Below are 53,161 nucleotides of genomic sequence, written 5' to 3'. Positions count from 1 at the left end.
AACGGCTTGAAATTCTCGATGATTCCGTTGTGAACGAGCACCACGTCGCCGACGATGTGCGGGTGCGCATTGTCGACCGTCGGCGCGCCATGCGTTGCCCAGCGCGTGTGCGCGATGCCGCTGTCGCCGGGCAGCGGCTCCTCGGCGAGCCGCTGCGCCAGGTTCTTCAGCTTGCCCGGCGCACGCCGACGATCGAAGTCGCCGCCATGCACGGTGCAGATGCCGGCAGAGTCATAGCCGCGATACTCCAGCCGCTTGAGCCCGTCGAGCAAGCGATCCGCGACCGGCTCCTGGCCGAGGATACCAACGATTCCGCACATTTACTTGGCTTCCTTCTTAGCGCGCATCACGTTCCTGAACTTGGCCGCCCAACCAGGCTTGGCCGTTTGCGGCGGTCGGACGAGCGCCAGCGCATCGCCCTCCACGTCCGCGGTAATCGTCGAACCGGCCGCGACGATCGCGCCCTCGCCGATCGTCACCGGCGCCACCAGCGCCGAGTTGGAGCCGATAAACGCGCCCGCGCCGATCACCGTCTTGTACTTGAAGAATCCGTCATAATTGCAGGTGATCGTGCCAGCGCCGATGTTCGCGCCCGCGCCGACCTCCGCATCGCCGAGATAGGTCAGGTGATTGGCCTTGGCGCCCTCGCCCAGCACCGCCTTCTTCATCTCGACGAAATTGCCGACGCGCGATCCCTTTTCCATCACCGCGCCGGGCCGCAGCCGCGCATAGGGGCCGACCGAGGCTCCCTCGCCCACGCTCGCCCCTTCGAGATGGCTGAACGCATGAATGATCGCCTTGTCGGCCACGTCCACGCCAGGACCGAACACCACGTTCGGCTCGACCAGCACATCGCGGCCCAGCTTCGTGTCATGGCTGAACCACACCGTCTCGGGCGCCACCAGGCTGGCCCCATCGTCCATCGCCCGGCGACGGCGTGCCTGCTGCCACGCCTGTTCCACCGCGGCGAGCTCGGCGCGGCTGTTCACCCCGGCGACCTCGTCGGCGGCGGTCTCGATCACCGCCGAGCCGCGACCGCTTTGCCCGCCAAGCATGACGAGGTCGGTCAGATAATATTCGCCCGCCGCATTGGCGTTGCCGAGTCGCGACAGCAAGGCGAACAGATCCTCGCCGCGCACGGCCATCAGCCCGGAATTGCACAGGGTTACGGCGCGTTCTTCGGGCGACGCATCCTTGAACTCGACGATCCTGTCCACGCGCCCGTCCGCGTCCGCAATCACCCGGCCGTAAGCGGCCGGATCGGCGGGGCGGAAACCGAGCACCACCACCGCCGGCGCATCGTCCCCATGCAGTCGATCGATCATCCGCCGCATCGTCGCTTCGGTCACAAGCGGCACGTCACCATAGAGGATCAGCACGTCGCCCTCAAAGCCGGCCAGGGCCGCCTCCGCCTGTTGCACCGCATGGCCGGTGCCCAGCTGCTCCGCCTGATGCGCCACGCTCACGCCCAGCGGCGCCACCGCCTTCTCCACCTGCTCGCGCCCGGCGCCTACCACCACCACCGTCTTGGCGGGCGCCAGTTCGGCCGCGCTCGCCAACAGATGCAGCAGCATCGGCCGCCCCGCAATCGGGTGCAGCACCTTGTGCGTATCGGATTTCATGCGCGTGCCCTTGCCGGCGGCAAGGACGATCACGGCGAGAGGACGGCTCGTCATGGCGCGCCTGTGCCATCACATGCTTGCCAATTCCAGAGCGAGCGGCCACCGCGCGCGGCGATGCAGCACTTCCCCTTCGATATTGTCGGATTCGATCTCGACGGCACGCTTCTCGACACCAGCGGCGATCTCGCCGCGGCCGTCAATCACGCGCTGGCGCAGGACGGGCGCGCGCCGCTCTCCGTCGCGGCGATCAAGCCGATGATCGGCGGCGGCGCGCGCCACATGCTCGCGCAGGGCCTCGCGGCGACCGGCGGCAGCGACGATGCGTTGCTCGATCGGCTGCACCGCATCCTGCTCGATCATTATGCCGCCAACCTCTACGTCCACTCCGTCCCCTTCCCCGGCGCGATCGCCGCGCTCGATGCGATCAAGGCACGCGGCGCGAAGGTCGCGGTGGTCACCAACAAGCTGGAGGGCTTCGCGCTGGAGGTGCTACGCGGCGCCGGGCTGCTCGATCGCCTGTCCTGCGTGATCGGCGGCGATACGCTTGGCCCCGGCAAGGCGAAGCCGTCGCCCGCGCCGATCGAGGAGATGATCCGCCGCTCCGGCGGGGGGCGCGCCGCATTCGTTGGCGATTCGATCTATGACGTGGCCGCCGCGCATGCCGCGGGCGTGCCGGCGATCGCCTGCCGCTTCGGCTTTCTCATGCAGCCGGTCGAGGAACTCGGCGCCGAGGCGATCATCGACCATTTCGACGAGCTCGTGCCCGCCCTGGAGCGACTCGCGTGAGCGCGATGACCTGGAGCTGGCGGCTGCTGCTCCTGCTCGCCGCCGGCTTCGCCGTGACGATGGCCGTGCTGCCGCACCCGCCCAAGGTGCCGATCGACGGCGACAAATATCAGCACATGCTGGCGTTCGGCACGCTGACCATCCTGGCGGTGCTGGCGTTCCCGCGCACCCCGCTGCTGCGGATTGGCGAGCGGCTGTCGTTCCTCGGCGCGATGATTGAAGTGGTGCAGTCGATCCCCGCGCTGCATCGCGATTGCGACATCATGGATTGGGTCGCGGATACGGCGGTGATCGTCGCCGTGCTGCTGGTGGTGGCGATCAGCCGGCGGATGCGCCCTTCCGCCATTTGATCCACAAATGCCGCGCCAGCATCGCCGGCGGCATCCGCATCCAGTGTGAGCGGATGTAGAAGCCGAGCCGGGTGAGCTTGCGCGACTCGCGCGCCCATCCATCCCGCGCCAGCAAGCAGCGCAGGAACAGCCGGTCGCTCAGGCGGAGTCGCTGCGAGTCCTGCGGCACCGGTGTGCCAAACAGCGCATGAGCGAGCCGCATCGCACGTGCGACCACCGCAACGGCACCATGATCGGCCGAGCGGGTCGCTAGCGATGGCCAATATCCGCCATCCGCTTCGGCGTACTCACGCAGCAGCCGATCAATGTCCCACAGGTTGCGCAGGCCGCCGCTGAGGTCGCCGTCCGCGAACAAGTGGATCGCTGCATGCACCACCACATCTGTCGGCGACAGCATCGCGAGGCCGCCACCGATCGGCACCGCATCCGCCACCAGCTTCCCTGCCTCGGGCCTCAGCCGCGCGGTAAGCGGCAAGATTGTATGGTGGACGTCGATCATCCGGTCGCGCTCGGGATGGATCAGCGGCGGCAGCTCATGCATCCAGCGCCGGTAATAAGCATCGTCATACGGATCGGGCTTCACCCACATCCAGCCATGCGCCAGCAGCGCCGTCTCGGCCGCATCGAGCCGATCGCGCGGCACCAGGATGTCGAGATCGCCGATTGATCGCCCCTGACCCGCCGCCAGCCCCGCCGCGACAAAGGCCGTGCCCTTGAGCAGGATCAGCGGCTCCACAATGCCGGCAAGCGCTCGGCGCGCCATCTCCGCCTCCCACAACGCCTGCCGCCGCCCCTCCAGCGCCGTCGCCTGGGCATCGTGCAACAACGCCGCAACCCGCGCCGGCAGCGGCAAGCCATCGAGCCGCACCGCCAGTGTGCCGATCAACTGCTCCGCCTGCGCAACTGCCAGCACCGCTGCCCAAGCCCCAGGCGTCAGCGCCTCGGCCGCCGACGGATCGGCAAGCACCGCCGCCAATGTCCGCGCCGGCGTCACCACAACGCCTCGATCAGCTCGGCCGCGCTATCCGTATCGGGATAGTCGATCGCCGCCCGCGTCACATCCGTCACCAGCCGGGTGAGCGCCGTGAAGCCCCGCTCGCCCAGTCCGACATAATTGGTCGACGCCTGTGTCAGCCGGACGAACGCCTCCCCCGCCCCGACCGGCCGTTGCTCCGCCGGCAAGCCATAGCGCGGGAACAGCAGCAGCACCGGCTCCGCCGGCGTCTCCGCGCCCGCCAGCGCCGCCGCGCCCGGAACGAGATGCCGGATCGCCCCCTTGGGCGTGTCCCGCATCAGCGGCCCCCAAAGCGCATCCGGCAACGCTGCTCGCGCCACATCGATCGCCGCATTCTTCAGGCTCACCGGCCGCGGAAACGGGTGCACCAGCCCGGTCGCCGGTTCGACCAGCACGAACTCGTCGGCCATCAGCCGCCAGCCGCGCGCCTGCAACAGCGCGGCGAGCGTCGACTTCCCCGCCCCCGACTCCCCGGTCATGATGACCGCGCGCCCGTCGCGCTCCACCGCCGCCGCATGGAGCAACAGAAAGCGCCGTTGCCCCAGCGCCATTTGCAGGTTCATCCCCATCTCCGCCGCCAGCAGGCCTTGGGCGAGCGGCAACGGCGCGGCGTCGGGGATCACGAAATCGCCGCGGATATGCACCGACGGCCGGACGAAGCGCCGCCACGGCCGCGCCGCCTCCAGCCGCACGGTGAAGTCGGGCACGCCATCATGCGCGGGATAGTCGCGATACAGCGTGCGAAGCTGCTCGACCGGCGCGCGCCACGCCGATCCGATGCGGAAGGCGACCGGCCCCACGCGAACGCCGAACACATGCCTCATCCGCGCTCGACCAATCCGGCGGCGACCAGCTCATCAAGCGTCGCGATCAGCGCCGAACGATCGCCCTCGACCTGCTCGAACGCCGCTTCGATCGCATCCGCCGTCAGCCACTGCGCCGCGAGCACATCAAGCAGATCGGGGATCTCCGGGCCGACCAGATGGGTGATCCCCGACGCGCGGTGGAACACTGCCACGATCTCGTCGAGCGGCGCGATGACAAGCGCGTCGGCCGGCGGCGCGCGATAGCGCGTCGCGCTCACGCCCTAGCGCCGTGGCATTTGCAGCGAGGCGAAGCAGGTGAAGCCGGTCGTCCCGCTGCGCAGATTCTGCACATATTTCAGATAGGCGCGGCTGCGCTCGTAATCGACGCCGGGCAAATTGCCCCCGCTCGCCAGCGCACGCCGCACGTCCTCGCCCTTCAGCGGACGCCCCGGCGGTGCGAAAGCGCCCTTGGTGCCTGCCGGCATCACCTTGCCCGCCTTGTCGATATAGCCGCCCGCGCGGCCGGCGTCCGGCACCGGGATCTCGCACGTCAGCACCGAGCCATAAGCCTGCGCCATCGCCGGCCGGATCGACACCACCGCGACCGCCCCCGTCGCGCCGAGACGCAGGGCGCGCCGGCGCCCAGGCTGGGTCGGCTGATCGTGATCGGCTTCGTCGCTCATCGGGCGCTTCTCCACCAACCCGCCCTTCCATATCCCTAACGGTCGCACAAGCGCCTGCCGCGTCGCGTGCCGAAGCGGGACGGTAACCACGATCGCACCGCCGTGCCGGTGCGTGCTGGACAATCGTCGCCTCTGCACCCTACCCTTCCCGATCACGGCCAAGCGCCATCGGGAGACACATGGGCGAGATCATCTCTCCGCGCGGCTGGACGGCGATGGGCATCGTCATCATCACCGCCGCGATCATTGGCGCGATCGGCGCCGGGCTCGATGCAGTGGCGCTGAGCATCCTGGGCGGCGCGGCGGCCGTGCTCGCCACCACCGCCGGGCGTCAGCCGCGGCCCGAGCCTGCGCCGCCACCGCCCGCGCCGGCCCCTTCGGCGCCCCTAGATGTCGTTCTCGATGCGCTCGGGGAGCCGGTCCTAATCCTCTCCGGCCCGCGCATTGCCAACGCCAACAAGGCCGCACGCGCCTTGCTCGGCGCGCATATCGTCGGCGAGGACGCACGCACCGCGATCCGCCATCCTGCCGCCGCGGCGCTGCTTGTGGGGGTCGGCGATGCCGCGCCTGCGTCGCTCGCGGGCCTCGGTAGGCCCGACCAGCGCTGGGAAATGCAGCTTGCGCCGATCGGCGACGGTCGCCGCCTCGTCCACCTCGCCGACCGCAGCGGGAGCCACGCCGCCGAGCGCATGCGCGTCGATTTCGTCGCCAACGCCAGCCACGAGCTGCGCACACCGCTTGCCTCGATCCTCGGCTATGTCGAAACCTTGTCCGATGCGGCGGGTGAGGACCCTGCGATCCGCGCGCGCTTCCTCAAGATCGTGTTCGACGAGGCACGACGGATGGAACGCCTCGTCGAGGATCTCATGAGCCTGTCGCGGATCGAGGCGGAGAAATTCCGCACGCCCGCCGAATCGATCGATCTCGCCGCGCTGGTCGACAAGACCTATGCCGAGCTCGCCGACATGCACGACGGGCGCGGGCGCGACATCATCCTGGAGCATGAACCGACCCCGATCCCGGTCCTCGGCGATCGCGCGCAATTGTCGCAGTTGCTCCACAACCTCATCGGCAACGCGATGAAATATGGCCGGCCCGGCACACCGATCCGCGTCTCGCTGACCAGCGAGGAAGATGTCGTCCGCCTCGTCGTGGCCGATCAGGGCGAAGGCATCGCGCCCGAGCACCTGCCTCGCCTCACCGAGCGCTTCTACCGAGTCGATCCGGGCCGCAGCCGCTCGATCGGCGGCACCGGCCTCGGCCTCGCCATCGTCAAACATATCGTCGAGCGGCATCGCGGCCGTTTCGACATTGCCAGCCGGCTCGGCGAGGGCACCCGCGTCACGGTGACGCTGCGCTCTCCCGCAACTGCGAACGCTGTCATCAAGCAGTAACGCGCGTGTCACACAGGGCCCTCGTCGCACCGGGGCCGACGATTGACGGGATGCTGATGATTCGCGCCGCTCTGCCGCTCGCGCTGCTTGCGCTCACCACTGCTTGCCAGGATCAGGCGAGCGGCGGTGCCGGGGCCCGGGCACAGATCACGACGGTCGGCTCATCGACCGTCTATCCCTTCACCACTATCGTCGCCGAACAGTTCCTTGCCAACAATCCCGACGCCCGCCCGCCGGTGATCGAATCGACCGGCACCGGCGCCGGCATGCGGCTGTTCTGCGCCGGCATCGGCGCCGCGCACCCCGACATCGTCAATGCCTCGCGCCGGATGAAGCGCAGCGAGTTCGACGATTGCGTGAAGCATGGCGCGACCGAGATCCTGGAGGTGCAGGTCGGCATCGACGGCGTCGCCTTCGCCGAGGCGAAGAACGGCCCCAACATGGCACTCACCCCCGCCGATCTCTATAGCGCGCTCGCTGCCACGCCCGGGGGCAAGAAGAACAAGGCGCGCACCTGGCGCGACGTCAATCCGGCGCTGCCCAACACCCCGATCCAGGTCTATGGTCCGCCGTCCACCAGCGGCACGCGCGACGCGCTCGCCGAGCTGATCCTGGCGCGCGGCTGTGAGGATAGCGATCCTTCGGCCAAGGCGCTCAAGGCCAGCGACGAGGATGCGTTCAAGGCCCGCTGCCAGCGCGTGCGCGAGGACGGCGCCTATATCGACGCGGGCGAGAACGACAATCTGATCGTCCAGAAGCTCACCGCCAACCCCAATGCGATCGGCGTGTTCGGCTATTCCTATCTGGAGGAGAATGCCGGTGCGGTCGATGGCGTGCCGATCGCCGATGTCGCGCCGAGCACGGCGACGATCGTCGACGGCAGCTATCCGGGCGCGCGGCCGCTCTATATCTACGTCAAGAAATCGCATCTCGATGCTGTGCCGGGGCTGCGGCTGTTCATTCGACAATATGCCAAATTGTGGGGCGCCGGCGGGCCGCTGGCGCGGCGTGGCCTGATCCCCGCTCCCGCCGACGTTCAGGCGCGGTCCGCGCAGGTCGTCCAGTCCGAAACGCCGCTCGATGGAAATCTTCTCAAGTGAGCCTCGGGGCACTTTTCTTCGTCGTCGCCGCGCTCGGGCTGATCGCCTGGTTCGTCGCGCGCGCCCGCGCGGTCGCGTTTCGCACCGGACGGCGTGAGCGGTTCAGCGCCCTTCCCGGCCACCACGGCGCTTTCGTTGCGCTGTGGACGATGCTGCCACCGCTGATCTTTCTGGCGATCTGGTGGTTCACCTCGCCCGCACTCGTCACGGATGCGGTGATCGGCACCGCCGCCGCCGCCAACCTGCCGCCTCCCGGGTTCGAGCGCGCCGCCATCCTGTCCGAAGCACGCAATCTGTCGCGCGGCGAGGCGTTCGGCGCCTTCCACGATCTCTCCGAACTGCTCGCTCCCGCCTATGCCGCGGCGCAGAGCCGCTACGACTGGATCGCGACCGCACTGGCCGCGCTGCTCGCCTTTGCCGGCTTCGCCTTCGCCTATGCCCGCGTCCGGCCGACCTTCGCCGCGCGCAGCCAGGTTGAGCGGATCGTCATGGTCCTGCTGCTGCTCGCGTCGCTGATCGCGATCCTGACCACCGTCGGCATCGTCGCCAGCCTCGTGTTCGAAAGCGCGCGCTTCTTCTCGATCGTGCCCGTCACCGATTTCCTGTTCGGAACGCATTGGTCGCCGCAGGTGATCGATCCGCGCGATCCGGGCGCCAGCCTGGGCGCGGTGCCTTTGTTCTGGGGCACGTTCTTCATCGGCGCGGTGATCGCCATGGCAGTCGCCATCCCGTTCGGGCTGATGAGCGCCATCTACCTCACCCAATATGCCCGCCCCTCCACCCGCCGCTGGATGAAGCCGGTGCTGGAGGTGCTCGCCGGCGTTCCGACGGTGGTGTACGGCTATTTCGCGGCGCTTACCGTGGCGCCGGCGGTGCGCGACTTCGCGGTCTCGATCGGGGTCAGCTGGGCCAGCAGCGAAAGCGCGCTCGCCGCCGGCCTCGTCATGGGCGTGATGATCATCCCCTTCGTTTCCTCGATGGCGGACGATTCGCTCGCCGCCGTCCCGAACTCGATGCGCGACGGCAGCCTGGCGATGGGCGCCACTCCGTCCGAGACGATCCGCAAGGTGCTCGTCCCCGCGGCGCTGCCCGGCATCGTCGGCGGCGTGCTGCTCGCCGTCAGCCGCGCGATCGGCGAGACGATGATCGTCGTGATGGCCGCCTCGGGCGTCGCGCAGCTCACGCTCAACCCCTTTGCCAGCACCACCACCGTCACCAAGCAGATCGTCGACCTGCTGACCGGCGAGGCCGAGTTCGACAGCGCCAAGACGCTCGCCGCCTTCGCGCTCGGCCTGACGCTCTTCGTCGTGACGCTGCTGCTCAACATCTTCGCGCTGATTGTCGTGAAAAGGTATCGCGAGGCTTATGACTGACCGCGCGCCCACCGATTGGCGCACCGACGCGATGCGCCGCCGGATCGTCCGCCGCTACGGTGCGGAGCGCCGCTTCCGCATGTTCGGGCTCGGCGCGATCATCCTTTCCGCCGGCTTCCTGGCCTTTCTGATCGTCACCATGGTGATGCAGGGGGCGGCCGGGTTCACCGAAACGCGCGTGTCGCTGCCGATCGACTTCGCCGCGGCCGAGCTCACCGTGACGCCCGAGCAGTTGCGCGGGGATCGGGGCAACCTGGCGCTGGCCGGCGCCGGACTCGAAGGGGTGGTGGACGGCGCGGCGGGCGCTGCCTTCGCGCAACAGGGCGGGGCGGAGCTGCTGTCGGACGGCGCGTGGCTGCGCGTTCGTGACACGCTGAAGGCGAACCCCGGCATGCTGCGCGGTCGCACCGCGATCGACGTGCCGGTCGCCACCGACATCGACGTTGCTTATAAGGGCGATGGCACGCCGGAGGCGGAACAGGTCGTCGCGGCGCTCGGCGACCGGCTGTCGCGCGGCCTCAACCGGGATTTCTTCGGGAATGCCGACGCCACCGATCCGACGCGCGTCGGCATCTGGGGCGCGCTCAAGGGATCGCTGCTGACGATGTTCGTCACCTTGATCCTGGCCTTCCCGATCGGGGTGCTCTCGGCGCTCTACCTCGAGGAATATGCGCCCAAGAACCGCTGGACCGACCTGATCGAAGTATCGATCAACAATCTCGCCGCGGTGCCCTCGATCATCTTCGGGCTTCTCGGCTTGGCGGTGTTCCTCGGCACCTTCGGTCTGCCGCGCTCTGCCCCGATCGTCGGCGGCCTGACGCTCGCGCTGATGACCATGCCCGTGATCGTCATCGCCGGCCGCAACGCGATCAAGGCCGTGCCACCCTCGATTCGCGACGCCGCGCTCGGCATCGGCGCCAGCCCGGTGCAGGTCGTATTTCACCACGTCCTGCCGCTCGCGTTGCCCGGTATCCTCACCGGCACGATCATCGGCATGGCCCGCGCGCTCGGCGAAACCGCGCCGCTGCTGATGATCGGCATGCGAGCCTTTATCGCCGCACCGCCGGAGGGTCTGACCGATCCGGCCACCGTGCTGCCGGTGCAGATCTTCCTCTGGTCGGACGAGGTCGCGCGCGGCTTCGTCGAGAAGACGTCGGCGGCGATCATCGTCCTGCTCGTCTTCCTACTCGCCATGAACGGCGTCGCCATTTACCTCCGCAACCGATTCGAGACCCGCTGGTGACCCAGAAGATCACAGCCCATGACGTCAACGTCTTCTATGGCGAGAAACAGGCCATCCGGCAGGTGTCGATCGACATCGATCAGGAGGATGTGACTGCCTTCATCGGCCCATCGGGCTGCGGCAAATCGACCTTCCTGCGCACGCTCAACCGGATGAACGACACGGTCGCTTCGGCGCGGGTCGAGGGCGACATCCGGCTCGACGGCGAGGACATTTATTCCAAGGACATGGACGTCGTGCAGCTGCGCGCCCGTGTCGGCATGGTGTTCCAGAAGCCGAACCCCTTCCCCAAGTCGATCTACGAGAATGTCGCCTACGGCCCGCGCATCCACGGTCTGGCGAGCGGCAAGAGCGAGATGGACGCGATTGTCGAACAATCGCTCACCCGCGCCGGCCTGTGGGCCGAGGTGAAGGATCGCCTGTCCGACAGCGGCACCGCCCTGTCGGGCGGCCAGCAGCAGCGGCTGTGCATCGCCCGCGCCATCGCGGTTGATCCCGAAGTGATCCTGATGGACGAGCCGTGCAGCGCGCTCGATCCGATCGCCACCGCGCGGATCGAGGAGCTGATCCACGACCTGCGCGGCCGCTATGCGATCGTGATCGTCACGCACAACATGCAGCAGGCCGCCCGCGTCAGTCAGAAGACCGCGTTCTTCCACCTCGGAGAGCTGGTCGAATATGGCGACACCAATGACATCTTCACAAACCCGCGCGAGCCGCGCACGACTGACTATATAACGGGTCGGTACGGCTGAGGGGACAGGATATGGCGGAACATACCGTCAAGGCATTCGACGAAGATATCGGTCGCCTGCGCGGGCTCATCAGCCAGATGGGCGGGCTTGCGGAAGAGGCGATCGACGGCGCGATGCGCTCGCTGCAACGCGGCGACCTGGATCTCGCGCAGGAGGTCCGCGCCGCGGACAAGCAGATCGACGCGATCGAATCGGAGGTCGAGCGGCTGGTGGTGCGGATCATCGCGCTGCGTGCCCCGATGGCGAACGATCTGCGCGAGGTGGTCGCCGCGCTGAAGATCGCCGCGGTGGTCGAGCGGATCGGCGATTATGCCAAGAACATCGCCAAGCGCGTGCCCCTGATCGAAGGCGAGCACCGCATCGAGCCGATCTCGATCATCCAGGCGATGGCGCGAATGGCCGCCGAAATGGTCCATGACGTGCTCGACGCCTTCGCCGCGCGCGATGCCAAGGCCGCGATCGAGATCTGCGAGCGCGACAATGCGCTGGACGATTTTTACGACGCGATCTTCCGCACGCTTGTCACGCACATGGTCGAGAATCCCAAGACGATCAGCGAGGTCGCGCACCTCTTGTTCGTCGCCAAGAATCTTGAACGCATCGGCGATCACGCGACCAATGTCGCGGAGATGGTCTATTTCGCCGCCACCGGTACGCAGATGGCGGAACGCGAAAAGGGGGAATGATGGCACGGGCTCGGATGCTTCTGGTCGAGGACGATGCGTCGCTCGCCGAACTGCTCGTCTGGCACTTCAAGCGTGAGGATTTCGACGTCGTCCACACCATCGATGGCGAGGAAGCCTTGCTGCTCGCCAAGGAAAAGGTGCCCGACATCGTCCTGCTCGACTGGATGGTCGAGGGCCTGTCCGGTATCGAAGTCTGCCGCCGCCTCCGCCGCAGCGCCGAGACCGCGAACGTCCCGATCATCATGCTCACCGCGCGCGGCGAGGAGGAGGATCGCATCCGCGGCCTCGAAACCGGCGCGGACGATTATGTCACCAAGCCCTTCTCCCCACGCGAACTGGTCGCGCGCGTCTCGGCGGTGCTCCGCCGCGTCCGCCCCGCGCTCGCCGGCGAGGCTTTGAGCTATGCCGATCTCGAGATGGACACGGTGGGCCACAAGGTTCGCCGCAGCGGCGAGGTAATTCCGCTTGGCCCCACCGAATTCCGGCTGCTCAAGCATTTCCTCGAACATCCCGGCCACGTCTTCTCGCGCGAACGCTTGCTCGACAGCGTCTGGGGCCACGACAGCGACATCGAAAGCCGCACCGTGGACGTCCACATCCGCCGCCTGCGCAAGGCGATCAACGAAGGCGGCCGCCCCGACATCATTCGCACCGTCCGCTCCGCCGGCTACGCCCTCGACGCGGGGCATTGAGAGCGACGTCACACCTATAAACGTCATTCCCGCGCAGACGGGAATCCATACACGCGAAGGTGGCGGCTTCTTCGCTGCCCGCGGCGTCTATGGATCCCCGCCTCCGCGGGGGTGACGAACCCCGCCAGTACACCGCCCGCCGCACGTCGAATCGCCTGCGAAACGAAGGATACATCCGCCCACCGACGCGTTGGGTGGGCTGCGTTATTCACGCACACGAGCGTATCCTTACAGGAGAGTTCCGCATGAAATCCATTCTTCTGGCCGCGGCCGCTATCGTTGCCGCCCCCGCCGTCGCCCAGGACATGCCGGCGACCACGGCCGACCAGACCGCGCCGACAACCACCGCCGATCCGGCGATGCAGGCACCGCCAGCTCCAACCGGTGACACCACCATGTCGACCGGCAGCACCACCACGACGCCAAGCACCGGCGGCACCATGTCTTCGCCAGCACCGTCGGGTGATCCGTCGGCGGCCGATCCGGCCGGCGGCTACCAGCCCAGCAGCCCGCCGATGCAGGGCACGCCGCAGCCGGGCGCGACCGTCCGTTTCCAGGCGGCAGCCGATCCGAACACCGCCTTCCCGCCCCCGCCGCCGATGGACAAATATCCGGTGTGCAAAAAGGGTCAGTACGACAATTGCATTCAGCGCGGCGGCAAGTGATCGCATGAACGCGAACGACTGACAGATCGGGCGGTTGCGCCCGTTCGAATGTCCAGTATGGAAAGGCGCTCTTATTCAAGCCAGGGGAGCGCCTTTTCCATGTCCATCCGTTTCGACGACAAGGTAGCGATCGTCACCGGCGCCGGCGGTGGCCTGGGCCGTGAATATGCGCTGGAACTGGCGCGCCGTGGCGCCAAGGTGGTGGTCAACGATCTTGGTGGCGACCGCACCGGGGCGGGCGCTTCCGATGCCGCGCACAAGGTGGTCGAGGAGATCAAGGCGGCCGGGGGCGAGGCGATCGCCAATGGCGCCAGCGTCACCGAGTATGACCAGATGGTCGAAATGGTCGCCAAGGCAAAGGAAGCTTGGGGCGGCGTCCACGTCCTGATCAACAACGCCGGCGTGCTGCGCGACAAGTCCTTCACCAAGATGGACCCCGCCGACTTCGCCTTTGTGGTGCAGGTCCACCTGCTCGGTTCCGCCAACGCCACCAAGGCGGTGTGGGACACGATGCGTGAGCAGAATTACGGCCGCATCCTGATGACCGCGTCGTCGACCGGCCTCTACGGCAATTTCGGCCAGACCAACTACGGCGCCGCAAAGCTCGGCCTCGCCGGCTTCACCAAGTCGCTGTACCTCGAAGGCGCCAAGAACAACATCAAGGTCAACACGCTTGCGCCCGTAGCCGGCACGCGCATGACCGAGGATTTGTTCCCGGAGCAGCTGTTCCAGGCCTTCTCGCCCGACAAGGTCGTGCCCGCCGCGCTGTACCTCGTCAGCGAGGATGCGCCCACCAACCAGATCGTCGGCGCAGGCGCCGGTGTCTTCCAGGCCGCTTACGTCACGCTCACCCCGGGCGTGGCGCTGTCCGGTGACGAGCTCTCGCCCGAAGGCATCGCCAAGCACTGGGCAGAGATCACCGACCGCACCGGCGAGATCGTCCCCGATTCCGGCGCCGGCCAGTCGATGATGATCGGAAAGAAGCTCCAGGGCGGCTGACGCTTCTCACTCGTCATGCCGGGCTCGTCCCGGCATGACGAAGCGCCGTTACGGGGCGAGAGCGGTCTGGCGGATCCGCGCCGTGCTTACTCCTCGACCAGCTTCATCAATCGTCGCTCAACGGGCGCCAGCACCGGCCCAAGCTCATGCCCGCGCTTCACCACCTGCCCGGCTTCACCGATCAGCGCCCACATGCCCTGACGGTTGCGCAGCGCCGGCCGCTTCTCGATCCGGAATTCGGGACGCTCCGCCGAGCGGCGGAACGCCGCGAACACCGCCGCGTCGCGGCCCAGATCCATGGCATAATCGCGCCAATGACCGGCGGCGACCATTCGGCCGTACAGATCGAGAATACGGTTAAGCTCGATCCGCTCGAACCCGACCTGCCCCACCTTCCCCGGCAGCGGAAATGGCGTGACGATCCCCATCAGGCGCGATTACGCCCGCGATCCTGATCCTGTTCCTCCAGCAGCGAATCGAGACGCTTCTTCATCACCTCCAATTCACAGCGCAGCAGCTCCACCTTCTGCGTCGCGGGATCGAACATCTCGCTGCACGGTGTGCCATAGGCCATGAATTTACGTTCGGGCGCCTGCCCGCCCTCCACCATCGTCGGGCGTGCGGGAATGCCGACCATCACTGCCCCCTCTGGCACGTCCTTGGTCACCACCGCGTTAGCGCCGACGCGTGCGCGCTTTCCCACGATGATCGGCCCCAGCACCTGCGCGCCAGATCCGATGATCGCGCCGTCGCTGATCGTCGGATGGCGCTTGCCGGCAACGCCATTGTCGGGGCTGGTCCCGCCCAGCGTAACGCACTGATAGATCGTGACGTCGTCCCCGATCTCCGCCGTTTCGCCAATCACAACGAAACCATGGTCGATGAAGAAATTGCGCCCGATCTTGGCGCCGGGATGGATGTCGATCGCCGTGGTCGCGCGCGAAAAGTGGTTCACCATTCGGGCCAGCAGGAACAAGCGCGACCGGTACAGCCGATGGGCCACACGGTGCCAGCCAAGCGCCCAAACGCCCGGGTAGGTCAGGATTTCCAATCGCGAATGCGGCGCCGGATCGCGCGCGCGTATCGAATCGAGATAGGCGCCAAGTCCGGCCATCACGCTTCCCCTCTAGAGAATCCGCGATCTAGGATGTCGGCTCCTGAAATTCCAGCGTTGCGCAACCGTCGCTATCGCCGCCCGAATACACATCTATCTTGTAGGCTTTCTGCACCTGCGCCATCAGCCGTGCCAGGCTTCCGCACGGAGATATGGCTTGGATCTGTCGTTGCTTTCGTTTGAAACGCTCCTGCCATTCATCTTGGTCGGGTTCGGCGCGCAGATTGTCGATGGCGCGCTGGGCATGGCGTTCGGCGTTATCTGCAACACCTTGCTGGTCGCCGTCATGGGGCTATCGCCCGCGCGCGCGTCGGCCAACGTTCACATCGTCGAAACCTTCACAACCGCAGTATCGGGCATCAGCCACGTGCTGCACGGGAATGTCGACAAGCGGTTGTTCTTCCGCCTGCTGGTGCCTGGCATCATCGGCGGAGTCAGTGGCGCCTATCTGCTCACCAATGTCGATGGCGAAACGGTGAAGCCGTTCGTTCTCGGCTATCTGATTGCCGTGGGCGTCTATCTGCTGATCCGTGGCCTGCTGTTTCCCCCGACCAATCAAAAGCCGAAGGTCGTGGAGCCACTCGGGCTGATCGGTGGCTTCCTTGATGCGGCCGGCGGCGGCGGCTGGGGGCCGATCGTCACCTCAAACCTGCTTGTCCAGGGCGTGGAGCCGCGCCGCGTCGTCGGCACGGTGAATTCCGTCGAATTCTTCCTAACAACCATTGTTTCCCTGACGTTTATCGCCAATCTCGGGCTGAAGGACTTCGCCACCGCTACGGTCGGGCTGCTGATCGGCGGCGTGCTCGCCGCGCCGTTCGGCGCGGTCATGGCCAAGCGGATCCCGACCAAGGTCATGCTGATTCTGGTCGGCATCGTGCTTACCGCGACCAGCACCTATGGCTTCATCAGCGCGGTGCTATAGGCATCGCCTCATTGCATTTTCGCGCCTAGAAGCTGGCTGTTGATCGAACAGGACGATTAATGGCCAGCACTTACCTGCCGACGCTCAAGCAGCTGCAATATCTCATCGCGCTCAAGGACCAGGGCCATTTCGGCCGGGCCGCCGACAGCGTTTATGTAACGCAATCCACCCTGTCTGCCGGCATTCGCGAGCTGGAAACGCTGATTGGCGTGACGCTGGTCGAGCGCACGCGCCGCGTCGTCCGCTTCACGCCACTTGGCGACCAGATCGTCGCAAAGGCCCGCCGCGTGGTGCGCGAGGCTGAGGAACTTGGCGACATGGCGCGTGCCGCTGGGCAGCCGCTGTCCGGTGAAATGCGCATGAGCGTCATTCCCACCATTGCCCCCTTCCTGCTCCCACGGGTGCTCCCCAGGCTGCGCGCCGACTATCCCGATCTCAAGCTGTTCCTGCGCGAGGAGCCGAGCGGCGCCGCCTGCGAATCGTTGCAGAACGGGCGCGCGGATTGCGTGCTGCTCGCGCTCCCCTATGCTTGCGGCGAGGTGACAGCGGAGCCGCTGTTCGACGACCGCCTGTTTCTCGCCTTTCCCGAAGGCGAGCTGCCCGAGGGCGTCCAGCCGATCTCGCCCAAGGACATCGACGAAACGCGCCTGTTGCTGCTCGAAGACGGCCATTGCCTCAAGGATCACGCGCTCGCGGCCTGCAACCGTCCCGAACTTAGGGCGGAGGCGACCATGATGGGCACGTCGCTTCACACCATTGTTCAGATGGTCGACAATGGCCTGGGCGTCACCATGCTGCCCGAGATCGCACTCAACGCCGGCATTCTGGAACACACCGGCATCGCCGCCCGCCCGCTCGGCGGCGACAACCCCAATCGCACCATCGCCCTTGCCTGGCGCCGCGCCTCCCCCCGCGAACGCGACTTCAAGCTGCTCGCCGAAATCCTCGCCACGGTGAGGTAATCACCAAGGCCGGCCGTGCCGAGCGCGAAAAGCATCACAACAAAACCCCTCGCGCCCTGCGCCGCTTTCTTGCTACGCGTTCCAAAAAACAACGCCATAGGAGAGCGCGCATGACCCACAGCCGGACCACCGCCGCATGACTGCCGGCGCTCGCCTCAGCGAGGTCGCCGAACGCCACCGCTTCGATGAAGCCAAACTCGCCATGTGGCTCGATCGCCATGTCGACGGCTTCGGCAACGGCATGCAGGTCCGCCAGTTCGTCGGCGGCGCCTCAAACCCGACCTTCATGCTTTCCACCGACGCCGGCGATTACGTCCTGCGCAAAAAGCCGCCCGGCCAGTTGCTCGCCAGTGCGCATCAGGTCGACCGCGAATACCGCGTCATGGCGGCGCTTCGCGACACCGATGTCCCGGTCCCCGTCATGCGCGCACTATGCGACGATCCCGAAATCATCGGCACGTCCTTCTATGTCATGGACTATCTCGAAGGCCGCATCTTCCGCGATGCCACCCTCCCTGGGCTCACGCCGTCCGAGCGCAGCGCGATCTACGATCAGTTGAACGCCACCCTCGCTGCGCTTCACTCGGTGAATTACCGGGCCGTGGGGCTGGAGGATTACGGCCGCCCCACCGGCTATTTCGAGCGTCAGGTTGCCCGCTGGACCAAGCAATATCGCGGTGCCGAAACGCAGCCGATCCCGGCCATGGAGGCACTGATCGCCGAACTCCCCGCGCGTATTCCGGCCGGCGAGGAAACGTCGATCGCGCACGGCGATTACCGCCTCGAAAACGTGATGTTCCATCCCACCGAGCCGCGCCTCATCGCCGTCCTCGACTGGGAACTATCGACCATCGGCCATCCGCTCGCCGACCTCGGCTACAACGGTTTCATGTGGCATTCGACCTCGCCCAGTTGGGGCACGCTCGACGGCGTCGATTTCGCCACCAGCGGCATCCCTAGCGAAGAGGAATATGTCGCCGCTTACTGCCGCCGTACCGGTCGCGGCGAGATCGCCGACTGGAGCTTTTACCTGGCCTTCGCTGTCTTCCGCTTGGCCTCGATCAGCCAAGGGGTGTACGCCCGTGCGCTCGCCGGCGTAACGCCCAATGCGGGTGAAGCGATCAACGGCACGCCGATGCTCGCCGAACAGGCGCTGGCGCTGCTCCATCGTGACAAGGTTACGGGGTGAGCGACGCGGTCACCCCCTTTACCCTCGCCATCCCCCAGGCCGATCTCGACGACCTCAAGGCACGCCTAGCCCGCACGCGCTGGCCCGAGCCGGCGGTGGGGGCCGCATGGGAGCAAGGCGTGCCGCTTACCGCCGCGCGCGCCTTGATCGACCACTGGCAGCACCATTACGACTGGCGCCGCTGCGAGGCCGCGCTCAACGCAGTCGGCCAGTTCACCACCGAGATCGACGGGTTGGAGATCCACTTTCTCCACCGCCGCTCCCCCGAGCCGAACGCGCTGCCGCTAGTCATCACCCACGGCTGGCCCGGCTCCGTCATCGAGTTCCTCAAGGTGATCGGCCCGCTCACCGATCCCGTCGCGCACGGCGGCCGAGCCGAAGACGCCTTTCACGTCGTCTGCCCCTCGCTTCCCGGCTACGGCCTATCCGAACGCCCGTCGGATCACTGGGGCGTGCCGCGCATCGCCAAAGCGTGGATCACCCTGATGAAGCGGCTCGGCTACGATCGGTTCGGCGCGCAGGGCGGCGACTGGGGCTCCGCCGTCACCACTGCGATCGGCGCCAGCGGCGATCCCGCTGTCGCCGGCATCCACCTCAACATGCTGTCGGTGCGCCCGACGCCCGAGGACATCGCCAACGCCACGCCAGCGGAGAAGGCCGCACTCGCAGACTTGAGGCGCCACGTCGATCAAGGCACCGGCTATTCCAAGCAGCAGTCCACCCGACCGCAGACGCTCGGCTACGGCCTCACCGACTCGCCGGTCGGCCAGGCAATGTGGATCTACGAGAAGTTTCGCGAATGGACCGATTGCACCGGCACGCCCGAGAACGCGCTCACCCGCGACGAGATGCTTGACGACATCACGCTCTACTGGCTCACCGCCACGGCAACGTCGTCGGCACGATTGTACTTCGAAAGCTTTGGCGCGTTCGGCAAGGATAAGGTGACGGTGCCCACCGGGGTGAGTATCTTCCCCAGGGAAATCATCCGCCCCTCGCGCCGCTGGGCCGAGCGTCAATATACCAACATCATCCACTGGAACGAGCTCGATCGCGGCGGCCATTTCGCCGCGCTGGAGCAGCCGGAGCTATTCGTGGAAGAGGTCCGGGCGACGTTCCGCGGCATCCGCTAACCCTATCCGTCGTGCCGGCCTCGTGCCGGCATCCAGCCCTCCGCACTTCCGATATCGTGGAAAACGCGGCGCCGTGGATGCCGGAACAAGCCTGTCCTGATCTTCGCCGAAGGGCCCGGCAGACGGGGACGCGCTTACCCCAGCGCCTTCTTCAACAACTCATTCACCACGCCGGGATTCGCCTTGCCGCCCATGGCCTTCATCGTCTGGCCGACGAAGAAGCCGAACAGCGCCACCTTGCCACCCCGATATTGCTCCAGCTGTGCCGGATTTTTCGCCAGAACCTCCGCGATTACCGCCTCGATTGCGCCGGTATCGCTGGTTTGCTTCAGCCCGCGTTCCTCGACGATCTTGCCCGGCGCGTCGCCCGTCTCCAGCATCACCTCGAACACCTGCTTGGCAAGGCTGCCCGAGAGCGTCCCGTCGGCCACCAGCGCCAGCAGCTCCGCCGCCTGCCCCGGCGTCACCGGCGAGTCCGTGATATCCTTGCCAACGCGATTCAGCGCGCCGAACAGTTCACCCGTCACCCAGTTCGACGCCGCCACCGGCGCCGCACCTGCCTCCAGCAGCGCATCGAACCACCGCGCCGTCTCGACCTCCGCCGTCAGCACCCCGGCATTGTACGGCGTTACCCCCGCCGCCTCGTAGCGCTTGCGCTTGGCATCGGGCAGCTCCGGCAGCGACGCACGGCATTCCTCGAGAAACGCATCGTCCAACTCAAGCGGCAGTAGATCCGGATCAGGGAAGTAGCGGTAATCATGCGCATCTTCCTTCGAGCGCATCGATCGCGTGGTGCCCGTATCGGCGTTGAACAGCCGCGTTTCCTGCACGATCGTCCCGCCGCTTTCGAGCAATTCGACCTGCCGGTTCGCCTCATGCTCGATCGCCGCCATCACGAAGCGCACCGAATTGACGTTCTTGGTCTCCGTCCGCGTACCAAGCTCGTCACCCGGCTTGCGCACGCTGACGTTGACGTCAGCGCGCATCGAGCCTTCTTCCATGTTCCCGTCGCAGCTGCCGACATAGCGCAGGATCGCCCGCAACTTTCGGAGGTAAGCCCCTGCTTCCGAAGGCGAACGCATGTCGGGACGGCTGACGATCTCCATCAGCGCCACGCCCGACCGGTTGAGATCGACATAAGAGCGCGTCGGATGCTGGTCGTGCATCAGCTTGCCGGCATCCTGCTCGACATGGATGCGCTCGACCCCGATCGTCTTGACCGCCTCGCCATCTTCGATCTCGATCGAGCCTTCGCCGACAAGCGGATGATAAAGCTGCGAAATCTGGTAGCCCTGCGGCAGATCGGCGTAGAAGTAATTCTTCCGGTCGAACCGCGACCAGCGATTGATCTCGGCGTCGATCGCCATGCCGGTGCGCACCGCCTGGCGGATGCACTCGCGGTTCGGTACCGGCAGCATACCGGGCATCGCCGCGTCGATCAGGCTCACCTGCGAATTCGGCTCTGCCCCGAACGCCGTGGCGGCTCCCGAGAACAGCTTCGCGTTCGACGTCACCTGCGCATGGACTTCAAGGCCGATCACGACCTCCCAATCTCCAGTGGCGCCCTTGATGCGATACGGTGCGGTTGCGTCAGCCATTGGCCTTAATCCCGAATACGATCTTCATTACCACCACGCCTGCGGCCGCGCGACGAACCCGGCGCGCTCCTCGATCGCCAGTGCGGCGTTGAGCACGCCCTGCTCGTCCAGCGCCTTGCCGATCACCTGCAGCCCCAGCGGCAGGCCCGCGCGATCCAGCCCGCCCGGCACGCTCATCGCCGGTAGGCCCGCCAGACTCGACGGCACGGTGAACACGTCGTTGAGGTACATCGCCAGCGGATCGGCGCTCTTCTCGCCGAGCGCAAACGCCGCCGACGGCGCGGTCGGCGTCAGCAGCACGTCGCACTTGTCCCAGGCGTGTTCGAAGTCGCGCGCGATCAGCGTGCGCACCTTCGAAGCCTGAGTGAAGTACGCATCGTAAAACCCTGCGGACAAGACATAAGTGCCGATCAGGATACGCCGCTTCACTTCCTCGCCGAAGCCAGCCGCGCGCGTCGCGGCATACATCGCCTGGAGGTTCGCACCGTCCGGCAGATTGCGCTGGCCGTAGCGAACGCCATCATAGCGCGCGAGGTTGGACGAGGCTTCCGCCGGCGCAATGATGTAGTACGCCGGCAGCGCATATTTCGTGTGCGGCAGCGACACTTCGACAATCTCGGCGCCCGCATCCTTCACCCACGCGATGCCCTGCTGCCACAGCGCCTCGATCTCCTCGGGCATGTTGTCGACGCGATACTCGCGCGGAATGCCGACGCGCTTCCCCGCTAGGCTCGCGTTCAGCCCCTGCTCCCACCGCGGCACTGGCAGATCGAGCGAGGTCGCGTCCTTGGCGTCGAACCCGCTCATCGCCTCCAGCATGATCGCGCAATCGCGCACGTCACGCGCCATCGGACCGGCCTGATCGAGCGACGAGGCGAAGGCGATCGTGCCCCAGCGCGAGCAGCGACCATAGGTCGGCTTGATCCCGGAGATTCCGGTGAACGCCGCCGGCTGGCGGATCGAGCCGCCCGTGTCGGTGCCGGTCGCGCCCGGGCACAGCCGCGCCGCGACCGCTGCGGACGACCCGCCCGACGACCCGCCCGGCGCCAGCGCCGCATTGCCCCCATCGTTGCGCCGCCACGGCGAAATCACATTGCCGAACGCGCTGGTTTCGTTGGACGAGCCCATTGCGAACTGGTCCATGTTGAGCTTGCCGAGCATGCCCGCACCCGCATCCCACAAGTTCTGCGAGACGGTGGACTCATACTGCGGCGTGAATCCCTCCAGAATGTGGCTCGCCGCGGTCGACGCCACGCCCTTGGTGCAGAACAGGTCCTTCATGCCGATCGGCACGCCGGCGAGCGGCTTCAGCGTCTCGCCCGCGGCCCGGGCCGCATCGGCGGCATCGGCGGCCGCCAGCGCGTGATCGGGCGTCTCGACAAGGAAGGCGTTGAGCGGCTTCGCGCCAGCAACAGCCGCGTTGAACGCAGTCGCTACCTCGCGCGCGGAGAAGGTGCCCTCGCGCACGCCGTCGCGGATCTCGCGAATGCCAAGGTCGGTGAGATCAGTCATGGTCACAACTCGAAAGAGTAAGTCAGAACAGTCGCTGGGAGCGGGCTCACTCGATTACCTTGGGAACGGTGAAGAAGCCATGCTCGGCCTGCGGCGCATTCGCCAGCACCGCGTCGCGTATCCCGCCGCCGGTCAGCGGATCGGCGTTCACCACGTCGTCGCGCAACCGCAGCGTATTGGGGATCACCGCGGTCATCGGCGCGACGCCGCTGGTATCCACCTCACCCAGTTGCTCGATCCAATCGAGGATGTTGTTGAGTTCGGGCACGAGCCGCTCGGCATGGGCATCGTCAATCGCGATGCGCGCCAGGCTGGCGACCTTCTTCACGGTGGCGGTATCTACAGACATGTTGCGCCGCTACCATTGCCGCGGGCGCGAAGGCAACAGCAGCCCGCGCGCCCGGTCAGGCCGTCACGCGATCGCGCACCACCTCCGGCAGGATCGCGTCAAGCAGCAACATGCCCTCCTCGGTCACGCGTAGGCGGCCCCCCTCACGCCGGATCAGATCGGGCAGTCGCGCGATCGCCCGCTCATCGACGATCTCTGCGACGTCGGCGCCCGCCAGCCGTGCGATCCGCGCCAGATCGACGCCCTGGCGCAGCCGCAACCCCATCAGCAATGCCTCCGATGCCTGGGTGGCGGGATCGAGCGGTTCCTCGCTCTGAATGCCGTGGCCGTTCCGCGCGACGGCACCCATCCAATTCTCCGGTTTCTTGTGCCGCACGGTTGCCAAGCCCCCTCGGCGTCCATGCGAGCCCGGGCCGACGCCGGCATAGGTCTGGTATCGCCAGTAAGCGAGGTTGTGGCGGCTCTCCGCGCCGGGCCGCGCATGGTTGCTGATCTCATACGCTGGCAGCCCCGCCGCTGCGGTGATCGCGCGAGTCGCCTCGAACAGGTCCGCCGCCGTGTCGCCATCGGGGATCGTCAGCCGCCCGGCCGCCGCCTCGGTGGCAAAGCGCGTCCCGGGCTCGATCGTCAGTTGATAGAGCGAAAGATGCTCTGTCCCAAACGCAATCGCGCGCCGCAACTCCGCCTCCCACGCCGCGAGTGGCTGTGCCGGCCGTGCATAGATGAGGTCGAAGCTGACTCGCGGGAATACGGATTGCGCGATTTCCAGCGCCGCCAGCCCTTCTTTCACGTCATGCGCTCGGCCGAGAAAATGCAGCGCTTCGTCCTCCAGCGCCTGTAGGCCGAGCGACACGCGGTTCACCCCCGCCGCCGCCAGATCGGCAAAGCACGCGGCCTCGACCGAGGACGGATTGGCCTCCAGCGTGATCTCGATCCCCGGCGTGAAGCCCCAATGCTGTTCCGCCGCCGCCAGCAACGCCGCCACCGTCTCGGGCGGCATCAGCGAAGGCGTACCGCCGCCGAAGAAAATCGAGGTGAGCCGCCGATCCGGCAAAACCGCCGCCTCATGCGCGAGATCCGCAAGCAACGCCGCGCGCCACGCCGCCTGGTCGACGCCCGCCCGAACATGGCTGTTGAAGTCGCAATACGGGCATTTCGAGACGCAGAAGGGCCAGTGGATATAGAGGGCGAGAGGATTGTCTGGAGGCATCACGGTGCCGATATGGCCGCGATGCCGCTCCAACGCCACCTCGCCGCACTCGCCCTTCTGCTCGCCGGTTGCGCGCAAGCACCCGAGCGGGTGGTCGAACGGGATCTCGCCGAAGCGCCGCCGCCGCGCGACCCGGCGCAGCTACGCAGGGTGATGATGGGTGGGCACGATCGCGCGCGTGCCGAAGCAGGCGTGCCCCCGCTGACATGGGACTCTCGCCTCGCCGCGTCGGCCCGCACCTATGCCGAAGAGATGGCGCGCACTGGACGCTTTGCGCACGCCGATCAGCCGCATGGCCCGATGCGCGAGGGCGAGAACCTGTGGACCGGCACGCGCGGCGCGTATCGCTATGACGAGATGATCGGGCATTGGATCGCGGAAAGGCGCGATTTCGTGAATGGCGTGACGCCCGCGTTCAGCCGCACCGGCAAGTGGCAGGACGTGTCCCACTATACCCAGATCGTGTGGCGGAACACGACGCGGGTTGGCTGCGCGATGACCTCGAACAAGCGCGACGACTTTCTGGTTTGCCGATACAGCCCGTCGGGCAATGTGGTGGGCGAGCGGACGCTTTAAGTCTGCAACGCTCCACCCAACCCGTTCGCACTGAGCTTGTCGAAGTGCGTGTGACGTAGCGCACCGCATGGGGCACGCACTTGGACAGGCTCCGTGCGAGCGGTTTGAAGCAGAGCCCTTCCGCCTCAGAACACCGCTGCCACGAGCTGCCGGAACGCATCCGCACGGTGGCTGATCGCGTGCTTTTCGTCCTGGTCCATCTCACCGAACGTCTGATCGCGCCCCTCGGGCAGGAACATCGGATCGTAGCCGAAGCCTTTGTCCCCCCGCGGCGGCCACACCAAAGTGCCATCGACGCGTCCTTCGAACCATTCGACATGCCCATCGGGCCAGGCCAGCGCCAGCGCGCAGACGAAATGCGCGTCGCGCGAGGCCCCGTCGATCGCGTCGACCTTGTCTTGCACCAGCCGCATCGCCGCGCCGAAATCCTTGCGTTCGCCTGCCCAGCGAGCGGAGAAGATCCCGGGATCGCCGCCCAGCGCCTCGACGCACATGCCGCTGTCGTCGGCGAGCGCCGGCAACCCAGACAGGTCAGCGGCCACGCGTGCCTTCAGCTCCGCGTTCATCACGAACGTCGTGCCGGTCTCCTCCGGTTCGGGCAGGTCGAGTTCAGCGGCGGACACGACGTCCAGCCCGTGGCCCTCCAGCAGCGCCGCGATCTCGCGCACCTTGCCCGGATTGTGGCTGGCGATCACGAGCTTGCCCGGTCGGAGCTTGCGGATGGCCTGCGGCTCGCCGCCCTCGCCGCTCATTGACTAACGGCTCTTGCTTGCGCGGCGAAGATGTCGGCGCAGCCGATCCGCGCGAGACGGAGCAAGCGGAGCAACGCTTCCTCGTCATAGGTGGCATGCTCGGCGGTGGCCTGCGCCTCGGCGATGTTGCCATTTTCGAGCAGGACGAAGTTGCCGTCGGCATCGGCGTTCGAATCCTCGTCATAATCGAGGTCGAGCACCGGCTGGCCCTGGTAGATGCCGCAGCTAATCGCCGCGACCTTCTGCGCGATCGGATCCTTCTCGATCTTGCCCGCCGCCATCAGCCCGTTGACCGCAAGGCGCAGCGCGACCCAAGCACCCGAGATCGAGGCGGTGCGCGTGCCGCCATCGGCCTGGATCACGTCGCAATCGAGCACGATCTGGCGCTCGCCCAGTGCTTGCATATCTGTCACCGCGCGCAAGGAACGGCCGATAAGTCGCTGGATTTCCTGCGTACGCCCCGACTGCTTGCCCTTGGCCGCCTCGCGATTGCCGCGGGTGTGCGTGGCGCGCGGGAGCATGCCGTATTCGGCCGTCACCCAGCCCTGCCCCTTGCCGCGCAGGAACGGCGGCACCCGCTCCTCGATGCTGGCAGTGACCAGCACCTTGGTGTCACCGAATCCGATCAGCACCGATCCTTCGGCGTGACGGGTGAAGTTCGGCTCGATGGTGATGGCGCGCATCTGGTCTGGCGCACGGCCGCTGGGACGCATGTGTTCTGGCTCCAATAACCCGTTCGGGCTGAGCTTGTCGAAGCCCTGTCCTTTCTCCACGAAGGTGAGGACAGCCCGTCGACAAGCTCAGGGCGAACGGCAGTGATTTGTAGCGGCCGTAGCTTTTCCCCCTACCCCGCGCCAGCCCGTTGAGTGACGCGGGCAACCACCCTAGATTTCCCCCGTGACCGCCTCCCCTCCGATCGCCGAACTGTCGGACCGGGCCCGCGATATCTTTCGCCGGGTCGTCGACGGCTATATTCACAACGGACAGCCGGTCGGTTCCAAGACGCTTGCGCTCGCCGGCCTCAATCTCTCCCCAGCCTCCATCCGTAGCGTGCTCGCGCAGCTCGAGGACGTCGGTCTGCTCGCGGCCCCGCATACGTCGGCTGGGCGGATGCCCACCGAATTGGGCCTGCGCCTGTTCGTCGACGGCATGATGCAGGCGCTCGAACCCTCCGCCGAGGAACGCGCGACGATCGAGTCGCGCGCCGGACTTGGCGGCCCGGTGGAAGAAGCGATCGCCGCCACTACCGCGGCGCTTTCGGGCCTGTCCGCCTGCGCCGGGCTCGTCATGGTGCCCAAACACGAACAGGTGCTGCGCTCCATCGGCTTCGTCCCCCTGTCGCATGGCCAGGCACTGGCGGTCTTGGTCAGCGAAGATGGCGCGGTTGAAAATCGCGTGGTCGATCTGCCCCCCGGTGTCGGCCCTGCCGCGTTGATCGAGGCGGGCAATTACATGTCCGCTACCCTCTCCGGCCTCACCCTCGCCGCCGCGCGCGCCCGGATCGAGCACGAGCTGGCGCAGGGTCGCGCGGCGCTCGACAGCGCGGCCCGCGCGCTGATCGAACGCGGCATCGCGGTGTGGAGCGAGGACGGCGAGCGCCGCCCGGTGCTGATCGTGCGCGGCCAGGCGCGGTTGCTGGATGACGCGGCCACCGCGGATCTCGACCGGGTCCGTGATCTGCTCGACGATCTCGACGGCAAGCAGGAAATCGCCGCCCTGCTCGATTCGGCCCGCGCTGGCGACGCCACCCGCATTTTCATCGGCGCGGAGAACAAATTGTTCGCGCTGTCCGGCTCCTCTGTGATCGCCAAGCCCTTTCGCGGCAGCGACGGCCGGGTGGTCGGCGTCGTTGGCGTGATCGGCCCCACGCGGTTGAACTACGCGCGTGTCGTGCCCATGGTGGATTTCACGGCCGCAACGCTCGCCCGTCTTATGGGTTGAGCGGCTATCTTGAAGACAGGGAAACGATGACTGACACCGAGACGAATACCCCGGCTGAGGACCTGCGCGAGGAAACCGCCGCGGACGCTCCCGAGGTCGCGGAACATGATCGCGTGGCCGAGCTGGAAAGTCAGCTCGCCGAGGCCAAGCAGCAGACGCTGTATGCCCAGGCCGAGATCCAGAACGTCCGCCGTCGCGCCGAAAAGGACGCTGCCGACGCCCGCGCCTATGCCGCCACCAATTTCGCGCGGGACGTGCTGAGCGTGAACGACAATCTCGAACGCGCATTGGCGGCGATTCCTGCGGAGCTGCGCGAGGATGACAAGTTCAAGGGCCTCGTCACTGGCCTCGAGGCGACCGGGCGCGAGCTGACCAACGTCTTCCAGCGCCACGGCCTGACCAAGATCGAAGCGATGGGTCAGCCGCTCGATCCCAACCGCCACCAGGCGATGCTGGAAGTACCGTCTGACGCGGAAGCGGGCACGATCGTTCAGGAAATGCAATCCGGCTGGATGATCAAGGATCGCCTGCTGCGCCCGGCGCTGGTCGGCGTGGCGAAGAAGCCGGCGTAACTTACCCCGGCTTCGCGGAAGGGCTTTACGGCCCCTCCTCGTTCGTGCCGAGCGAAGTCGAGGCGTGAGCTACGAACGCATCGCTCGTGGCATGTCCCTCGACGTTGCTCGGGACGAACGGGAGGGTCGCTCCCTATTCCATTCGCTCCGAGCCGGTCGAAGCGCACGCCCGCCAGTGCTCCGCTAAGGCGCCACCACCCCATCCACCAGGTTCGCCGTCAGCAACGACCCCCGCGCCCGGCACCCGGCCCTCACCTGCGCCAGCCATGCCGCGTCTCGCGCCGCCGCCGCCCGCGTCAGCGCCACTGCCGCACCCGCATCCACCACCGCGAACCGCAGTGCCGCGGCCGCCGGCAGCTGCGCCACTCGATCGATATCCGGTTCCACCACCGCCCCGATCCGCGGATAGCCGCCCGTGGTCTGGTGATCCGCGGTCAACAGGCTGACCCGTCCATCGCCATCCACCTGCAAAGCCCCGCGCACCGCCGGCTCGCTTGGCATGTCGACACGTAGAGGCGTCAACGCCGGTCCATCCAGCACCATTCCCATGCGATCGAAGCGAGCGCTCGCAGCAAACGGCTCTCCCGTCAGCCGTGCCAGCACCTCGTCAGCGAAGAATCGTTGCTGCGGCCCAAGCACCACCCGCGCCACTGCAACCGGCTCGGCTTCCGGCGGCGGCGCGATCGATACCGAAGCACGGTCCCGCGCATCGGCAATCGACACCGCCGCACCCGCCTCCAGCCTCCCCGCGCCCAATCCGGCGATCAGATGCGTAGATCGGCTCCCCAGCCACGCCGCGCCGTCCATCTCCCCGGCAAAGGCAAGATAGCCCCAATTCCCGCCGCTCTCGCGCACCCGGCAGCGCGCGCCCGGTTGAAGCGTCACCACGCACCAGCCACCGACCTCCACGCCGTTCACAGAGGCGACCGCCGCGCCGGTGATCGCCATCGCCACCGGCCCGCCCTCGCACGTGAAGCTCAGCCCGCCGAGCGACACCTCGATCCCCACCTCCTTGCCGCCTGTTGCCGCCAGCGCGGCCGCAAAGGCGCGCCGATCCACCGGCCCCGACGGCGGCACGCCAAAGCGCCGCCAGCCCGGCCGCCCCGCATCCTGTACGCTGGTCAGCGGTCCCGCCGTCTCGATTCGCAGCCGCGCCACGCTCATACCAGCGCCTCTGCACGCACGCGGGTGAAGCGCACTTGATCCCCCGGCTCGAACAGGAAGGGCCGCCCCGCCCCAGCATCCAGAACGCGCAGCGGCGTGCGGCCGATCACCCACCAGCCCGTTGGCATCGGCAAGGTGGTGATCAGGCATTGCGGCCCCGCCACCATCACGCTGCCCACTGGATACCCACGCACCGCCACCGCCTTGCGCGGCAAGTGTAGCGCCTCCGGCACACCGCCGAGATAGGCGTATCCCGGCGCGAAACCGTACATGAACACGCGATACTCGCCCGCCAAATGCGCGGCGATCACCGCCTCCCCTGACATGCCCAGCCACTCGGCCACCGCCGCCAAGTCGGGCGCTGCGTCTCCCTCATAGCAGACGGGCACCTCATGCGTGTGCGCGCCCGTGAAATCGCCGCCCGGCGCGATCAGGCGAGCGGCATGCGCCTCCACCGCAACATGATCGGTCACCAACGGGTCGAAGACGAACAGCAGGCTGGTATAGGCCGGCACCGTTTCCACCAGCCCCACGGGCGGCGCGGCGGCCACCGCGCGGTCCAGCGCAACGACCCGGGCAAACAGCGCCTCGTCGATCACATCGCCAAAGTCCGCGAGCAGCGCCCCGGCGCCAACCGCGCGAAAAACGGGCGCAGTCATGCCCGCTCAACGAAGGGCGCGATCGTCAGCCGCTGCTCGATCAGCGTCGCACGCACCCGGGTCGCCATGGCCACGGCGGCCGGATTGTCGCCATGCACGCAGATCGAATCCGCTGCGAGCCGCACCCCGCCCCCATCCACGGTCGGCATCACGCCGCTGTCGAAAAACACCACCAACCGCGCCGCAGCTTCCTCCGCATCATGGATCAGCGCGCCCGGCTGGCTGCGCGGCATCAATTGCCCGGCCGGCGTATAGCCGCGGTCGGCATAGATTTCGCTGAACACCCGCAGCCCCGCATCGCGTGCCGCCCGCTCCAGCTCGGTCCCGGAAATCGCCAGCACCGCCAACTCGCGATCCACCGCCCACACCGACCGCGCGATCGCATCCGCCACATCGCGCTCGGCCGCTGCGACATTGGCCAGGGCCCCATGTGGCTTTACATGGCGCACCGGATGGCCGGCCAGCGCCGCGACCGCGAGCAGCGCGCCGACCTGCGCCGCCACGAACCGCTCGATCTCCGCCGCCGAAGCCGGCAGCCGCCGCCGCCCGAAGCCGAGCAGATCGGGATAACTCGGATGCGCGCCCACGCTGACGCCCCGCTCACGCGCCAGCGTCAGCGTGCGGAACATCGTCTCGGGATCACTGGCATGCCCGCCACACGCCACATTGGCGCTGCTGACAAGCGCAAACACTGCCGCATCGTCACCCATCGCCCACGGGCCATAGCCTTCGCCCAGATCGGCGTTCAGATCGATCGATCGCATGGGTGCGCTATACCGGGCGATCGGAAGTTGTCGAAGTCCGCCCCTTCAACACGCTATTGCCATTCGGGCTGAGCTTGTCGAAGCCTTGCGCTTCTTCGCAAGGGAGTACAGCCCCTCGACAAGCTCAGGGCGACCGGAGATGGTGCCGCCGGAAGGCACGGGCTTTGGCAACTGCAGGCGAACGGGGGTGGGTGGCTACAACGATTGCCCATCATCGATATCGATCACCGAACCCGTCACCATCGCGCTCGCATCCGACGCGAAATACAAAAGCTGCGGGTCGAGCACGTCGATCGGCATGAACCGCCGCCGGTGCCAGCCGGCAACCTGCTTCGCGCCGCCCTCGCTCTGAAACCAGTCGCCGGCGATCTCGGTCTGGATATAGCCCGGCTGGATCACGTTGACGTTGATCCCCATGCGCACCCATTCGCGCGCCAGGTTACGCCCGAGATGCGCCACCGCCGCCTTGGACGCGGCATAAGCGCTGTCGCCATGGCCGGTGACATGCGCGGTGATCGAGCCGACCAGCACGACCCGCCCGCGTCCGCTGTCGCGCGATCCCGCCGCGATCATCCGCCGCGCGCCCTCGCGCGCGGTCAGCAGCACGCCGGTGAAATTGGTATCGATCGTCTGGCGCAGCTTGTCAGGCTCGACATCAACCGTGCGCCCGCCATTGGCGACCCCGGCATTGGCGATCACCGTATCGATCGGCCCGAACTTCGCCTCAGCCGCATTATAAGCCGCTGCAATCGAGCCCTCGTCCGTCACATCGATGGCCACGGGCAGCGCCTTGTCGCCCAGCCGCGCCGCAAGCGCCTCGACCCGATCGACGCGCCGCGCGCCGATCACGACCCGCGCCCCGGCTGCAACAAAGATTTCCGCGAAATGCGCACCCAGGCCAGAGGAGGCGCCTGTGATGAGCGCCGTGCGCCCGTTGAGATCGAACCCCATCCTATCCTCCCCTGACGCCCTTCGTGGCGCCAGGTCGGCGAAGCGGGCGATGTGCTGGTGACCCCTACGGGACTCGAACCCGTGTTTCAGCCGTGAAAGGGCCGCGTCCTAACCACTAGACGAAGGGGCCAGCGGGGGGTGCAGCTAGAGGGGGTAAGCGCCCCTGTCAATCGCTGAAGATCATCTTCCGTTCGTGCCGAGCAAAGTCGAGGCATTGGCTGCCTGAACCGTGTCCCTCGACCTCGCTCGGGACGAACGGCTCACGAACGCCACAGAGATCAATCTGCCCAGGCCGCATCGTCGATGTGAAGTTCGGCGGCGGGCCGCTGCGCCCAATCGTCGATCTTGGCGCGCCCCGCGAGCCACAACTTGCGATGGGAGGCCGCGCCGAGCAGTGCCACGCCCAGCGGCGTATCCGCGGCGCGAAACGCCATCGCCTTCAGGCTGCGTCCGTCATCCCCCGCCACGATCGCGCGGACATGGCCGTTGCCGACCACATCCACGCGCACCGGCCGCACCGGCCCGATCGCGACGCGCGGCGAGGGCCAGCCGACGCCATAAGGCCCGCCGCTCTCCATCGCGGTAACCAGATCAGGCGTGACGCCGCCTGCCGCATGGACCGAATCGACCAGCAACGCCCGGTCCGCCACGGCGGCGGCGACCCGCGAGGCGAGCAGCTCCTCCAGGAAATCGGCGAAGGTCGGTACCTTGTCCGCTTCGATCGTCAGCCCGGCCGCCATCGCATGGCCACCGCCGGCGACAAGCAGCCCTGCCTCCTTCGCCGCCAGCACTGCCTGCCCCAGATCGACGCCGGTGATCGACCGGCCCGATCCCTTGCCGACGCCATGCTCGTCCACCGCAATGACGATCGCCGGCTGGCCGAGCTTTTCCTTCAGCCGCCCGGCGACGATCCCGATCACGCCGGGGTGCCAGCCGCGTCCGGCCACCACCGTCACGCTGCGCCCGGCGGCGTACATGGTTTCCGCCTCGGCCTGCACCGCCGCCTCGATCGCGCGTCGTTCCTCGTTGAGCTGGTCGAGCTCCGCGGCGATCGCGCGCGCCTCCGCCGGATCGCGCGTGGTGAGCAGCCGCACGCCAAGATCCGCCCGCCCGACGCGCCCACCGGCATTGATCCGCGGCCCCAGCGCAAAGCCAAGGTCGGTCGCCGTCGGCGCGCGCGTCAGCCGCGAGGCTTCGATCAGCGCGGCAAGCCCGATGTTGCGCCGCCCCGCCATCACCTTGAGGCCCTGCGCAACGAACGCCCGGTTGAGCCCGCGCAGCTGCGCCACGTCGGCCACCGTCCCGAGCGCGACGAGATCGAGCAGGTCGAGCAGCCGCGGTTCCTGGCGCAGCGCGAAATATCCGCGTCGCCGCAGCACCCGCAGCAGCGCCGCCCCGAGCAGAAACGCAACGCCGACTGCCGCCAGATGGCCATGCGCCGCGCCTTCGACCTCATCGAGCCGATTGGGATTCACCACCGCATGCGCCAGCGGCAGTTCGCTCGCGCATTGGTGATGGTCCACCACGATCACGTCGACCGGGGCAGCCCGCGCGGCGGCAAGCGCGTCGAACGCCTGCGCCCCGCAATCCACGGTCACGATCAACGACGCGCCCTCATGCGCCAGCCGGGTCATCGCTGCCGCTGTCGGGCCGTAGCCCTCGGTCACCCGGTCGGGAATATACACCCGCGCCTCAACCCCAAGCTGCCGCAGCAGCAGGATCATCACCGCGGCCGACGTCGCGCCATCCACGTCATAATCGCCAAACACCGCAATCTGCTCGGCGCCCTGCACCGCATCGGCGAGCCGTTCGGCGGCAGCATCCATGTCGCGGAAGATCGACGGATCGGGCATGAAGGCGCGGATCGAGGGCGTGCGATGATCGTCCAGCGCCTCGCGTGGACAGCCACGGGCGAGCAGCAATTGCGTGACCAGATCGTCAAGCGACAGATTGTCCGAAGCAGTCGCGCGCCAGCGCCACGGCTGACCCAGGATCGATCGTTCGACCCCCAATACATGCATCATGATGTCAGGCGATCGGTGTCCAGGGGGCCTCGCGAAACCATTTGGTAATGATATATTTCACGCCCTCCGATACCGCCGTGCCCTCGTGCAGCGTTGCGGTATTGGGGCTGCCGTCAAGGTTCATGTTGTTCCACGCCAGCAGCGTACCACGCTTGGGCTTCACCCGCACGCCGGCCTGCGGAAACCAGGTCGCGCCGCCCTCCTCCACATCGTTGAGGAAGATCATCGCCGTCCACACGCGCTGCCCACCGCTGGCCTTCATCGCCGGCCAATAGCTTTCGCCTTCGTGGAAATAATCGTGATGCGCCTTGAAATACTGGCCGGGGGCGTAGCGCTGACCCTGCATCGTCTCGCCCCAGGCTGGATCAAGCCCGAGTAGATGCGCCAGCCCTTCGTCGATCGGCCGGATCTCGTCCGAGCGGCGATCCATGTCGCAGCTCTCGGAAGTGCGGAACGAGCTGTTGCCGCTGTCCGACAGCAAGGTGGACGGTCGTCGGTTGGCATCGATCATCGCCACCAGCCGCTTGCAGGTCGGCACGTCGAGATAATTCGGCAGCTTCCATGCTGCGGCGTACGCGCTGGGCAGCTTTATCGAACGCGGATCGGCTTCGAGAAGCGCGGCGACGGAGGCGCCGATCTGCGCGCGATGAGCGGAAGGATGCCCGGGGACGCTAGTGATCGCCATGCCGCCTATTTGCGCGCGCGGGTGCGAATGACAAGGCACCCTATCCGTTCGTCCCGAGCGAAGTCGAGGGACATGCCTCACACGCCCCGCTCGGGGCCGTTCCTCGACTTCGCTCGGGACGAACGGATGAGGCATAGCGAGATCATGAAAGGGGGTGGGGAGCTTCTGTTGCCCGGTGCTCCCCGTACCGCTGGAATCCCCTTCTGTTGCCCGGTGGGGTCCAACCGCGCTATTTTGGTGTAACCTTAGGCCGTTAAGCCGTCAGGTTACGCCGCAATCGCGAGTGCTTCGTTATCGTTGGCACTTGTGTATGGGCCGTCACGGTGGTCCCATTCCGAGCAAAGACCAGCGCCTTTCAACACACGTCGATCCTGGTTCGGCCCCGTCAGTGCGGCTGCTGAAAGCAGCGGCAATGGTGGAGCCGCCGGGTACTGCCCCCGGGTCCGCTGTGCCTATTTTTCGCCGGCTTTTATCGCCATAGCCGTGGGGCAAGCCCCGCGAGCCCCACCGATATAGGGCGGCCGTCACAAAGTTGAAAGGGGCGCCTTTCGGCGGCCATAATGCGGGTGCATATAACAGGATATCATGCTTACCCAGCGTTCCCGTTACGCCCTGCGCTCGATGATCTTTCTCGCGACCATGCCGGCCGGCGGCCCGCCCGTTCCCATGAACCGCATCGCGACGGAGGCGAATGTCCCGCGCAAGTTCCTTGAACTGATCCTTGCCGATCTGCGCGATGCCGGCCTGCTGCACAGCCACCGCGGCAAGATGGGCGGCTACATGCTCTCGCGTCCATCGCACCTCATTTCGCTCGGCGAGATCATCCGCGTGATCGAGGGTCCGCTGGCGCTAGTCCCCTGCGTCAGCCGCACCGCCTATCGCCCGTGCAAGGATTGCAAAAGTGAGGCGGACTGCGCGATCCGCAAGTCGATGGCCCGCGTCCGCGACGAAACCGCCCGCATCCTCGACGGCACCAGCCTCGCCGACACCACGGCCATGGAGATGGCGGCCGCCTAACCCACCCGCCGTCACACCGCCAGTTGCGCACGCGCGCCCACTCGGGCAGGCCGCGCAGCCATGGCGCGCAAGTTCCTCTACGTCATCGCCTTCCTCATCGCGCTCGCGATCGCCGGGGCCGTGGTTTACCGCATCTGGGGCAATGACCTCATCCGCTGGACCTTCGTGCCCGGCCGACCCTTTGAACCGAAGGGAAAGGCAGCCGCGCAGGCCTATGACGATCCCGGGATGTGGCTTGCCCGCCCCGACCTGCCCGGCAACCCCGCGCTATGGACCCCAGCTGGCTACCAGCCACGCACCACGCCCGGCGGCCCGGCCGTCTTCTTCATCCACCCTACGTCATACCTCAGCGGCGACCATTGGAACGCCCCGCTGGATGACAAGGAAGCGAACGACCGCGCCGCGCTGTTCCTCCGCGGCCAGGCGAGTGTGTTCAACGAGGCGGGCGAGATCTGGGCACCGCGCTATCGCCAGGCAACCTTCGGCTCCTTCCTCACCGACGCAGCGGACGCAGGCCGCGCGCTCAACCTCGCTTACGGCGACGTCCAGACCGCCTTTGCCGCCTTCCTAAAGCAGATCGGCCCCACCCGCCCGATCATCCTCGCCGGCCACAGCCAGGGCGCGCTTCACCTGACCCATCTGCTCAAGGACAAGGTCGCCGGCACCCCGCTCGCCCGCCGTGTTGTCGCCGCCTATGTCGTCGGCTGGCCGGTCAGCCGCGAACACGATCTCGCCGCGATGGGCCTCCCCGAATGCACCCGCCCCGACCAGCGCGGCTGCATCTTGTCCTGGGCAAGCTTCGCCGAACCTGCCGACCCGTCGCTGGTGATCGACACTTACGACCGTTCCACCGGCTTTGACGGAAAACCACGCCGCGGCAGCCAGCTCATCTGCACCAACCCGCTCACCGGCACGCCCGGGGCGACCGCCCCGGCCAGCGCCAACACCGGCACGCTCTTCCCCGCCGAAGACCTCGCCACCGCCACGATCGAGGCCGGCCGAGTTCCCGCGCGCTGCGGGGAGCGTGGCCTGCTGCTGATCGGCGAAGGGCCGGATGTCGGCCCCTATGTGCTTCCCGGCAACAACTACCACGTCTATGACTACAGCCTGTTCTGGGCCAACGTCCGTGCCGACGTCGCCCGCCGGGTGGCGGCACAATGATCACCCTCGCCGCCGCCGAGTTCCGCGAGGCGCTGCCGAACGGCGGCCGCCTGATCGGCCTCGATCTCGGCACGAAGACGCTCGGCACCGCTTTGTGCGACGCCGGCTGGACCTTCGCCAGTCCGGCGCCGCTCATCAAGCGCCGTAAGTTCACCCAGGATAAGGCCGCACTGGCCGATCTGATCGCCGCGCAGCAGGTCGCCGGCATCATCCTCGGCCTGCCGCTCAACCTCGACGGTAGCGAAAGCCCGCGCTCGCAGTCGACCCGCGCCTTCGCCCGCAACGTCACGGACCTTGGCCCGATCCTCCTATGGGACGAACGCTGGTCCACCGTCGCGGTGGAGCGTGTGATGATCGAACAGGACATGAGCCGCGCGAAGCGCGCGGAGCGGATCGATTCGCTGGCCGCGGCGCACATTCTGCAAGCGGCGATCGACGCGTTGACACAGGGGTAGCGCGTTCCTCGTCACCCCGGACTTGATCCGGGGTCCCGCTTCTTCCTTCTTCAGGGCGGCGAGAAGGCAGCGGGACCCCGGCTCAAGGCCGGGGTGACGGGTGGTATGATCCCGGCTCAAGCCTGTCCTGAGCTTCGCAGTAGGAGCGCAGACAGAGGGCGCACCTTGCCCTCCCCACCCGCCGGGACTATCCCGCCCCCCCGATGCCATCACCATCGGACCACCGCCCCGCGTCGCAGATCCCCGGCGGCGCCGTTTTCCCGCACCGCCACTTGACCGGGATCGAGGGTCTCCAGCCGCACGAGATCACCTTTCTCCTCGACGAGGCGGAAGGCTGGATCGCCGCCAACCGCGGCCGTGCCACACCCGACAAGCGGCTCGCCGGGCTCACCCAGATCAACGCCTTCTTCGAGAACAGCACCCGCACGCTCTTGAGCTTCGAGATCGCCGGCAAGCGCCTGGGCGCAGACGTGGTCAACATGCACGCCGCACAATCCAGCGTGAAGAAGGGCGAGACGCTGATCGACACCGCCATGACGCTCAACGCCATGCGCGCCGACGTGATCGTGATCCGTCACATGTCTTCAGGTGCAGTGCGGCTGATCGCCGACAAGGTCGATTGCCCCGTGCTTAACGCCGGTGACGGGCGCCACGAACACCCGACCCAGGCCCTGCTGGACGCGCTGACGATCCGCCGCCGCCGCGGCACGATCCACAACCAGCGCGTGGTGATCTGCGGCGACCTGCTGCACAGCCGAGTCGCCCGCTCGAACATCCTGGCACTCACCGCGCTAGCCGCCGAGGTCCGCGTCTGCGCGCCCTCCACATTGATGCCTCCCGCGATCGAGCGGATGGGCGTCACCCCATTCACTGATTTCGACAACGCGCTGGACGGCGCCGACGTGGTGATGATGCTCCGCCTTCAGACAGAGCGGATGACCGGCGGCTACGTCCCTTCCAGCCGCGAATATCACCTGCGCTACGGCCTCACGCTCGATCGCCTCGCCCGTGCCAAGCCCGACGCGCTCGTGATGCATCCCGGCCCAATGAATCGCGGTGTGGAGATCGATTCCAACGTGGCCGACCATGATCGCTCCGCCATTACCGAACAGGTCGAGATGGGGGTCGCCGTCCGAATGGCGTGCCTGGACGTGCTGACGCGAAGAGCGCGCGGCGTGGAGGGCTGGGCATGAGCAACGCGCTTCACTTCCGCGACGCCCGCATCGTCTGTCCCGTGGGGGGCGAGCGCCGCGGCGACCTGTTCGTCGCCGATGGCCGCATCACCGACGCCGCAGACGATGCCACCGTGATCGATTGCGCCGGCAAGCTCCTGCTGCCGGCGATTGTTGACCTCGGCGTTGCTGCCATCGACCGCGCCGCGTTCCGCGCTGGCGGGATCGTCCGCGTCGGGCTGATGCCCGATCAGTCACCCGTCCTGGACGAGCCCGGCATCGTTCAGCGCTCGTTGCTGATCGGCCGCCCCGATCTGTGGATCCACCCGATCGCCGCCGCCACCCGCGGCCTTCTCGGCACCGATCTCGCCGAAATGGCGATCTGCGCCTCGGCCGGCGCACGCGCGGTCGGGACGGGCAGACGCTGGATCGCCGACACCGGTGTGATGGCGCGCGTCCTCGCCTACGCCCGCGATCTCGGGTTGGTGGTGGTGAGCCATGCCGAGGACTCCGGCCTCGTAGGCGACGCCGTCGCCACCGAGGGCGAGACGGCCACCCGCCTCGGCCTCCCCGCCGCCGCCGCGCTTGCCGAGCCGCTGGCGATCGCGCGCGACCTGATGCTGGCCGAGTCGGCCGACGCGCGCCTCCACATCCGTCAGGTCACCACGAGAGCCGGTTTCGACTTGATTCGCGTCGCCAAGCGCCGCGGCGTGCGCGTCACCTGCGGCATCACCCCCGCCCATCTGCTGCTGTCCGACAATGCGATGAGCGACTTCCGCACCTTCGCGCATCTTTCGCCGCCGCTGCGTTCGGAGGATGATCGCCAGGCCGCGCTGGCCGCGCTGGCCGACGGCACGATCGACGTGCTCTGTTCCGGCCACGACCCGCGCGGGCCGGAGGAAAAGCGGTTGCCCTTCGCCGACGCCAGCGCCGGCGCCGCCGGCGCCGCCACGTTGCTCCCGCTAGCGCTCGGCCTGGTCCGCGACGAACGCGTCTCGCTGGAGCGCCTGGTCGCGCTGCTCTCGCGCAACCCCGCCGCCCTGCTCGACATCGACACCGGCGCTCTTAGCCTCGGCAGCGAGGCTGACGTGATGCTGGTCGATCCCGACGCTCCCTGGCAGATCAGCGCTGACACGCTTCCCGGCATGGCCGGGAACACGCCCTTCGACGGCCTACCCGTTCAAGGCCGCGTGCTCCGCCTGTTCAAGGGCGGCCGCGAGATCGGCGCGGCCGCCTAGGCCGGCTCACCGTCCCGCCAGTTGCACCCGCGACGGCTTCACCCACGCTGCCGGCTGGTCGCCGGCACCGGTGCGCACGAAGCACGCCCCGCCCTTGGCGCGATAGCCGCGGCACATCGCATTGGCATCGCTGCGCGAAAAACCGCCAACCGACAGGCGATAGAAGGATTTGAAGGCCATTCCCGTCGGCACCTGCTCGGCAAAGGCAGGAAAGCGCTGCTGCGCCCGGCCCCAAGCATCCTTCGCCACCGCCGCCGAATCATAAGCGCCCAGCTGAACGTACCAGTTGCCCTTGCTGGCAACCGGCGGCGTAACGGCCGCGACCCGCGGGGCCGGCACCCGCGCAGCAACCGCGACCGGCGAGCTGCCAGCAGGCAACGCTTGTACCACTTCCTGTCGCGCAGCGAACACCACCTTGGGCGCGCCCGCTGCCGCCGGCGCTGCCTCGGCAACTGCCACCGGCGCCGCTTCAACCGCGGTCGGGGCCGGAGTTTCCACCTCAGCCGCCGCCATCTGCGCCACCGGCACCGCTGCGTTGAGCGCCAGCGCCACCGGCTGCCCCGGATCCTTCACCGGCGTTACGCCGAGCAGTGCGGAAACCTGGTCCGCCGCGCCCACCGGCTTGGCGAACGCCGCCCATTGCACCATCCGCGCGTCGGCATCGTCGGGCGTCATGTCCACGCCAGCCACCTGGCGCGCCTCTGCCCAGCGCCCCGCGAGCGCCAGCGCCAGCGCGAGGTTCTGGCGCGTCTTGGCATCCGCGCCGCTCGCCCGCGCCGCCGCCGTCAGCACCTCGACGCCGCCGGCCGGGTCTCCGGCCAAAGCAATGGCAAGCCCGCGGTCGCCCGCTGGCACGGTCGCTTCATGCTCGGCCAGCATTGCACGCGCCTCGTCCCACTGCCCCTGGGCGATCATCGCTAGCGCCATGTTGAGCGCCGCCTTGCCGTTATCCGGCGCCAGCTGGAGCACATCGCGATACGCATCATGGGCGGAGGTAAAGCGTCCAGCCTTGAGATAGCTCGCGCCCAGCAGCGCGCGATAATCGACGTTCTGCGGCATTGCCGCCACCGCCGCCTCGGCAAAGCCGATCGCCTTCAGCGCATCGCCTTTGGCCAGCGCCTCGCCGGCGCGCTCGGCGCTGCCGGCCGCGCTCTTCGCCAGCTTGGCATCGCTGCGGCTGCTCGCGGTTGAGATGCCGCCTTGGCCGCAGCCGACCATGGTTCCGCCGAGCATCAGCGCCGAAAGGCTGAGGCCGGCCATTGCACGGATGTTCATGACTTTGTCCCCGAAAGATCTTGTGTGACGGATGGAGGCAGTTGCGCCGCGAGCGCCTCCACCTCGGGAAAAGTGGCCGGAAAGACGTCGGTGCGCTCGTTCCACCAGTCGGACCGCGAACCTTGCGGGTCGATGTCCATGAGCACGACGGCCGACGGGCCCACACGGTGCGCCTGAACGGCGAGGTGCTCGGACAGCGTCGTCTTGCCCGACCCGCTTTTCTGCGATGCGATCGCAAGTATGCGCATTTGCCCCGATGAACTCCCGCCTGCTCATGCCGTCTTCGGGTAGCGAGGCTAAAGTTTGGTAAATTCTCCCCCACTTTCGGTGGAAATAGGTTAGCGATGCGGTAACCTAGCGCGTCCAGGTCGCCCCGGAGCGGCACGGATCCTGGCGGGGGATGATTGGGGTTGGCTCGAATGAAAAATGCGTATTTTGCGTGGCCGGTCATTGCAGCGTTCCTAGCGGCACCGGCAGCTGCGAATGTGAAGCAGGGCGTCGATGCGTGGAGCCGCGGCGACTATAAGGCCGCCGTTGAGATCTGGCGCCCGCTTGCCACGGCCGGCGACGCCGACGCGCAGTTCAATCTGGGTCAGGCGTATAAGCTTGGCCGCGGGGTGCCCACCGATCTGCCGGTCGCGATCGAATGGTTCCGCAAGGCCTCCGTTCAGGGCCACGCGCAGGCGATCGACAATTACGCGCTGGCGCTGTTCCAGGACGGCAAGAAGGCCGAGGCGCTGCCGTGGCTCGAAAAATCGGTCGCCCGCGGCGAAAAGCGCACGCAACTGGTGCTCGGCACCATGTTGTTCAACGCCGATGGCGTCCCGCGTGATTGGGTGCGCGCCTATGCATTGGTCACGCGCTCGTCGCAGCAGGGCCTGCCCCAGGCCTCGCAGACGCTCGCGCAGATGGATCGATATATTCCGGAGGCGCAGCGCCGGGACGGGCTGGAACTCGCACGCAAATACGAAGCGGACGCTCGCGCTCGCTTGGTTGCGACGCCGCTGGTCGCCCCCGCCGGCGCTGCGACCCCGACGCCGCGCCCTGCGGTCGCCGCGCCCGCCAAGACAGCGGCGCCCAAGCCTGCCCCCGCGCGCGCTGCCGCCGCGCCGGCGTCTCCGCCGCGCGCATCTGGCGGCGCATGGCGGATCCAGCTCGGCGCCTTCCGCGATGAAAGCAACGCGCGGGGCTTGTGGAGCAAGGTCGGCGCGCGAACCGGCGGCAGCCCCAGCTACGTCAAAGCCGGCACTGTAACCCGCCTTCAGGCAACCGGCTTCGCCTCGCGCGCCGCCGCACAGGCGGCCTGCGCCAAGTCCGGCGTCAGCTGTGTGGTGGTCGCCCCTTAGTGCACCCGAGCGCGGCGGATCAGAAGATCCCGCCGCCCAGCATCAGGCGAAGCGTGAAGATCACGATCAGCACGATGTTGAGGTTACGCCCGCCGTTCGAAGACGACAGAGCCCCAACCGCGGCACCAACGATCCCAACCGGAATCACGAACCAGTTCAGCCAGCCCAGCAGCGGCAAGAAGGCAACGAGACCCGCAGCGAGGGTGACAAGGCCAATCAAGATCGAGACGATGTTGAGCATGACCGGCACATGGGAATAGCGGCGGTGTGTTGCAAGACCAAGACACACAAAGCCACGCTTCCTTAACATGGGCCGGCTAGCTCCAAAGATCGGAGACAGGCGAGCCTGGACGTTCTTGTTCTCGTCATCCCGGGCCTGACCCGGGCTCCCGCTGCCTTCGCGCGCGAGACGGATAAGCGGGACCCCAGCTCAGGGCCGGGGGACGAAGTGGCAAGGCAACGCTCAGGCAATTACAGGGGGATCGTAGATGGGGTGGGTCAACCGAGTCGTGCCGGCGTTTGCACTTGTCGCAACCGCCTGTGGCCAGACGCCGGACGAAAAGACGGCGGTGTCGGATCTCGACAACAGCATCATCCAGGAAAACGGCGCCTCCAGCGCCAGCGATCCGGTGCTGCAAAGCGCGCTCAAGGACCAGATCATGGTCGATCCGCGCCTCGTACAGCAGGCCAATGCTGACACCGTCCGCCCGCCCGTTCAGCCCGAATCGGGCGCAGTCCCGCCGGACGGCATTGCGGACGCGGCGCACAAGCCCGTTGAAGGAGAAGTACGCTCCGCCCCGCCGCCCACCGGCACGTGCAAGCAATGCGCCGCCGCCCGCCGGGCGCTGACGCTCGGGGCACTCGCCGCCAGTCAGGGTGCCTCGGCACAATGCGCCGCTAACGTCACTTACTCCGCCGCTTGGGCGAACCGCCTGCCCCAAGGCGCGCCGCTCTATCCCGACGCGCAGGTCGCCGAAGCCGCCGGCGCCGACCGCGAAGGCTGCGCCCTGCGCGTCGTCAGCTTCGCCAGCGCCGCGCCGATGCAGCGCCTGCTCGACTGGTATTACACCCGCACCTCCGACGCCGGCTATCGCGCGGAACACCAGGCAGAAGGGGACGAGCACATCCTCGCCGGCACCAAGAACGGCGCCGCCTTCATGCTGATCCTGAAGCCGCGCAAGGGCGGCGGCACAACCGCCGACCTGATGGTCGACGGCGGCGATTGAGACTCGCCAAGCCCCTGCCGGCTCATGAGGGCCGGCGCTATCTGCTTGAAGCCGACACCTGCCAAAAAGCTACCGTGATGCCGGGACACGCCTGGCATGACGAGGCTTGCTGCTCTCACGGCACAACGCTGATGGCATCAGGTGAATCAAGCCGCCGGGCGAGATACACTTCGTCATCCCGAACTTGATCCGGGATCCAAGGCGCCGCGGACACCACGGCTAGAGGCACAAGCGACAACGCCCGCCGAACGTTGAATCCCGGATCAAGTCCGGGACGACGTCACGGCCAGAACAACCGCGCGCCACGCCGACCCAATCAAGCACCGCCCGCCCCTCTTCACCCGCACCCCACCATTTCCCCAACCACCATTTGCGCCTAAGGCCGGCAAATGAATGCATTGTTCCTGGTGATGACGGGCGGCGCGATCGGCGCCGGGCTGCGCCATCTCGTGGGCCGCGCGGCTTTGGCCACGCTTGGCCCCGCCTTCCCGTTCGGCACGCTGATCGTCAATATCGCCGGCGGCCTCGCCATGGGCGTGCTGGCCGGCACGGTGGCGCGGCTCGCCAATGGCGATTGGTGGCGGCTGCTGCTGGGCGTCGGCGTGCTCGGCGGCTTCACCACCTTTTCCGCTTTCTCGCTAGACGCGGTGCTGATGCTGGAACGCGGCGCCTGGATGCAGATGCTCGTCTATGTGATGGTTTCGGTCATCGGCTCGGTCGCCGCGCTCGCCGCCGGTTTCCAACTCACGCGGGTGATGGCATGACCGATACCGCTCGCCAGTTCACCGTCGGCTATGATGACGACGGCATTCGCGTCGATCGCTGGTGCAAGCGGCACTTGCCCGACGTCAGCTTTACCACCGTCGCAAAATGGGCGCGCACTGGACAGTTGCGGCTGGACGGCGCGCGAGTCGGGCCCGGTGATCGCATCAGCGCCGGCCAGGTGCTCCGCCTGCCCCCGCCTGAGCCGGAACGCGTCAATACAGGTGCGAGGCCGAAGCGCGAACGCCCCCCGCTCAGCGAAGATGAAATCGCCTTTGCGCGTGAAATGGTGATCCACCGCGATGCCGCCGCCTTCGTCCTCAACAAGCCGCCGGGTCTCGCAACGCAGGGCGGCACCAAGACGACCGCGCACGTCGATGGCCTGCTCGACGCGCTTCAGTTCGAATCGGAAGGCCGGCCCAAGCTGGTCCACCGGCTCGACAAGGATACGTCGGGCGCGCTGCTCGTGGCGCGTTCGGCACGCGCCGCGGCCTTCTTCGCCAAATCCTTCTCCAGCCGTACCGCCAAGAAGGTCTATTGGGCGCTGGTCGTCGGTGTGCCGTCGATCGATGACGGCACGGTCGACCTGCCGATCGCCAAGCAGCCCGGCACCGGCGGCGAGAAGATGCATGTCGATGAGGAGAACGGCCAGCCCGCGCGCAGCCGCTACCGCGTGATCGAGCGCGCCGGCAACCGCGCGTGCTGGGTCGAGCTCCAGCCGTTCACCGGCCGCACGCACCAGTTGCGCGTCCACATGGCCGCGATCGGGCACCCGATCGTTGGTGATGGCAAGTACGGCGGCCCCGCCGCCTTTCTTACTGGCGGAATCAGCCGCAAGATGCACCTCCACGCCCGGCGCATCCGCGTGGATCATCCCGACGGCGGCGAGATCGACGTCACCGCCTCCCTGCCCACGCACTTTGCGGAAAGCCTCAAGGGTCTCGGGTTCGAGGAAATGTCCGGCGAAATGATGCCAATGGACACCCGGCCCGAACCGACCCGCGAGGATCGCAAGGCCAAGGCGCGCGCGCACGCCAAACAGGTCCGCAAGGCCCGTCGCGGCGAACGGCGCGGGCGTGGGGATCGAACTGGCTGATTATTGCCGGGGATCGCCGATCATCGCCGAAATCCGCCCGATCTATCCGCGATCGGGCGGGAGTCTTCGCCGAAAAATGCGCCTAAAATTCTCTTAAACGGTAAGCGCCAGCAGCGGCATGCCGACCGACGAACCCGCCGCATGCGCAAACAGGACCAGCGAGGCGCCCGCGGTGATCCCGCAGAGGACATAGCCGACATAATCCAGCACTGGCGGGTTCGGGCGGCGCAATTTCGCATTCCGCGACGCGCCCGAGAAGATGAAGCTCACCAACAAACCATAAACAAAAACTGCCGCGCCAACCATCGCCGTTCCCGCTTCCAGATCTCGTAAGGCTGAGGCCTGCCCCCCCGGGCCCGCTCTCGCTATGTCCTGCTGATAAACCATAAAGATGATCTGTAACCAAGAGGTTGCCGGCCATTTGGGCGCGCCATGCCACCGGCTGGTCGCGACTGGCGCCACACGCACGCATCGTTCATAGACGTGCTATGGCAACCGACCCTGCTCGCCCGCGCTGGCTCGCACTGGTGCTTATCCGACTGGTGACGGCGATGGCGGCGGTGATCGGCGTCCTTCTGCTGGCGCAAGGTCAGGAGACCGGGCGCAAGCTGCTCGGCGGCGCCGTCGTGCTCGTCTCGCTCTGGACCATGGCGGTGCTGCCGCGCGCCCTTGCTCATCGATGGAAAAGCCCAACAGAATGAAGCGCTTCTGGAAAGAAGTTTCGGTGGATGGAGAAGGCGCAATCCGCCTCGATGATCGTCCTGTGCGCACCCCCGGCCGCGCACCGCTCGCTCTCCCTGCGACCGCCTTGGCGGAAGCCGTTGCGGCGGAATGGCGCGCAGTGGGCGAAACGCTCGATCCACGCGCCATGCCGCTCACCGGGCTCGCCAATGCCGCGATCGACCGAGTCGTGCCTGATCCGACCGCCTTTGCTGCTGGCATGGCCGCTTATGCGGAAAGCGACCTTTTCTACTATCGCGCGGATTCTCCGGCCGAACTGATCGAGCGCGAAAAGGCCGCGTGGGACCCGCTGCTCGATTGGGCACGCGATCGCTACGACGTTCACTTCGTGACGGTCAGCGGATTGATGCATCAACCGCAGCCTCCGGCAACGGTGGCGCGCCTCGGCACCGCGCTCGCAAACCGTCCGCCGTTCGCCCTTGTGGCGCTTCAGCCGATCGTCACCATCTCTGGCTCGCTGGTCGGCGCGCTCGCGTTGGCGGAGGGCGCGATCGACGCCGACGCCCTATGGACCGCGGCGACAATCGACGAGACCTGGCAGGCGGAACAATGGGGCGAAGATCCGATCGCCGCGGAGGCAAGCGCCGCGAAACGCCGCGACTTCGACGCGGCAGTGCGCTTTCTACACTTACTCCGCTGAACCGCCCGCTTTCAGCAGACTGCGGATGAACCCGATGATCCCGGTCTGCCGTGAACGCTTCAGGCGCTCGGCAGCCAGGATCATCCGCACGCACTCGAAGCAATGTTCGAGATCGTCGTTGACCAGGACGTAATCATAGCCATCCCAATGGCTTACCTCGTTTGCTGCGCGCGCCATGCGAGCATCGATCACACCCTGACTGTCCGTCGCACGCTTCTCCAGCCGGTCCCGCAGGATCGCCATCGATGGCGGCAGGATGAACACGCGCACCACATCACCCCCGGCGAGCTGATGAAGCTGTTGCGCGCCCTGCCAGTCGATGTCGAACAGGATGTCCTTCCCCTCGCTAAGCGTATGGAAGACATCGGCCTTGGGCGTGCCGTAACGATTGTCGAAGACGTGCGCCCATTCGAGGAATTCGTGATTGTTCGCCATTTCGCGAAAGCGATCCAGCGAAACGAAGTGATAATCCTTGCCATCCACCTCGCCCGGTCGCGGCGCGCGGGTGGTGTAGGAAACCGACATAGACAGCTCGGGCTCCGCGGCGAGCAGCTTCTTCGCGATCGTCGATTTTCCGGCGCCTGAGGGCGAGGACAGGACGAACAGCACGCCGCGCCGGCGAAAGCCGTGCGGATCGGTCGGGGTGGAAGCGGGCATGCGCGCTAGTGCCGCGCGGAGGGCGCGAGCGTCAAGATTGGTTTGTCCAACTCTGCGTCATTCCCGCGTAGGCGGGATCCATATGCGCCGACGTTCCGGCTCTATCGCAAGCTTTCGCGTCTATGAATCCCCGCCTACGCGAGGATGACGAAAATGAACTGGGAGTCCGAGCGTGCGATCACCGCACCCCGCGCCCGGCCATGCCTTTCGATGCGCGGCGGCGATCGTACATCTTCTTGGCGACATAGCCGCCGCCAAGCAGCAGACCCAGTGGCCCCGTGCGCGTCACCGCGCGCGCCGCCAGCATTCCGATCGCTGCCCCCTTCAGCCCGCCACGGCCGTCGCGCTGATCGATTTCCTTGCCCACAAGAGCGCCGATGATGGACCGAAGCATGTAAAATCCTTTCGTTACGGCCCAACAACCACGCCGCCGTCGATCAGGTTCCCAGCATCGCTTCCGGCCGCACCACGCGGTCGAATGTCTCGCCATCCACCAGCCCGAGCGCCAGCCCCGCCTCGCGCAGCGTCAGGTCATGTTCGTGCGCATGCTTGGCGATCTTGGCGGCATTGTCATAGCCGATCTCGGGCGCCAGCGCCGTGACCAGCATCAGCGACCGGCCGACCAGGTCTGCGATCTGTCGCTCGTTCGCCTGCATCCCCTCCACGCAGCGCTCGGCGAAGCTCGTCATGCCGGTCGCCAGCAAGTGGATCGACCGCAGCACGTTGGCGCCGATCAATGGCATGAAGACGTTGAGCTCGAAATGCCCCTGCATACCGCCGATCGTCACCGCCTGATGGTTGCCGATCACCTGCGCGGCCACCATCGTGAGCGATTCGCACTGTGTCGGATTGACCTTGCCCGGCATGATCGAACTGCCCGGCTCGTTGGCCGGCAGCGACAATTCGCCAAGGCCCGACCGCGGTCCCGATCCCAGAAAACGGATATCGTTGGCGATCTTGTTCAGCGCCACTGCCAGCGTGTTGAGCGCGCCGGAAAAGAACACCAGCCCGTCCTTTGCAGCAAGCTGCTCGAATTTGTTGGACGCACTCTCGAACTCCCAACCGGCGATGTCGCTGATCGCCGCAGTCATGTCCTCGGCCCAACCCTCCGGCGCATTGAGCCCCGTGCCGACCGCGGTACCGCCGATCGCCAGCTTGCGGATGTTGTCGTTCAGCGCGCCCTCGATCCGCGCGCGGCAGCTGACGAGCTGCGCGGTATAACCGGAGAACTCCTGCCCCAACGTCAGCGGCGTCGCGTCCTGCGTGTGGGTGCGCCCGATCTTGACGATATGGTCCCAGGCCTGCGCCTTCGCAGCGAGCGCCGCCGTCAGCGCATCGAGCGCCGGCAGCAGCAGGTCGCGAGTCGCGATTGCCGTGGCGACGTGCAGCGCGGTCGGGAAGCTGTCGTTGGACGATTGGCTCATGTTGACGTGATCGTTGGGATGCACCGGCGACTTGCCGCCGCGCGTGCCGGCGAGCTGCTCGTTGGCATAGCCAGCGATCACCTCGTTCACGTTCATGTTGGTCTGGGTGCCGGAGCCTGTCTGCCAGATCACCAGCGGGAACTGCCCGTCCAGCCTGCCCAACGTGATCTGCTCCGCAGCGTCCTCGATCCCGGCGACGATCTTGGGGTCGAGCCCGTGCTTGGCGTTCACCCGCGCCGCGGCCTGCTTCACGATCGCCTGCGCATGAACGATGCCGATCGGCATGCGCTCGGTCGCGCCGAACGGAAAGTTCTCGATCGAACGCTGCGTCTGCGCGCCCCAATAAGCGTCAACCGGCACCTCGATGGCGCCGATCGAGTCGGTTTCCGTCCGTGTCGTCATGGCTGTTCATCCCGCGGAAGTTTGCGGGTTCAAGCGATGGAAGATCGGTTCGGTTGCACGCGAGCCGGGGCGAACCGGCCCGCGAGGTTCGGCTATTTCTTCCGCTTGAAATCCACGCTGACCACGTTGGAGCCATCCTCGGCGCCAGCGGGAGAGCCGTCATTCTCCGCCGGATCGTGCGGCTCGGGCCCCTCGTCCGGCCCCTCAGTCGCCTGAAAGCGCAACTCGAAGTTGACCGCCGGATCGTGGAAGCCGGTGATCGCCGAATAGGGAATCACCAGCTTGGACGGCACCTGGTTGAAGCTGAGGCCGACCGAGAATCGCTCGGCATCCACCGTCAGATCCCAGAAGCGGTTCTGCAGCACGATCGTCATTTCATCAGGAAAGCGCTCGATCAGCCGCTGCGGAATATCGACCCCCGCCGCATGCGTCTTGAAGGTGATGTAGAAATGATGCTCGCCCGGCAGCCCGCCGCCGGTCGCCACCGACCCAAGGACGCGACCAACAACGGCGCGCAGGGCCTCCTGCACGATCTCGTCGTACGGAATCAGGCTATCGGGTGCTTGGTCGTCCATTTGTTACATGGGTAGCGGCCCCAAACGCTTGGTCAAGATTGCATGGCGTCGCGGCTCCGCTATGTGCTCGCGCCATGCGCACCGCCACGATCCGCCGCGACACCAGCGAAACCAAGATTGCGGTCACCGTCAATCTCGACGGCACCGGCAGCTACCGCGTGTCGACCGGCGTCGGTTTCTTCGATCACATGCTGGAGCAACTGTCGCGCCACTCGCTGATCGATCTCGACGTGGAAACCGTCGGCGATCTCCACATCGATCAGCATCACACCGTGGAGGATACCGGCATCGCGATCGGCGAGGCGGTGGCCCAGGCGCTCGGCGACAAGCGTGGCATCCGCCGCTACGGCGACGCGCTCTCCCCGATGGACGAGACGCTGACGCGCGTCGCGCTCGACATTTCGGGCCGGCCGTGGCTCGTATGGAAGACCGAGTTCAGCCAGAAGCGGCTCGGCGAGATGGACACTGAGATGTTCAAACACTGGTTTCACAGCTTTGCGCAAGCCGCTGGAATCACGCTGCATGTCGAAACGCTGCACGGCGAGAACAATCATCATATCGCCGAAAGCGCCTTCAAGGGTCTCGCCCGCGCGCTGCGCCAGGCAATCGAGATCGATCCGCGCAAGGCCGACGCGATTCCCTCCACGAAAGGCGTACTGTGACTCCCTTCCCGCCTGGTGGAGGCGACGCGGGCGGGTCCGTCAAAGCCACAGCGCCCGTCGACACGCCCACCCCTAACCCTTCCCGCAAGCGGGAAGGGAAATAGATGCTTGCCCTCGTCGACATCCAATCAGGCAACCTCCACTCGGTCGAAAACGCCCTGCGCGCCGCCGGCGCAACCGACGTCACCATCACCGCCGATCCCGATGCGATCGCCCGCGCCGATCGTATCGTCCTCCCCGGCGTCGGCGCGTTCGGGGCCTGCGCGGCGAACCTGCGCGCGGTGGACGGGCTCGAATCGGCGCTGCGCCGGCGTGTGCTCAATGAAGGCACGCCGTTCCTCGGCGTCTGCGTCGGCATGCAATTGCTTGCCGAACGTAGCGAAGAACTCGGCGAGCACCGCGGCCTCGGCTGGTTCGCAGGCAGCGTGCGCCGGCTCGATCCGGCAGGCAGTGATGCCAAGGTCCCGCACATGGGCTGGAACGACGTAACGCCGCTCGGCGATCACTCGCTCATCCCTGCCGGCGAAGCCTATTTCCTTCACAGCTACGCCTATGACGGCGAAGGCGTGATCGCCCGCACCGACCACGCTGGCCCGGTCACCGCCGCGATCGGCCGTGACAATATCGTGGGCGTCCAGTTTCACCCCGAGAAGAGCCAGCGCTACGGCCTCGCTCTGCTCGCCAATTTCCTGAAGTGGCGTCCATGAGCCTTATCGTCTTCCCCGCCATTGATCTGAAGGCCGGCCAAGTCGTCCGCCTCGCCGAGGGCGACATGGACCGCGCCACCATCTACGGCGACGATCCCGCCGCGCAGGCGTTGATCTTCGCTGAAGCAGGCGCCGGCCATCTTCACGTGGTCGATCTCGACGGCGCTTTTGCCGGCGAAAGCCGCAACGGCGAGGCGGTGCGTGCGATCGTCGAGCGCTTCCCAGGCCACGTCCAGCTCGGCGGCGGCATCCGGACGCCCGCGAGCGTGGAAGCTTGGTTCGACGCCGGCGTGGCGCGAGTCGTGATCGGCACGGCGGCGCTGGAGAAGCCGCAGTTCGTCCGCGACATGGCGGCGGCGTTCCCGGGCGGCATCGTCGTCGCGGTGGACGCGCGCGACGGCATGGTGGCGACCAAGGGCTGGGCCGATGTCTCTACCACCAGCGCAGTCGACCTCGCCCGCCGCTTCGAGGACGCCGGCGTCGCCGCCCTGCTGTTCACCGACGTCGGCCGGGATGGGTTGCTGAAAGGGTGCAACGTCGAGGCCACCGTTGATCTCGCACGCGCCGTGTCGATCCCGGTGATCGCCAGCGGCGGCGTGAAGGGTATCAGCGACATCCACGTCCTTGCGCTGCACACCCGCGACGGGGTCGAGGGCGTGATCACCGGCCGGGCGCTGTACGATGGGCGACTCGATCTTGCGGCCGCTTTGAACGTGGCGGCGGCGGCGTGATGGTTCACGCGAAGGTGCGAAGGCGCCAAGATTTGTGGTTCTCACAAAGAGCGCAGAGAACACAGAGAGAGCACGCGCGCGGCAGCGCGCAGGCATTGTCTTTCCGGCTCCAACGCTTTGCTGCCCGAGAGCGCAGCATCTCAGCGGGCTCAGCGCTCTCTGTGAGAACCCGTTCTTCTCTTCGCGCCTTCGCGCCTTTGCGTGAACGACATCTTCAGCACACAGCCCCTCCCCTAACCCCTCCCGCAAGCGGGTGGGGAATATGACCGTCCGCGCACGCGTCATCCCCTGCCTCGACGTGGCGAACGGCCGCGTGGTGAAGGGCGTCAACTTCGTCGACCTGATCGACGCCGGCGATCCGGTTGAACAAGCTCGCGCCTATGACGCGGCCGGTGCCGATGAGCTCTGCTTCCTCGACATCACCGCCAGCCACGAGGGGCGCGACACGATCCTCGACGTCGTCAGGCGCACGGCGGCGGTTTGTTTCATGCCGCTCACCGTCGGCGGCGGTGTGCGGACGGCAGATGATGCGCGTGCGCTGCTGCTTGCCGGGGCCGACAAGGTGGCGGTGAATTCCGCCGCTGTCGCGCGGCCCGAGGTGGTGGCCGACATTGCCGAGCGCTTCGGCAGCCAGTGCTGTGTCGCCAGCGTCGATGCGCGGCGCGTCGGGGAAGGCTGGGAGGTCTTCACCCACGGCGGTCGCCGCGCGACGGGCATTGACGCGATAGCGCACGCCCTCCGCCTCGCCGATCTCGGCGCGGGCGAAATCCTGCTCACCTCGATGGATCGCGACGGCACGCGCGATGGCTATGACCTCGATCTGGTCCGCGCAGTCGCTGATCGAACGAGCGTGCCGGTGGTGGCATCGGGCGGGGTGGGCAACCTCGACCATCTCGTGCGCGGGGTGACGGACGGGCATGCCTCGGCGGTGCTGGCGGCCTCGATCTTCCACTTCGGCGAGGCGACGATTGCCGATGCGCATGCGGCGCTGGCGAGAGCCGGCGTGCCCGTGCGGACACATTGACGGTTCGCTAAGCTCGCCTGGACTAAACGACCGTTCGCCCTGAGCTGTCGAAGGGCTGTACTTTCTTTTTGAGGAAGGCAGGGCTTCGACAAGCTCAGCCCGAACGGTCTATGTTGTTGCTGTCATCCCTCATGATCACGCCCGCGCTCGCGTCCAGCGCCGCCGTCTCCACCCCTCGCACCGGCCCCGAGCTGTCCGACGTCGCATTGTTCGTCGTCGCCGCAGTTGCCGTGTGGCTTACCCGCCGTGCGCTGCGTAATCGCAACCGCAAAGGTTGACCTCGCCCCGCGCGCGCGGCACCTCGCGTCGCCTATGGCCGACGACATTCTCGACCGTCTCGAAGCGACGATCCGTTCCCGCAAGGACAGCCCTGCCGTCCGCTCCTACACCGCCAGCCTGTTCTTTCAGGGCCGCCACAAGATCGCGCAAAAACTCGGCGAGGAAGCGGTGGAGACGGTGATTGCCGCGTGTTCGGGCGAGGACAAGGACATCGTACCCGAGGCGGCCGACCTGATCTTCCACCTGCTCATCCTGCTCGCCGACGCCGGGCTGTCGCTGAACGACATTCGCGAAGAGCTCGCCCGCCGCGAAGGCCAGTCGGGCC

General features: G+C 67.1%; 63 protein-coding genes, 1 tRNA gene and 1 other RNA gene (2 of these 65 running past the window's edge). 35 read left to right on the top strand and 30 right to left on the bottom strand.

Translation table 11 applies throughout. The features are described from left to right. Both glmS and glmU read right to left on the bottom strand, forming a co-directional pair. On the bottom strand, window positions 1-320 hold the 5' portion of the coding sequence (glmS, locus tag SPHI_RS08000) for a glutamine--fructose-6-phosphate transaminase (isomerizing) (RefSeq protein WP_076744364.1). 1,498 nt of this gene lie to the left of the window's left edge; only the first 320 of its 1,818 coding nucleotides appear in the window; its start codon is at window positions 318-320; its stop codon lies off the left edge, out of view. After that, a complete protein-coding gene (glmU, locus tag SPHI_RS07995) occupies window positions 321-1,676 on the bottom strand; it encodes a bifunctional UDP-N-acetylglucosamine diphosphorylase/glucosamine-1-phosphate N-acetyltransferase GlmU (protein ID WP_076744363.1) in 1,356 nt (451 codons plus the stop codon). It abuts the gene before it with no gap. Between the two features lie 60 nt (window positions 1,677-1,736). Between glmU and SPHI_RS07990 the strand changes: the two genes are divergently transcribed. Beyond that, window positions 1,737-2,408, top strand: a complete 672-nt coding sequence (locus tag SPHI_RS07990; protein ID WP_076744362.1) for an HAD hydrolase-like protein — start codon at window positions 1,737-1,739, stop codon at window positions 2,406-2,408. Between the two features lie 5 nt (window positions 2,409-2,413). Beyond that, window positions 2,414-2,758 (top strand): VanZ family protein, encoded by a 345-nt coding sequence (locus SPHI_RS07985; protein ID WP_076744406.1) that lies wholly within the window; start codon window positions 2,414-2,416, stop codon window positions 2,756-2,758. On the opposite strand, the gene SPHI_RS07980 is transcribed toward SPHI_RS07985, so the two are convergent. The 4 genes from SPHI_RS07980 to SPHI_RS07965 are packed head-to-tail and all read right to left on the bottom strand — an operon-like array spanning window position 2,727 to window position 5,262. Further along, window positions 2,727-3,752, bottom strand: a complete 1,026-nt coding sequence (locus SPHI_RS07980) for a nucleotidyltransferase domain-containing protein (RefSeq protein WP_076744405.1) — start codon at window positions 3,750-3,752, stop codon at window positions 2,727-2,729. The two genes, SPHI_RS07985 and SPHI_RS07980, sit on opposite strands and share 32 nt — an antisense overlap. Beyond that, window positions 3,749-4,597, bottom strand: a complete 849-nt coding sequence (locus tag SPHI_RS07975; RefSeq protein ID WP_076744361.1) for an HprK-related kinase A — start codon at window positions 4,595-4,597, stop codon at window positions 3,749-3,751. Before SPHI_RS07975 ends, SPHI_RS07980 begins: the two co-directional genes overlap by 4 nt. Further along, complete coding sequence (locus SPHI_RS07970; protein ID WP_076744360.1) at window positions 4,594-4,857, bottom strand: HPr-rel-A system PqqD family peptide chaperone; 264 nt, start codon at window positions 4,855-4,857, stop codon at window positions 4,594-4,596. The genes SPHI_RS07975 and SPHI_RS07970 overlap by 4 nt, the downstream gene beginning before the upstream one ends. Before the next feature lie 3 nt (window positions 4,858-4,860). Beyond that, window positions 4,861-5,262: a hypothetical protein gene (locus SPHI_RS07965; RefSeq protein ID WP_076744359.1), complete on the bottom strand. Its 402-nt coding sequence runs from the start codon at window positions 5,260-5,262 to the stop codon at window positions 4,861-4,863. Between the two features lie 179 nt (window positions 5,263-5,441). Here SPHI_RS07965 and SPHI_RS07960 point away from each other — a divergent pair, with 179 nt between their 5' ends. From SPHI_RS07960 to SPHI_RS07920, 9 genes are all read left to right on the top strand, one after another. After that, window positions 5,442-6,656, top strand: coding sequence for an ATP-binding protein (locus tag SPHI_RS07960; RefSeq protein WP_076744358.1), 1,215 nt, complete (start codon window positions 5,442-5,444; stop codon window positions 6,654-6,656). A gap of 56 nt (window positions 6,657-6,712) precedes the next feature. Continuing rightward, on the top strand, window positions 6,713-7,756 hold the full coding sequence (locus SPHI_RS07955) for a substrate-binding domain-containing protein (RefSeq protein ID WP_076744403.1): 1,044 nt from the start codon (window positions 6,713-6,715) through the stop codon (window positions 7,754-7,756). Further along, window positions 7,753-9,129, top strand: coding sequence for a phosphate ABC transporter permease subunit PstC (pstC, locus tag SPHI_RS07950; RefSeq protein ID WP_076744357.1), 1,377 nt, complete (start codon window positions 7,753-7,755; stop codon window positions 9,127-9,129). Before SPHI_RS07955 ends, pstC begins: the two co-directional genes overlap by 4 nt. Next, window positions 9,122-10,372, top strand: a complete 1,251-nt coding sequence (gene pstA, locus SPHI_RS07945) for a phosphate ABC transporter permease PstA (RefSeq protein ID WP_076744356.1) — start codon at window positions 9,122-9,124, stop codon at window positions 10,370-10,372. The genes pstC and pstA overlap by 8 nt, the downstream gene beginning before the upstream one ends. After that, window positions 10,366-11,127 (top strand): phosphate ABC transporter ATP-binding protein PstB, encoded by a 762-nt coding sequence (pstB, locus tag SPHI_RS07940; RefSeq protein ID WP_456299951.1) that lies wholly within the window; start codon window positions 10,366-10,368, stop codon window positions 11,125-11,127. The genes pstA and pstB overlap by 7 nt, the downstream gene beginning before the upstream one ends. 11 nt (window positions 11,128-11,138) lie before the next feature. Beyond that, window positions 11,139-11,813, top strand: a complete 675-nt coding sequence (phoU, locus tag SPHI_RS07935) for a phosphate signaling complex protein PhoU (protein WP_076744354.1) — start codon at window positions 11,139-11,141, stop codon at window positions 11,811-11,813. Next, on the top strand, window positions 11,813-12,505 hold the full coding sequence (gene phoB, locus SPHI_RS07930) for a phosphate regulon transcriptional regulator PhoB (protein WP_076744402.1): 693 nt from the start codon (window positions 11,813-11,815) through the stop codon (window positions 12,503-12,505). Before phoU ends, phoB begins: the two co-directional genes overlap by 1 nt. Before the next feature lie 245 nt (window positions 12,506-12,750). Further along, window positions 12,751-13,170, top strand: coding sequence for a RodZ family helix-turn-helix domain-containing protein (locus SPHI_RS07925; RefSeq protein WP_076744353.1), 420 nt, complete (start codon window positions 12,751-12,753; stop codon window positions 13,168-13,170). 99 nt (window positions 13,171-13,269) lie between these two features. Further along, window positions 13,270-14,169, top strand: a complete 900-nt coding sequence (locus SPHI_RS07920) for an SDR family NAD(P)-dependent oxidoreductase (protein ID WP_076744352.1) — start codon at window positions 13,270-13,272, stop codon at window positions 14,167-14,169. Window positions 14,170-14,255: 86 nt separating this feature from the next. On the opposite strand, the gene SPHI_RS07915 is transcribed toward SPHI_RS07920, so the two are convergent. Both SPHI_RS07915 and epsC read right to left on the bottom strand, forming a co-directional pair. Beyond that, window positions 14,256-14,597, bottom strand: a complete 342-nt coding sequence (locus SPHI_RS07915) for a DUF2794 domain-containing protein (protein WP_076744351.1) — start codon at window positions 14,595-14,597, stop codon at window positions 14,256-14,258. Beyond that, entirely contained in the window at window positions 14,597-15,283 is a 687-nt protein-coding gene (epsC, locus tag SPHI_RS07910) for a serine O-acetyltransferase EpsC (protein WP_076744350.1), read from the bottom strand. The genes SPHI_RS07915 and epsC overlap by 1 nt, the downstream gene beginning before the upstream one ends. A 157-nt stretch (window positions 15,284-15,440) precedes the next feature. Between epsC and SPHI_RS07905 the strand changes: the two genes are divergently transcribed. The 4 genes from SPHI_RS07905 to SPHI_RS07890 all read left to right on the top strand — a co-directional run bounded on the left by SPHI_RS07905 (window position 15,441) and on the right by SPHI_RS07890 (window position 19,489). Beyond that, complete coding sequence (locus SPHI_RS07905; protein ID WP_076744349.1) at window positions 15,441-16,205, top strand: sulfite exporter TauE/SafE family protein; 765 nt, start codon at window positions 15,441-15,443, stop codon at window positions 16,203-16,205. Window positions 16,206-16,264: 59 nt separating this feature from the next. Further along, window positions 16,265-17,167, top strand: coding sequence for a hydrogen peroxide-inducible genes activator (locus SPHI_RS07900; protein WP_076744348.1), 903 nt, complete (start codon window positions 16,265-16,267; stop codon window positions 17,165-17,167). 136 nt (window positions 17,168-17,303) lie between these two features. After that, window positions 17,304-18,356: a phosphotransferase family protein gene (locus SPHI_RS07895; protein ID WP_076744347.1), complete on the top strand. Its 1,053-nt coding sequence runs from the start codon at window positions 17,304-17,306 to the stop codon at window positions 18,354-18,356. After that, window positions 18,353-19,489, top strand: coding sequence for an epoxide hydrolase family protein (locus SPHI_RS07890; protein ID WP_076744346.1), 1,137 nt, complete (start codon window positions 18,353-18,355; stop codon window positions 19,487-19,489). The genes SPHI_RS07895 and SPHI_RS07890 overlap by 4 nt, the downstream gene beginning before the upstream one ends. A gap of 134 nt (window positions 19,490-19,623) precedes the next feature. Here the strand turns inward: SPHI_RS07890 and gatB are convergent, their stop codons facing one another. Genes gatB through hemW form a run of 4 tightly spaced genes read right to left on the bottom strand, consistent with a single transcriptional unit; the run spans window position 19,624 to window position 24,158 of the window. Further along, window positions 19,624-21,087: an Asp-tRNA(Asn)/Glu-tRNA(Gln) amidotransferase subunit GatB gene (gene gatB / locus SPHI_RS07885; protein ID WP_076744345.1), complete on the bottom strand. Its 1,464-nt coding sequence runs from the start codon at window positions 21,085-21,087 to the stop codon at window positions 19,624-19,626. 27 nt (window positions 21,088-21,114) lie between these two features. Then, window positions 21,115-22,599, bottom strand: a complete 1,485-nt coding sequence (gene gatA, locus SPHI_RS07880; RefSeq protein WP_076744344.1) for an Asp-tRNA(Asn)/Glu-tRNA(Gln) amidotransferase subunit GatA — start codon at window positions 22,597-22,599, stop codon at window positions 21,115-21,117. Window positions 22,600-22,645: 46 nt separating this feature from the next. Next, window positions 22,646-22,948 carry an Asp-tRNA(Asn)/Glu-tRNA(Gln) amidotransferase subunit GatC gene (gatC, locus tag SPHI_RS07875; RefSeq protein WP_076744343.1) on the bottom strand — a complete coding sequence of 101 codons (303 nt, stop codon included), beginning with the start codon at window positions 22,946-22,948 and terminating at the stop codon, window positions 22,646-22,648. 55 nt (window positions 22,949-23,003) lie between these two features. Continuing rightward, on the bottom strand, window positions 23,004-24,158 hold the full coding sequence (hemW, locus tag SPHI_RS07870; protein WP_076744342.1) for a radical SAM family heme chaperone HemW: 1,155 nt from the start codon (window positions 24,156-24,158) through the stop codon (window positions 23,004-23,006). 12 nt (window positions 24,159-24,170) lie between these two features. Here hemW and SPHI_RS07865 point away from each other — a divergent pair, with 12 nt between their 5' ends. Next, window positions 24,171-24,734, top strand: coding sequence for a CAP domain-containing protein (locus tag SPHI_RS07865; protein ID WP_076744341.1), 564 nt, complete (start codon window positions 24,171-24,173; stop codon window positions 24,732-24,734). Window positions 24,735-24,859: 125 nt separating this feature from the next. Here SPHI_RS07865 and rdgB read toward each other — a convergent pair whose 3' ends face one another. Both rdgB and rph read right to left on the bottom strand, forming a co-directional pair. Next, window positions 24,860-25,486 carry an RdgB/HAM1 family non-canonical purine NTP pyrophosphatase gene (gene rdgB, locus SPHI_RS07860; RefSeq protein WP_076744340.1) on the bottom strand — a complete coding sequence of 209 codons (627 nt, stop codon included), beginning with the start codon at window positions 25,484-25,486 and terminating at the stop codon, window positions 24,860-24,862. Then, window positions 25,483-26,199: a ribonuclease PH gene (gene rph, locus SPHI_RS07855; protein WP_076744339.1), complete on the bottom strand. Its 717-nt coding sequence runs from the start codon at window positions 26,197-26,199 to the stop codon at window positions 25,483-25,485. The genes rdgB and rph overlap by 4 nt, the downstream gene beginning before the upstream one ends. A gap of 184 nt (window positions 26,200-26,383) precedes the next feature. Between rph and hrcA the strand changes: the two genes are divergently transcribed. Further along, window positions 26,384-27,427, top strand: a complete 1,044-nt coding sequence (gene hrcA / locus SPHI_RS07850; RefSeq protein WP_076744338.1) for a heat-inducible transcriptional repressor HrcA — start codon at window positions 26,384-26,386, stop codon at window positions 27,425-27,427. 26 nt (window positions 27,428-27,453) lie between these two features. Beyond that, window positions 27,454-27,999: a nucleotide exchange factor GrpE gene (grpE, locus tag SPHI_RS07845; protein ID WP_076744337.1), complete on the top strand. Its 546-nt coding sequence runs from the start codon at window positions 27,454-27,456 to the stop codon at window positions 27,997-27,999. 183 nt (window positions 28,000-28,182) lie between these two features. On the opposite strand, the gene SPHI_RS07840 is transcribed toward grpE, so the two are convergent. The 8 genes from SPHI_RS07840 to ssrA form a co-directional block, all read right to left on the bottom strand. Next, a complete protein-coding gene (locus SPHI_RS07840) occupies window positions 28,183-29,163 on the bottom strand; it encodes a 5-oxoprolinase subunit C family protein (protein ID WP_076744336.1) in 981 nt (326 codons plus the stop codon). Next, window positions 29,160-29,822: a 5-oxoprolinase subunit B family protein gene (locus tag SPHI_RS07835; protein WP_076744335.1), complete on the bottom strand. Its 663-nt coding sequence runs from the start codon at window positions 29,820-29,822 to the stop codon at window positions 29,160-29,162. The genes SPHI_RS07840 and SPHI_RS07835 overlap by 4 nt, the downstream gene beginning before the upstream one ends. Next, window positions 29,819-30,586: a LamB/YcsF family protein gene (locus tag SPHI_RS07830; protein ID WP_076744334.1), complete on the bottom strand. Its 768-nt coding sequence runs from the start codon at window positions 30,584-30,586 to the stop codon at window positions 29,819-29,821. Before SPHI_RS07830 ends, SPHI_RS07835 begins: the two co-directional genes overlap by 4 nt. A gap of 195 nt (window positions 30,587-30,781) precedes the next feature. After that, on the bottom strand, window positions 30,782-31,537 hold the full coding sequence (locus SPHI_RS07825; protein WP_076744333.1) for an SDR family NAD(P)-dependent oxidoreductase: 756 nt from the start codon (window positions 31,535-31,537) through the stop codon (window positions 30,782-30,784). Window positions 31,538-31,592: 55 nt separating this feature from the next. Continuing rightward, window positions 31,593-31,667: transfer RNA gene (locus SPHI_RS07820), tRNA-Glu, on the bottom strand. Window positions 31,668-31,815: 148 nt separating this feature from the next. After that, on the bottom strand, window positions 31,816-33,561 hold the full coding sequence (recJ, locus tag SPHI_RS07815) for a single-stranded-DNA-specific exonuclease RecJ (RefSeq protein ID WP_076744332.1): 1,746 nt from the start codon (window positions 33,559-33,561) through the stop codon (window positions 31,816-31,818). A 4-nt stretch (window positions 33,562-33,565) separates the two neighbouring features. After that, the gene (locus SPHI_RS07810) at window positions 33,566-34,246 is read right to left on the bottom strand and encodes a prolyl hydroxylase family protein (protein ID WP_076744331.1); all 681 of its coding nucleotides are present in this window, start codon (window positions 34,244-34,246) and stop codon (window positions 33,566-33,568) included. Window positions 34,247-34,437: 191 nt separating this feature from the next. Continuing rightward, window positions 34,438-34,788, bottom strand: a transfer-messenger RNA (tmRNA) gene (gene ssrA, locus SPHI_RS07805). Window positions 34,789-34,831: 43 nt separating this feature from the next. Here ssrA and SPHI_RS07800 point away from each other — a divergent pair. From SPHI_RS07800 to SPHI_RS07780, 5 genes are all read left to right on the top strand, one after another. After that, window positions 34,832-35,263 carry an RrF2 family transcriptional regulator gene (locus tag SPHI_RS07800; RefSeq protein WP_076744330.1) on the top strand — a complete coding sequence of 144 codons (432 nt, stop codon included), beginning with the start codon at window positions 34,832-34,834 and terminating at the stop codon, window positions 35,261-35,263. A 60-nt stretch (window positions 35,264-35,323) separates the two neighbouring features. Next, entirely contained in the window at window positions 35,324-36,424 is a 1,101-nt protein-coding gene (locus SPHI_RS07795; protein WP_076744329.1) for a DUF3089 domain-containing protein, read from the top strand. Further along, the gene (gene ruvX / locus SPHI_RS07790; RefSeq protein ID WP_076744328.1) at window positions 36,421-36,879 is read left to right on the top strand and encodes a Holliday junction resolvase RuvX; all 459 of its coding nucleotides are present in this window, start codon (window positions 36,421-36,423) and stop codon (window positions 36,877-36,879) included. Before SPHI_RS07795 ends, ruvX begins: the two co-directional genes overlap by 4 nt. Before the next feature lie 203 nt (window positions 36,880-37,082). Then, window positions 37,083-38,072, top strand: coding sequence for an aspartate carbamoyltransferase catalytic subunit (locus SPHI_RS07785; protein WP_076744327.1), 990 nt, complete (start codon window positions 37,083-37,085; stop codon window positions 38,070-38,072). Beyond that, entirely contained in the window at window positions 38,069-39,289 is a 1,221-nt protein-coding gene (locus SPHI_RS07780; protein WP_076744326.1) for a dihydroorotase, read from the top strand. The genes SPHI_RS07785 and SPHI_RS07780 overlap by 4 nt, the downstream gene beginning before the upstream one ends. A gap of 6 nt (window positions 39,290-39,295) precedes the next feature. Here the strand turns inward: SPHI_RS07780 and SPHI_RS07775 are convergent, their stop codons facing one another. Both SPHI_RS07775 and SPHI_RS07770 read right to left on the bottom strand, forming a co-directional pair. Beyond that, window positions 39,296-40,564 carry a tetratricopeptide repeat protein gene (locus SPHI_RS07775; protein ID WP_076744325.1) on the bottom strand — a complete coding sequence of 423 codons (1,269 nt, stop codon included), beginning with the start codon at window positions 40,562-40,564 and terminating at the stop codon, window positions 39,296-39,298. Beyond that, complete coding sequence (locus tag SPHI_RS07770) at window positions 40,561-40,812, bottom strand: ParA family protein (protein ID WP_083719887.1); 252 nt, start codon at window positions 40,810-40,812, stop codon at window positions 40,561-40,563. Before SPHI_RS07770 ends, SPHI_RS07775 begins: the two co-directional genes overlap by 4 nt. Window positions 40,813-40,983: 171 nt before the next feature. Between SPHI_RS07770 and SPHI_RS07765 the strand changes: the two genes are divergently transcribed. Further along, window positions 40,984-41,910, top strand: a complete 927-nt coding sequence (locus tag SPHI_RS07765; protein WP_076744324.1) for an SPOR domain-containing protein — start codon at window positions 40,984-40,986, stop codon at window positions 41,908-41,910. 19 nt (window positions 41,911-41,929) lie between these two features. Here the strand turns inward: SPHI_RS07765 and SPHI_RS07760 are convergent, their stop codons facing one another. After that, entirely contained in the window at window positions 41,930-42,151 is a 222-nt protein-coding gene (locus SPHI_RS07760) for a hypothetical protein (RefSeq protein ID WP_076744323.1), read from the bottom strand. A 247-nt stretch (window positions 42,152-42,398) separates the two neighbouring features. Between SPHI_RS07760 and SPHI_RS07755 the strand changes: the two genes are divergently transcribed. The 3 genes from SPHI_RS07755 (at window position 42,399) to SPHI_RS07745 (ending at window position 44,994) form a co-directional block, all read left to right on the top strand. Then, window positions 42,399-43,136 (top strand): hypothetical protein, encoded by a 738-nt coding sequence (locus SPHI_RS07755; RefSeq protein WP_076744322.1) that lies wholly within the window; start codon window positions 42,399-42,401, stop codon window positions 43,134-43,136. Window positions 43,137-43,525: 389 nt separating this feature from the next. Continuing rightward, window positions 43,526-43,900 carry a fluoride efflux transporter CrcB gene (gene crcB / locus SPHI_RS07750; RefSeq protein ID WP_076744321.1) on the top strand — a complete coding sequence of 125 codons (375 nt, stop codon included), beginning with the start codon at window positions 43,526-43,528 and terminating at the stop codon, window positions 43,898-43,900. After that, a complete protein-coding gene (locus tag SPHI_RS07745) occupies window positions 43,897-44,994 on the top strand; it encodes an RluA family pseudouridine synthase (protein WP_076744320.1) in 1,098 nt (365 codons plus the stop codon). The genes crcB and SPHI_RS07745 overlap by 4 nt, the downstream gene beginning before the upstream one ends. Window positions 44,995-45,087: 93 nt before the next feature. Here the strand turns inward: SPHI_RS07745 and SPHI_RS07740 are convergent, their stop codons facing one another. Further along, window positions 45,088-45,264: a hypothetical protein gene (locus SPHI_RS07740; RefSeq protein ID WP_408640478.1), complete on the bottom strand. Its 177-nt coding sequence runs from the start codon at window positions 45,262-45,264 to the stop codon at window positions 45,088-45,090. A 218-nt stretch (window positions 45,265-45,482) separates the two neighbouring features. Here SPHI_RS07740 and SPHI_RS07735 point away from each other — a divergent pair, with 218 nt between their 5' ends. Then, a complete protein-coding gene (locus SPHI_RS07735) occupies window positions 45,483-45,695 on the top strand; it encodes a hypothetical protein (RefSeq protein WP_076744318.1) in 213 nt (70 codons plus the stop codon). After that, window positions 45,692-46,375 (top strand): ATP12 family chaperone protein, encoded by a 684-nt coding sequence (locus SPHI_RS07730; RefSeq protein ID WP_076744317.1) that lies wholly within the window; start codon window positions 45,692-45,694, stop codon window positions 46,373-46,375. The genes SPHI_RS07735 and SPHI_RS07730 overlap by 4 nt, the downstream gene beginning before the upstream one ends. Here the strand turns inward: SPHI_RS07730 and gmk are convergent. The 4 genes from gmk to SPHI_RS07710 all read right to left on the bottom strand — a co-directional run bounded on the left by gmk (window position 46,364) and on the right by SPHI_RS07710 (window position 49,433). Then, window positions 46,364-47,032: a guanylate kinase gene (gmk, locus tag SPHI_RS07725; protein WP_076744316.1), complete on the bottom strand. Its 669-nt coding sequence runs from the start codon at window positions 47,030-47,032 to the stop codon at window positions 46,364-46,366. The genes SPHI_RS07730 and gmk overlap by 12 nt on opposite strands. Window positions 47,033-47,210: 178 nt before the next feature. Continuing rightward, on the bottom strand, window positions 47,211-47,426 hold the full coding sequence (locus SPHI_RS07720; protein ID WP_076744315.1) for a hypothetical protein: 216 nt from the start codon (window positions 47,424-47,426) through the stop codon (window positions 47,211-47,213). 43 nt (window positions 47,427-47,469) lie between these two features. After that, the gene (gene fumC / locus SPHI_RS07715; protein WP_076744314.1) at window positions 47,470-48,858 is read right to left on the bottom strand and encodes a class II fumarate hydratase; all 1,389 of its coding nucleotides are present in this window, start codon (window positions 48,856-48,858) and stop codon (window positions 47,470-47,472) included. A gap of 92 nt (window positions 48,859-48,950) precedes the next feature. After that, complete coding sequence (locus SPHI_RS07710; protein WP_076744313.1) at window positions 48,951-49,433, bottom strand: SspB family protein; 483 nt, start codon at window positions 49,431-49,433, stop codon at window positions 48,951-48,953. Between the two features lie 74 nt (window positions 49,434-49,507). On the opposite strand from SPHI_RS07710, the gene hisB reads away from it, so the two are divergent. From hisB to SPHI_RS07685, 6 genes are all read left to right on the top strand, one after another. Next, window positions 49,508-50,095 (top strand): imidazoleglycerol-phosphate dehydratase HisB, encoded by a 588-nt coding sequence (hisB, locus tag SPHI_RS07705; RefSeq protein ID WP_076744312.1) that lies wholly within the window; start codon window positions 49,508-49,510, stop codon window positions 50,093-50,095. A gap of 104 nt (window positions 50,096-50,199) precedes the next feature. Next, a complete protein-coding gene (gene hisH, locus SPHI_RS07700; RefSeq protein WP_076744311.1) occupies window positions 50,200-50,802 on the top strand; it encodes an imidazole glycerol phosphate synthase subunit HisH in 603 nt (200 codons plus the stop codon). Further along, window positions 50,799-51,533, top strand: coding sequence for a 1-(5-phosphoribosyl)-5-[(5-phosphoribosylamino)methylideneamino]imidazole-4-carboxamide isomerase (hisA, locus tag SPHI_RS07695; RefSeq protein ID WP_076744310.1), 735 nt, complete (start codon window positions 50,799-50,801; stop codon window positions 51,531-51,533). Before hisH ends, hisA begins: the two co-directional genes overlap by 4 nt. Before the next feature lie 262 nt (window positions 51,534-51,795). Further along, window positions 51,796-52,557 (top strand): imidazole glycerol phosphate synthase subunit HisF, encoded by a 762-nt coding sequence (gene hisF / locus SPHI_RS07690; protein WP_076744309.1) that lies wholly within the window; start codon window positions 51,796-51,798, stop codon window positions 52,555-52,557. Window positions 52,558-52,673: 116 nt separating this feature from the next. Beyond that, complete coding sequence (locus SPHI_RS14955; RefSeq protein WP_158049654.1) at window positions 52,674-52,835, top strand: hypothetical protein; 162 nt, start codon at window positions 52,674-52,676, stop codon at window positions 52,833-52,835. Between the two features lie 34 nt (window positions 52,836-52,869). Next, window positions 52,870-53,161 carry the 5' portion of a phosphoribosyl-ATP diphosphatase gene (locus SPHI_RS07685; RefSeq protein ID WP_076744308.1) on the top strand. It continues 44 nt past the right edge of the window, so only the first 292 of its 336 coding nucleotides appear in the window; its start codon is at window positions 52,870-52,872; its stop codon lies off the right edge, out of view.

This window comes from Sphingomonas jeddahensis, from assembly GCF_001981525.1.
GTDB lineage: Bacteria > Pseudomonadota > Alphaproteobacteria > Sphingomonadales > Sphingomonadaceae > Sphingomonas > Sphingomonas jeddahensis.
The sequence above is the reverse complement of the archived record's forward strand: the minus strand, read 5'-3'. Positions and strand labels throughout refer to the sequence as shown.

What these genes read in the sequence shown, in the direction of transcription:
- glmU (WP_076744363.1), bottom strand. Translation starts at nt 1,676, where the DNA reads ATGACGAGCCGTCCTCTCGCCGTGATCGTCCTTGCCGCCGGCAAGGGC.
- SPHI_RS07990 (WP_076744362.1), top strand. Translation starts at nt 1,737, where the DNA reads ATGCAGCACTTCCCCTTCGATATTGTCGGATTCGATCTCGACGGCACG.
- SPHI_RS07985 (WP_076744406.1), top strand. Translation starts at nt 2,414, where the DNA reads ATGACCTGGAGCTGGCGGCTGCTGCTCCTGCTCGCCGCCGGCTTCGCC.
- SPHI_RS07975 (WP_076744361.1), bottom strand. Translation starts at nt 4,597, where the DNA reads ATGAGGCATGTGTTCGGCGTTCGCGTGGGGCCGGTCGCCTTCCGCATC.
- SPHI_RS07965 (WP_076744359.1), bottom strand. Translation starts at nt 5,262, where the DNA reads ATGAGCGACGAAGCCGATCACGATCAGCCGACCCAGCCTGGGCGCCGG.
- SPHI_RS07960 (WP_076744358.1), top strand. Translation starts at nt 5,442, where the DNA reads ATGGGCGAGATCATCTCTCCGCGCGGCTGGACGGCGATGGGCATCGTC.
- SPHI_RS07955 (WP_076744403.1), top strand. Translation starts at nt 6,713, where the DNA reads ATGATTCGCGCCGCTCTGCCGCTCGCGCTGCTTGCGCTCACCACTGCT.
- pstA (WP_076744356.1), top strand. Translation starts at nt 9,122, where the DNA reads ATGACTGACCGCGCGCCCACCGATTGGCGCACCGACGCGATGCGCCGC.
- phoU (WP_076744354.1), top strand. Translation starts at nt 11,139, where the DNA reads ATGGCGGAACATACCGTCAAGGCATTCGACGAAGATATCGGTCGCCTG.
- phoB (WP_076744402.1), top strand. Translation starts at nt 11,813, where the DNA reads ATGGCACGGGCTCGGATGCTTCTGGTCGAGGACGATGCGTCGCTCGCC.
- SPHI_RS07925 (WP_076744353.1), top strand. Translation starts at nt 12,751, where the DNA reads ATGAAATCCATTCTTCTGGCCGCGGCCGCTATCGTTGCCGCCCCCGCC.
- SPHI_RS07920 (WP_076744352.1), top strand. Translation starts at nt 13,270, where the DNA reads ATGTCCATCCGTTTCGACGACAAGGTAGCGATCGTCACCGGCGCCGGC.
- SPHI_RS07915 (WP_076744351.1), bottom strand. Translation starts at nt 14,597, where the DNA reads ATGGGGATCGTCACGCCATTTCCGCTGCCGGGGAAGGTGGGGCAGGTC.
- epsC (WP_076744350.1), bottom strand. Translation starts at nt 15,283, where the DNA reads ATGGCCGGACTTGGCGCCTATCTCGATTCGATACGCGCGCGCGATCCG.
- SPHI_RS07900 (WP_076744348.1), top strand. Translation starts at nt 16,265, where the DNA reads ATGGCCAGCACTTACCTGCCGACGCTCAAGCAGCTGCAATATCTCATC.
- SPHI_RS07895 (WP_076744347.1), top strand. Translation starts at nt 17,304, where the DNA reads ATGACTGCCGGCGCTCGCCTCAGCGAGGTCGCCGAACGCCACCGCTTC.
- gatB (WP_076744345.1), bottom strand. Translation starts at nt 21,087, where the DNA reads ATGGCTGACGCAACCGCACCGTATCGCATCAAGGGCGCCACTGGAGAT.
- gatA (WP_076744344.1), bottom strand. Translation starts at nt 22,599, where the DNA reads ATGACTGATCTCACCGACCTTGGCATTCGCGAGATCCGCGACGGCGTG.
- gatC (WP_076744343.1), bottom strand. Translation starts at nt 22,948, where the DNA reads ATGTCTGTAGATACCGCCACCGTGAAGAAGGTCGCCAGCCTGGCGCGC.
- hemW (WP_076744342.1), bottom strand. Translation starts at nt 24,158, where the DNA reads ATGCCTCCAGACAATCCTCTCGCCCTCTATATCCACTGGCCCTTCTGC.
- SPHI_RS07865 (WP_076744341.1), top strand. Translation starts at nt 24,171, where the DNA reads ATGGCCGCGATGCCGCTCCAACGCCACCTCGCCGCACTCGCCCTTCTG.
- rdgB (WP_076744340.1), bottom strand. Translation starts at nt 25,486, where the DNA reads ATGAGCGGCGAGGGCGGCGAGCCGCAGGCCATCCGCAAGCTCCGACCG.
- rph (WP_076744339.1), bottom strand. Translation starts at nt 26,199, where the DNA reads ATGCGTCCCAGCGGCCGTGCGCCAGACCAGATGCGCGCCATCACCATC.
- grpE (WP_076744337.1), top strand. Translation starts at nt 27,454, where the DNA reads ATGACTGACACCGAGACGAATACCCCGGCTGAGGACCTGCGCGAGGAA.
- SPHI_RS07840 (WP_076744336.1), bottom strand. Translation starts at nt 29,163, where the DNA reads ATGAGCGTGGCGCGGCTGCGAATCGAGACGGCGGGACCGCTGACCAGC.
- SPHI_RS07835 (WP_076744335.1), bottom strand. Translation starts at nt 29,822, where the DNA reads ATGACTGCGCCCGTTTTTCGCGCGGTTGGCGCCGGGGCGCTGCTCGCG.
- SPHI_RS07830 (WP_076744334.1), bottom strand. Translation starts at nt 30,586, where the DNA reads ATGCGATCGATCGATCTGAACGCCGATCTGGGCGAAGGCTATGGCCCG.
- SPHI_RS07825 (WP_076744333.1), bottom strand. Translation starts at nt 31,537, where the DNA reads ATGGGGTTCGATCTCAACGGGCGCACGGCGCTCATCACAGGCGCCTCC.
- recJ (WP_076744332.1), bottom strand. Translation starts at nt 33,561, where the DNA reads ATGATGCATGTATTGGGGGTCGAACGATCGATCCTGGGTCAGCCGTGG.
- SPHI_RS07810 (WP_076744331.1), bottom strand. Translation starts at nt 34,246, where the DNA reads ATGGCGATCACTAGCGTCCCCGGGCATCCTTCCGCTCATCGCGCGCAG.
- SPHI_RS07800 (WP_076744330.1), top strand. Translation starts at nt 34,832, where the DNA reads ATGCTTACCCAGCGTTCCCGTTACGCCCTGCGCTCGATGATCTTTCTC.
- SPHI_RS07795 (WP_076744329.1), top strand. Translation starts at nt 35,324, where the DNA reads ATGGCGCGCAAGTTCCTCTACGTCATCGCCTTCCTCATCGCGCTCGCG.
- ruvX (WP_076744328.1), top strand. Translation starts at nt 36,421, where the DNA reads ATGATCACCCTCGCCGCCGCCGAGTTCCGCGAGGCGCTGCCGAACGGC.
- SPHI_RS07785 (WP_076744327.1), top strand. Translation starts at nt 37,083, where the DNA reads ATGCCATCACCATCGGACCACCGCCCCGCGTCGCAGATCCCCGGCGGC.
- SPHI_RS07780 (WP_076744326.1), top strand. Translation starts at nt 38,069, where the DNA reads ATGAGCAACGCGCTTCACTTCCGCGACGCCCGCATCGTCTGTCCCGTG.
- SPHI_RS07775 (WP_076744325.1), bottom strand. Translation starts at nt 40,564, where the DNA reads ATGAACATCCGTGCAATGGCCGGCCTCAGCCTTTCGGCGCTGATGCTC.
- SPHI_RS07770 (WP_083719887.1), bottom strand. Translation starts at nt 40,812, where the DNA reads ATGCGCATACTTGCGATCGCATCGCAGAAAAGCGGGTCGGGCAAGACG.
- SPHI_RS07765 (WP_076744324.1), top strand. Translation starts at nt 40,984, where the DNA reads ATGAAAAATGCGTATTTTGCGTGGCCGGTCATTGCAGCGTTCCTAGCG.
- SPHI_RS07760 (WP_076744323.1), bottom strand. Translation starts at nt 42,151, where the DNA reads ATGCTCAACATCGTCTCGATCTTGATTGGCCTTGTCACCCTCGCTGCG.
- SPHI_RS07755 (WP_076744322.1), top strand. Translation starts at nt 42,399, where the DNA reads ATGGGGTGGGTCAACCGAGTCGTGCCGGCGTTTGCACTTGTCGCAACC.
- crcB (WP_076744321.1), top strand. Translation starts at nt 43,526, where the DNA reads ATGAATGCATTGTTCCTGGTGATGACGGGCGGCGCGATCGGCGCCGGG.
- SPHI_RS07745 (WP_076744320.1), top strand. Translation starts at nt 43,897, where the DNA reads ATGACCGATACCGCTCGCCAGTTCACCGTCGGCTATGATGACGACGGC.
- SPHI_RS07735 (WP_076744318.1), top strand. Translation starts at nt 45,483, where the DNA reads ATGGCAACCGACCCTGCTCGCCCGCGCTGGCTCGCACTGGTGCTTATC.
- SPHI_RS07730 (WP_076744317.1), top strand. Translation starts at nt 45,692, where the DNA reads ATGAAGCGCTTCTGGAAAGAAGTTTCGGTGGATGGAGAAGGCGCAATC.
- gmk (WP_076744316.1), bottom strand. Translation starts at nt 47,032, where the DNA reads ATGCCCGCTTCCACCCCGACCGATCCGCACGGCTTTCGCCGGCGCGGC.
- SPHI_RS07720 (WP_076744315.1), bottom strand. Translation starts at nt 47,426, where the DNA reads ATGCTTCGGTCCATCATCGGCGCTCTTGTGGGCAAGGAAATCGATCAG.
- fumC (WP_076744314.1), bottom strand. Translation starts at nt 48,858, where the DNA reads ATGACGACACGGACGGAAACCGACTCGATCGGCGCCATCGAGGTGCCG.
- SPHI_RS07710 (WP_076744313.1), bottom strand. Translation starts at nt 49,433, where the DNA reads ATGGACGACCAAGCACCCGATAGCCTGATTCCGTACGACGAGATCGTG.
- hisB (WP_076744312.1), top strand. Translation starts at nt 49,508, where the DNA reads ATGCGCACCGCCACGATCCGCCGCGACACCAGCGAAACCAAGATTGCG.
- hisH (WP_076744311.1), top strand. Translation starts at nt 50,200, where the DNA reads ATGCTTGCCCTCGTCGACATCCAATCAGGCAACCTCCACTCGGTCGAA.
- hisA (WP_076744310.1), top strand. Translation starts at nt 50,799, where the DNA reads ATGAGCCTTATCGTCTTCCCCGCCATTGATCTGAAGGCCGGCCAAGTC.
- hisF (WP_076744309.1), top strand. Translation starts at nt 51,796, where the DNA reads ATGACCGTCCGCGCACGCGTCATCCCCTGCCTCGACGTGGCGAACGGC.